Source organism: Polaromonas sp. (assembly GCF_039932935.1).
Taxonomy (GTDB): Bacteria; Pseudomonadota; Gammaproteobacteria; order Burkholderiales; family Burkholderiaceae_C; genus Polaromonas.
Window position 1 is genome coordinate 1 of sequence record NZ_JBDTPB010000118.1, and the last position, 52691, is coordinate 52691.

General features: G+C 62.2%; 58 protein-coding genes. 24 read left to right on the forward strand and 34 right to left on the reverse strand.

Translation table 11 applies throughout. The annotated features are described in order from the left end of the window. The 4 genes from ABI546_RS18530 to ABI546_RS18545 all read left to right on the forward strand — a co-directional run. Window positions 1–383, forward strand: a 383-nt coding sequence (locus tag ABI546_RS18530; protein ID WP_348048941.1) for a DUF6228 family protein, incomplete at its 5' end; no start/stop codon positions are given. Between the two features lie 132 nt (window positions 384–515). Continuing rightward, window positions 516–671, forward strand: coding sequence for a hypothetical protein (locus ABI546_RS18535; protein WP_348048943.1), 156 nt, complete (start codon window positions 516–518; stop codon window positions 669–671). A 111-nt stretch (window positions 672–782) separates the two neighbouring features. Next, on the forward strand, window positions 783–1274 hold the full coding sequence (locus ABI546_RS18540; RefSeq protein ID WP_348048945.1) for a DUF2199 domain-containing protein: 492 nt from the start codon (window positions 783–785) through the stop codon (window positions 1272–1274). A 204-nt stretch (window positions 1275–1478) separates the two neighbouring features. After that, window positions 1479–1739 (forward strand): DUF6500 family protein, encoded by a 261-nt coding sequence (locus ABI546_RS18545; protein ID WP_348048946.1) that lies wholly within the window; start codon window positions 1479–1481, stop codon window positions 1737–1739. Between the two features lie 218 nt (window positions 1740–1957). On the opposite strand, the gene ABI546_RS18550 is transcribed toward ABI546_RS18545, so the two are convergent. Together ABI546_RS18550 and ABI546_RS18555 are read right to left on the reverse strand one after the other, a co-directional pair. Beyond that, window positions 1958–3202, reverse strand: coding sequence for an alpha-hydroxy acid oxidase (locus ABI546_RS18550; RefSeq protein WP_348048948.1), 1245 nt, complete (start codon window positions 3200–3202; stop codon window positions 1958–1960). 43 nt (window positions 3203–3245) lie between these two features. Beyond that, window positions 3246–4217, reverse strand: coding sequence for a tripartite tricarboxylate transporter substrate binding protein (locus tag ABI546_RS18555; protein ID WP_348048950.1), 972 nt, complete (start codon window positions 4215–4217; stop codon window positions 3246–3248). Between the two features lie 215 nt (window positions 4218–4432). On the opposite strand from ABI546_RS18555, the gene ABI546_RS18560 reads away from it, so the two are divergent. Beyond that, window positions 4433–5125: an IclR family transcriptional regulator C-terminal domain-containing protein gene (locus ABI546_RS18560; protein ID WP_348048952.1), complete on the forward strand. Its 693-nt coding sequence runs from the start codon at window positions 4433–4435 to the stop codon at window positions 5123–5125. A 72-nt stretch (window positions 5126–5197) separates the two neighbouring features. Here ABI546_RS18560 and ABI546_RS18565 read toward each other — a convergent pair whose 3' ends face one another. After that, a complete protein-coding gene (locus ABI546_RS18565) occupies window positions 5198–5860 on the reverse strand; it encodes a glutathione S-transferase family protein (protein WP_348048954.1) in 663 nt (220 codons plus the stop codon). A gap of 20 nt (window positions 5861–5880) precedes the next feature. Next, window positions 5881–6303, reverse strand: coding sequence for a DoxX family protein (locus ABI546_RS18570; RefSeq protein WP_348048956.1), 423 nt, complete (start codon window positions 6301–6303; stop codon window positions 5881–5883). Between the two features lie 83 nt (window positions 6304–6386). On the opposite strand from ABI546_RS18570, the gene ABI546_RS18575 reads away from it, so the two are divergent. After that, on the forward strand, window positions 6387–7292 hold the full coding sequence (locus ABI546_RS18575; RefSeq protein WP_348048958.1) for a LysR family transcriptional regulator: 906 nt from the start codon (window positions 6387–6389) through the stop codon (window positions 7290–7292). 11 nt (window positions 7293–7303) lie between these two features. Here the strand turns inward: ABI546_RS18575 and ABI546_RS18580 are convergent, their stop codons facing one another. The 4 genes from ABI546_RS18580 to ABI546_RS18595 form a co-directional block, all read right to left on the reverse strand. After that, complete coding sequence (locus ABI546_RS18580) at window positions 7304–7531, reverse strand: hypothetical protein (RefSeq protein ID WP_348048959.1); 228 nt, start codon at window positions 7529–7531, stop codon at window positions 7304–7306. A 159-nt stretch (window positions 7532–7690) separates the two neighbouring features. Further along, a complete protein-coding gene (locus tag ABI546_RS18585; protein ID WP_348048961.1) occupies window positions 7691–8263 on the reverse strand; it encodes a diguanylate cyclase in 573 nt (190 codons plus the stop codon). 34 nt (window positions 8264–8297) lie between these two features. After that, window positions 8298–8750: a hypothetical protein gene (locus ABI546_RS18590; protein ID WP_348048963.1), complete on the reverse strand. Its 453-nt coding sequence runs from the start codon at window positions 8748–8750 to the stop codon at window positions 8298–8300. Between the two features lie 234 nt (window positions 8751–8984). After that, entirely contained in the window at window positions 8985–11621 is a 2637-nt protein-coding gene (locus tag ABI546_RS18595) for an ABC transporter permease (protein WP_348048965.1), read from the reverse strand. 251 nt (window positions 11622–11872) lie between these two features. Between ABI546_RS18595 and ABI546_RS18600 the strand changes: the two genes are divergently transcribed. After that, window positions 11873–12844: a threo-3-hydroxy-L-aspartate ammonia-lyase gene (locus ABI546_RS18600; protein WP_348048967.1), complete on the forward strand. Its 972-nt coding sequence runs from the start codon at window positions 11873–11875 to the stop codon at window positions 12842–12844. A gap of 16 nt (window positions 12845–12860) precedes the next feature. Here the strand turns inward: ABI546_RS18600 and ABI546_RS18605 are convergent, their stop codons facing one another. The 7 genes from ABI546_RS18605 to mutL form a co-directional block, all read right to left on the reverse strand. Continuing rightward, complete coding sequence (locus tag ABI546_RS18605; RefSeq protein ID WP_348048969.1) at window positions 12861–13508, reverse strand: ABC transporter ATP-binding protein; 648 nt, start codon at window positions 13506–13508, stop codon at window positions 12861–12863. Beyond that, a complete protein-coding gene (gene miaA / locus ABI546_RS18610; protein ID WP_348048971.1) occupies window positions 13505–14515 on the reverse strand; it encodes a tRNA (adenosine(37)-N6)-dimethylallyltransferase MiaA in 1011 nt (336 codons plus the stop codon). Before miaA ends, ABI546_RS18605 begins: the two co-directional genes overlap by 4 nt. Continuing rightward, window positions 14493–15734 carry a multidrug effflux MFS transporter gene (locus tag ABI546_RS18615; RefSeq protein WP_348048973.1) on the reverse strand — a complete coding sequence of 414 codons (1242 nt, stop codon included), beginning with the start codon at window positions 15732–15734 and terminating at the stop codon, window positions 14493–14495. Before ABI546_RS18615 ends, miaA begins: the two co-directional genes overlap by 23 nt. Window positions 15735–15787: 53 nt before the next feature. Further along, a complete protein-coding gene (locus ABI546_RS18620; protein ID WP_348048975.1) occupies window positions 15788–16150 on the reverse strand; it encodes a hypothetical protein in 363 nt (120 codons plus the stop codon). Between the two features lie 24 nt (window positions 16151–16174). Further along, complete coding sequence (locus ABI546_RS18625) at window positions 16175–17506, reverse strand: ammonium transporter (RefSeq protein ID WP_348048977.1); 1332 nt, start codon at window positions 17504–17506, stop codon at window positions 16175–16177. Window positions 17507–17694: 188 nt separating this feature from the next. Next, entirely contained in the window at window positions 17695–18543 is an 849-nt protein-coding gene (locus ABI546_RS18630; protein ID WP_348048979.1) for an alpha/beta fold hydrolase, read from the reverse strand. A gap of 32 nt (window positions 18544–18575) precedes the next feature. Continuing rightward, the gene (gene mutL, locus ABI546_RS18635; RefSeq protein WP_348048981.1) at window positions 18576–20513 is read right to left on the reverse strand and encodes a DNA mismatch repair endonuclease MutL; all 1938 of its coding nucleotides are present in this window, start codon (window positions 20511–20513) and stop codon (window positions 18576–18578) included. A 121-nt stretch (window positions 20514–20634) separates the two neighbouring features. Between mutL and ABI546_RS18640 the strand changes: the two genes are divergently transcribed. The 4 genes from ABI546_RS18640 to ABI546_RS18655 all read left to right on the forward strand — a co-directional run bounded on the left by ABI546_RS18640 (window position 20635) and on the right by ABI546_RS18655 (window position 23931). After that, the gene (locus ABI546_RS18640) at window positions 20635–21297 is read left to right on the forward strand and encodes a hypothetical protein (RefSeq protein ID WP_348048983.1); all 663 of its coding nucleotides are present in this window, start codon (window positions 20635–20637) and stop codon (window positions 21295–21297) included. 17 nt (window positions 21298–21314) lie between these two features. Next, a complete protein-coding gene (locus tag ABI546_RS18645; protein WP_348048985.1) occupies window positions 21315–21974 on the forward strand; it encodes a DedA family protein in 660 nt (219 codons plus the stop codon). A 119-nt stretch (window positions 21975–22093) separates the two neighbouring features. Then, the gene (locus ABI546_RS18650) at window positions 22094–23428 is read left to right on the forward strand and encodes an aromatic ring-hydroxylating dioxygenase subunit alpha (protein ID WP_348048987.1); all 1335 of its coding nucleotides are present in this window, start codon (window positions 22094–22096) and stop codon (window positions 23426–23428) included. Next, window positions 23425–23931: an aromatic-ring-hydroxylating dioxygenase subunit beta gene (locus ABI546_RS18655; RefSeq protein WP_348048989.1), complete on the forward strand. Its 507-nt coding sequence runs from the start codon at window positions 23425–23427 to the stop codon at window positions 23929–23931. Before ABI546_RS18650 ends, ABI546_RS18655 begins: the two co-directional genes overlap by 4 nt. 48 nt (window positions 23932–23979) lie before the next feature. Here ABI546_RS18655 and ABI546_RS18660 read toward each other — a convergent pair whose 3' ends face one another. The 3 genes from ABI546_RS18660 to tsaE all read right to left on the reverse strand — a co-directional run bounded on the left by ABI546_RS18660 (window position 23980) and on the right by tsaE (window position 26290). Then, window positions 23980–24195 (reverse strand): glycine zipper 2TM domain-containing protein, encoded by a 216-nt coding sequence (locus ABI546_RS18660; protein ID WP_348048991.1) that lies wholly within the window; start codon window positions 24193–24195, stop codon window positions 23980–23982. A gap of 209 nt (window positions 24196–24404) precedes the next feature. Then, the gene (locus ABI546_RS18665) at window positions 24405–25775 is read right to left on the reverse strand and encodes an N-acetylmuramoyl-L-alanine amidase (RefSeq protein ID WP_348048993.1); all 1371 of its coding nucleotides are present in this window, start codon (window positions 25773–25775) and stop codon (window positions 24405–24407) included. After that, window positions 25772–26290 carry a tRNA (adenosine(37)-N6)-threonylcarbamoyltransferase complex ATPase subunit type 1 TsaE gene (gene tsaE / locus ABI546_RS18670; protein WP_348048995.1) on the reverse strand — a complete coding sequence of 173 codons (519 nt, stop codon included), beginning with the start codon at window positions 26288–26290 and terminating at the stop codon, window positions 25772–25774. The genes ABI546_RS18665 and tsaE overlap by 4 nt, the downstream gene beginning before the upstream one ends. Window positions 26291–26305: 15 nt before the next feature. Between tsaE and queG the strand changes: the two genes are divergently transcribed. Then, a complete protein-coding gene (gene queG, locus ABI546_RS18675; RefSeq protein ID WP_348049049.1) occupies window positions 26306–27358 on the forward strand; it encodes a tRNA epoxyqueuosine(34) reductase QueG in 1053 nt (350 codons plus the stop codon). Between the two features lie 112 nt (window positions 27359–27470). Here the strand turns inward: queG and ABI546_RS18680 are convergent, their stop codons facing one another. Beyond that, window positions 27471–28376 (reverse strand): AEC family transporter, encoded by a 906-nt coding sequence (locus ABI546_RS18680; RefSeq protein WP_348048997.1) that lies wholly within the window; start codon window positions 28374–28376, stop codon window positions 27471–27473. 110 nt (window positions 28377–28486) lie between these two features. Here ABI546_RS18680 and ABI546_RS18685 point away from each other — a divergent pair, with 110 nt between their 5' ends. Next, on the forward strand, window positions 28487–29467 hold the full coding sequence (locus tag ABI546_RS18685; protein ID WP_348049002.1) for a tripartite tricarboxylate transporter substrate binding protein BugE: 981 nt from the start codon (window positions 28487–28489) through the stop codon (window positions 29465–29467). 89 nt (window positions 29468–29556) lie between these two features. Next, complete coding sequence (gene xerD, locus ABI546_RS18690) at window positions 29557–30459, forward strand: site-specific tyrosine recombinase XerD (RefSeq protein WP_348049004.1); 903 nt, start codon at window positions 29557–29559, stop codon at window positions 30457–30459. A 314-nt stretch (window positions 30460–30773) separates the two neighbouring features. On the opposite strand, the gene ABI546_RS18695 is transcribed toward xerD, so the two are convergent. Both ABI546_RS18695 and ABI546_RS18700 read right to left on the reverse strand, forming a co-directional pair. Further along, on the reverse strand, window positions 30774–32054 hold the full coding sequence (locus ABI546_RS18695) for a class I SAM-dependent methyltransferase (protein WP_348049006.1): 1281 nt from the start codon (window positions 32052–32054) through the stop codon (window positions 30774–30776). Between the two features lie 90 nt (window positions 32055–32144). Further along, entirely contained in the window at window positions 32145–32960 is an 816-nt protein-coding gene (locus ABI546_RS18700; protein WP_348049008.1) for a ferritin-like domain-containing protein, read from the reverse strand. Window positions 32961–33104: 144 nt separating this feature from the next. Between ABI546_RS18700 and ABI546_RS18705 the strand changes: the two genes are divergently transcribed. Together ABI546_RS18705 and ABI546_RS18710 are read left to right on the forward strand one after the other, a co-directional pair. Further along, the gene (locus tag ABI546_RS18705) at window positions 33105–33629 is read left to right on the forward strand and encodes a gamma carbonic anhydrase family protein (protein WP_348049010.1); all 525 of its coding nucleotides are present in this window, start codon (window positions 33105–33107) and stop codon (window positions 33627–33629) included. A gap of 159 nt (window positions 33630–33788) precedes the next feature. Then, window positions 33789–34757, forward strand: a complete 969-nt coding sequence (locus tag ABI546_RS18710) for an Hsp33 family molecular chaperone HslO (protein WP_348049012.1) — start codon at window positions 33789–33791, stop codon at window positions 34755–34757. Between the two features lie 14 nt (window positions 34758–34771). Here the strand turns inward: ABI546_RS18710 and ABI546_RS18715 are convergent, their stop codons facing one another. From ABI546_RS18715 to ABI546_RS18740, 6 genes are read right to left on the reverse strand one after another with little or no spacing between them, the layout of a single operon-like run. Next, window positions 34772–35290: a hypothetical protein gene (locus ABI546_RS18715; protein WP_348049014.1), complete on the reverse strand. Its 519-nt coding sequence runs from the start codon at window positions 35288–35290 to the stop codon at window positions 34772–34774. A 20-nt stretch (window positions 35291–35310) separates the two neighbouring features. Beyond that, window positions 35311–35586, reverse strand: coding sequence for a septum formation initiator family protein (locus tag ABI546_RS18720; protein WP_348049016.1), 276 nt, complete (start codon window positions 35584–35586; stop codon window positions 35311–35313). A 14-nt stretch (window positions 35587–35600) separates the two neighbouring features. Continuing rightward, the gene (gene eno, locus ABI546_RS18725) at window positions 35601–36884 is read right to left on the reverse strand and encodes a phosphopyruvate hydratase (RefSeq protein ID WP_092126658.1); all 1284 of its coding nucleotides are present in this window, start codon (window positions 36882–36884) and stop codon (window positions 35601–35603) included. 27 nt (window positions 36885–36911) lie between these two features. Then, window positions 36912–37217, reverse strand: coding sequence for a DUF1330 domain-containing protein (locus ABI546_RS18730; RefSeq protein WP_348049018.1), 306 nt, complete (start codon window positions 37215–37217; stop codon window positions 36912–36914). Window positions 37218–37250: 33 nt separating this feature from the next. Further along, entirely contained in the window at window positions 37251–38108 is an 858-nt protein-coding gene (gene kdsA, locus ABI546_RS18735; RefSeq protein WP_348049020.1) for a 3-deoxy-8-phosphooctulonate synthase, read from the reverse strand. A 2-nt stretch (window positions 38109–38110) separates the two neighbouring features. Continuing rightward, the gene (locus ABI546_RS18740) at window positions 38111–39802 is read right to left on the reverse strand and encodes a CTP synthase (protein ID WP_348049022.1); all 1692 of its coding nucleotides are present in this window, start codon (window positions 39800–39802) and stop codon (window positions 38111–38113) included. A gap of 85 nt (window positions 39803–39887) precedes the next feature. Here ABI546_RS18740 and coaBC point away from each other — a divergent pair, with 85 nt between their 5' ends. The 4 genes from coaBC to ABI546_RS18760 all read left to right on the forward strand — a co-directional run bounded on the left by coaBC (window position 39888) and on the right by ABI546_RS18760 (window position 42798). Further along, window positions 39888–41195, forward strand: coding sequence for a bifunctional phosphopantothenoylcysteine decarboxylase/phosphopantothenate--cysteine ligase CoaBC (gene coaBC, locus ABI546_RS18745; RefSeq protein ID WP_348049024.1), 1308 nt, complete (start codon window positions 39888–39890; stop codon window positions 41193–41195). 182 nt (window positions 41196–41377) lie between these two features. Continuing rightward, window positions 41378–41644, forward strand: coding sequence for a hypothetical protein (locus tag ABI546_RS18750; RefSeq protein WP_348049026.1), 267 nt, complete (start codon window positions 41378–41380; stop codon window positions 41642–41644). Between the two features lie 3 nt (window positions 41645–41647). Then, a complete protein-coding gene (gene dut / locus ABI546_RS18755; RefSeq protein WP_348049028.1) occupies window positions 41648–42094 on the forward strand; it encodes a dUTP diphosphatase in 447 nt (148 codons plus the stop codon). Window positions 42095–42291: 197 nt separating this feature from the next. Further along, on the forward strand, window positions 42292–42798 hold the full coding sequence (locus ABI546_RS18760) for a glycine zipper 2TM domain-containing protein (RefSeq protein ID WP_348049030.1): 507 nt from the start codon (window positions 42292–42294) through the stop codon (window positions 42796–42798). An 85-nt stretch (window positions 42799–42883) separates the two neighbouring features. On the opposite strand, the gene ABI546_RS18765 is transcribed toward ABI546_RS18760, so the two are convergent. Continuing rightward, on the reverse strand, window positions 42884–43408 hold the full coding sequence (locus ABI546_RS18765; protein ID WP_348049031.1) for a peptidylprolyl isomerase: 525 nt from the start codon (window positions 43406–43408) through the stop codon (window positions 42884–42886). Window positions 43409–43422: 14 nt separating this feature from the next. On the opposite strand from ABI546_RS18765, the gene ABI546_RS18770 reads away from it, so the two are divergent. From ABI546_RS18770 to ABI546_RS18780, 3 genes are all read left to right on the forward strand, one after another. After that, entirely contained in the window at window positions 43423–44658 is a 1236-nt protein-coding gene (locus ABI546_RS18770) for a cupin domain-containing protein (RefSeq protein WP_348049033.1), read from the forward strand. Window positions 44659–44713: 55 nt separating this feature from the next. After that, window positions 44714–45244 carry a hypothetical protein gene (locus ABI546_RS18775; RefSeq protein WP_348049050.1) on the forward strand — a complete coding sequence of 177 codons (531 nt, stop codon included), beginning with the start codon at window positions 44714–44716 and terminating at the stop codon, window positions 45242–45244. Window positions 45245–45452: 208 nt separating this feature from the next. Next, entirely contained in the window at window positions 45453–45689 is a 237-nt protein-coding gene (locus ABI546_RS18780) for a hypothetical protein (protein WP_348049035.1), read from the forward strand. A 103-nt stretch (window positions 45690–45792) separates the two neighbouring features. Here the strand turns inward: ABI546_RS18780 and ABI546_RS18785 are convergent, their stop codons facing one another. The 6 genes from ABI546_RS18785 to ABI546_RS18810 all read right to left on the reverse strand — a co-directional run bounded on the left by ABI546_RS18785 (window position 45793) and on the right by ABI546_RS18810 (window position 51611). Next, window positions 45793–46566: an MBL fold metallo-hydrolase gene (locus ABI546_RS18785; RefSeq protein WP_348049037.1), complete on the reverse strand. Its 774-nt coding sequence runs from the start codon at window positions 46564–46566 to the stop codon at window positions 45793–45795. Window positions 46567–46614: 48 nt separating this feature from the next. Then, window positions 46615–47760 carry an outer membrane protein assembly factor BamC gene (gene bamC, locus ABI546_RS18790; RefSeq protein ID WP_348049039.1) on the reverse strand — a complete coding sequence of 382 codons (1146 nt, stop codon included), beginning with the start codon at window positions 47758–47760 and terminating at the stop codon, window positions 46615–46617. A gap of 29 nt (window positions 47761–47789) precedes the next feature. Next, window positions 47790–48674, reverse strand: coding sequence for a 4-hydroxy-tetrahydrodipicolinate synthase (gene dapA / locus ABI546_RS18795; protein ID WP_348049041.1), 885 nt, complete (start codon window positions 48672–48674; stop codon window positions 47790–47792). Between the two features lie 101 nt (window positions 48675–48775). Beyond that, window positions 48776–49381 (reverse strand): class I SAM-dependent methyltransferase, encoded by a 606-nt coding sequence (locus ABI546_RS18800; protein ID WP_348049043.1) that lies wholly within the window; start codon window positions 49379–49381, stop codon window positions 48776–48778. Next, the gene (locus ABI546_RS18805) at window positions 49378–50190 is read right to left on the reverse strand and encodes an SDR family oxidoreductase (RefSeq protein WP_348049045.1); all 813 of its coding nucleotides are present in this window, start codon (window positions 50188–50190) and stop codon (window positions 49378–49380) included. The genes ABI546_RS18800 and ABI546_RS18805 overlap by 4 nt, the downstream gene beginning before the upstream one ends. A 185-nt stretch (window positions 50191–50375) precedes the next feature. Continuing rightward, window positions 50376–51611, reverse strand: coding sequence for an MFS transporter (locus tag ABI546_RS18810; protein WP_348049047.1), 1236 nt, complete (start codon window positions 51609–51611; stop codon window positions 50376–50378). A gap of 195 nt (window positions 51612–51806) precedes the next feature. Between ABI546_RS18810 and ABI546_RS18815 the strand changes: the two genes are divergently transcribed. Then, on the forward strand, window positions 51807–52691 hold an 885-nt coding region (locus ABI546_RS18815), incomplete at its 3' end, for an ATP-binding protein (protein WP_348049048.1).

The following is a 52691-nucleotide window of genomic DNA, read 5'->3' on the forward strand; positions in this document are numbered from 1 at the left end:
CGTTAGAGCTCGCCGTGGATACTGCATCCTTCAAATCCCCTGAAGACGGTTCTGTGCTGTCGATGTCGGTGACCCGGCGTTATGACGGTGAGACAGAGTTCGATGTCTCTATTCAAACACCTTGGTTTAGTGGCAGGGCACCTGCCTCGACCATCCACAACGGTTCACCCAGTGGTATGTTCTCGGCAATGGCTACAGAGTGGCGTGGGTGGAAGGGCGAAAAGTCGTGGCAAGATCTGGATCGACGGATCCAGTTCACGGCATCTACTGACAGCACTGGTCATGTCAAGCTTCGAGTAGAGCTGGAAGGTCAAGACTACGACAGTCACCTCAACGTCTGCATTGGCTCACTGCCGGTCAACTCGAAGAAATGGCAACCGTAGTGAAAGATGTGTTGGGATGAGATCGAGTTTTAACCTTTCGGCCCACATGGATGCGCAACCGAAGACTGCCGCTACGCGGCACGGGTTGCGCCCCAGTGGTCTCCACGTTAGAAATACTTCTGGAGGGTTGTAATGAAAATTGTCCACATCTGCGTTGCGCTGCTAGTTTGTCTCGCTGTGGTGCTTGCTTTCACTGACCAATCCAAGGCAGCGGTAGGGCTTTGTTTGCTGTCCACACTCATAGAAGTAATTGGTGCAGCATTTTTCGGTAAAAAGCAAAACACGTAATTGGTACAGCGCGAAGGTATGTTTTCTTTCACACGTCCAGGTCTAACCCGGCAGTCAAGCGGATTGCCTTCGGCAACCGCATACTTCGCACGTTAGCCATCACGGAATTCGATGACCTGGAAGTGCACAGTCTGCGGTGAAGACCATGACGACATTCCGTTGTGCTTCGGAATCGAAGCTCCATGGCGAGCGCTCGTGCCCGAGGCCGAGTTCAGTGACCGTGTTGAATTGACCAAGGATCAATGTGTCGTTGATGGAAGAGAATTTTTCGTCCGCGGCCACATTGAGATACCAATCATCGGGCAATCGGAGACGCTCGCCTTTTCCGTCTGGTCATCCTTGAGCGAGAAGAGCTTTCTCCACATGTGCGACCGTTGGGAAGACCCAGATCGAGGGTCCGATGCGCCTTACTTTGGATGGCTGTGCAGCCCCATTCATGTCTACCCGAGCACCATTCACCTGAAGGTATCGGTTCAATCGCGAGCGCCTGGGCTGGTTCCGCACTTCACCGTCGAACCTTCTGAGCACCAGCTATCTCAGGATCAACATGATGGAATAACCCTGCAACGCTGGCATCAGATCGCTCATGAACTACTTTCCTAGCCACTCGTGGCGCGCCGAGATGGCTAACATTTCAATCGACACGGACCCACAACAGCAGGAGGCGGCTTCGCCGCAAGTGTTGGTGGTCCGGTCATTTTTACGTTAGGCCTCACGAATCGCTCAATGACGCTCTATTAAGTCCGTCCAAGATGCGTGAATGAAACTTCGCCAAACGGCAGGACTATTTCGCAACATCAGCTTTAGTTGAATCAGAACTCCACCAAACTCCAGGACCCGAGTGAAATGCGTTCAACTTTGAGACAGAAAATAGTTGCCGTTTGCGAAACCAAGATCGGCGAGAAAGGCGCGAACGTCGGTTTGTCCTTCTACGCATTCTTCTGCAACAAGAATGATGATCCTGAACTCCTAATGGAGGCCGCGAAATGGTGGATTCAAACGCACCAGTTGGATCACTTCGAGAAAGCGGTGAAGATCAAACGTTTGGTTGAGCAAGAAATTTCCTAGTCGTGGCAATAAATGCATCTCACCCCTTTGCCTCGTCCTCACGTCCCCCGTGTGAGGCGCTTTGAGTGGCTGCTGTAATGTGGGGTGACCGACCGCTTTGGTCGCATTCTTCGAGAAAGTAATTTAAAGCTGCGGGTCCGCTTTGTGCCACAACCGGTCGTTGCAGGTCTCCGGTGAATGTCGCTTGCTGGCCGAAAGCAGCCTTCTGCTTTATTGCATCAGGCTCTACTTTCACGCCCCGCAATACGGCGCGAGCGTCCGGAGCTGCAGGCCAGGTCGCGCAACTGTGCGCCGTGCACTTCGGCAATGGAGGTCAGCCCGAGCAGGCCCAGGTCGCGCTGCACTTCGTCGGCCAGGATGCGGATCGCGTGGCGTACGCCCTCTTCTCCGGCCACGGCGGCCGCATAGTTGAACGGGCGGCCCACAAATACGAACCTGGCGCCCAGTGCGAGCGCCTTCAGGACATCCGTGCCGCGCCGGATGCCGCTGTCCATCATGACCGGGAAGTCGGTGCCCACCGCGCGGACGACCTCGGGCAGCGCGCGCAGCGGCGAAACCGTTCCATCGAGCTGGCGGCCGCCGTGGTTTGACACGATCAGGCCGTCGGCGCCCATGTCCCGCACCTTGCGCGCGTCCTCGGAGTTCATGATTCCCTTGACCACCAGGCTGCGCTTCCACTGGCGGCGGATGAGGGCCAGATGCTCCCAGTCCAGGTGGTCCTTGGCGCCGAAGTCACGTGCCACCCGTGACGAGAGGATCGGCGCGCCACGGGTCGCGTACGAATTCTCGAAGTGCGGCATGCCGTGCACCACGATCGTCCGCAGGAAGGTGCCGATGGTCCAGCGCGGGTGGGTGAGCCCTTCCCACGCCAGGCGCAAACCCGGTCGCAGGGGAGTAGAAAAGCCTGCCCGCACATTGTTCTCGCGATTCGCAAGGACGGCGGTGTCCACCGTCAGCACGAGCGTCTTGACGCCCGCACGGTCGACGCGATCAATCAAGGCTTCGATCCTGGCGGGCTCGCCGGGCAGGTAAGCCTGGAACCACGTATCGGGGGCCACGGCGATCACCTCTTCCAGCGGGATGAGCGAGGAGCCGCTCATGATCATCGGCACGCCTTCGGCCGCGGCCGCGCGCGCCTGCACCAGGTCGCCGCGGTACGCACTGAGCGCGCTGATACCCATAGGCGCGATGCCGAAGGGTGACGCGTAGCGCCTCCCGAGAAGATCGATGGCCTGGCTGCGGCCCGACACATTGCGGAGCACCCGAGTGACAAAGCCGAGCTCGGAAAACGCCGCGCGGTTGTCGTGCAGCGAGACCGAGTCTTCCGCTCCGCCGGCGATGTATTCAAAGAGTGGCCGCGGCAGGTGGCGTCGAGCGCCCGTCTCGAAATCCTGCAGTGACAGAAAATTCCGCAGGGCAGGCGGCGCGGCCGGGCGTGCGCCCGGCGACAGGCGCGTTCCCATGGGGGCGGCCACCCCGGAAGAGGCAGGTTGAGGCATACGGCGATCAGTTGACGTGGATGTTGGCTTCGCGGATGACCTTGTCCCAGAGCGCGGTCTCCTTGCGGATCATGTCGGTGAGCTCGGCCGCGTCAGCCAGCTCGATGTCGACGCCTTGCTCTTCGAATCGCCTGGCCACCCCTGGGTCGACCGTCGCTTGCTTCATCGCCGCGTAGAGCCGCGCGATGATCGGTGCGGGCGTGCCGACCGGTGTGAAGATGGCGTTCCAGCTCTTGTAGCCGAAGCCCCGAACGGTGTTCGATATCAGTGGGATACCCTTAAGCGGTGCTGCTGCGCTGGGGGCGGTGATGCCGACGACGCGCAGCGAGCCGTTCTGGACCATGCCGGTGAAGGAGGGCATGGTTCCGAACATCGCGTGAATCTGGCCAGAGATAAGGTCCGTCATCGCCGCCGCGGCACCGCGGTAGGGCACGTGTTTGATGTCGACTTGCGCCGCGCGCGCGAACAGCGCGGTGCCCAGGTGCGCCAATCCCCCGACGCCTGCAGAGCCGAAGTTGAGTTGACCCGGATGAGCCTTCGCATAGGCAACCAGCTCCGCGAGCGTCTTGAACGGCATCTTCGCCGCCACCACCAGCACGTGCGGCGCCGTGGCGATCATCCCCACCGGTGTGAGCTGCGTCAGGATGTCCACGCGCGGCTTCTGCAGCAGCGGCTGCGCCGTAATGTTGCCGGAGGCGGCGAACAGCAGCGTGCCGCCATCGGCCTTTGCGCCTGTCACCTTCTGCACGGCAGGCACGCCGGCGCCGCCGCCGGCGTTCTCGACGACAAAAGGCTGCCCCAGGGTGGCGCCCATGGCCTTGGCGAGATCGCGCCCGAGGACGTCGGTGGCGCCTCCGGCAGCGAATGGAACCACCATCCGGATGGGCGCCGAGGAGGCGCCCTGGGCTTGGGCGCCAAGCGCGGCGAATGCTGCCGCCGAGGCGAGGAAGCTACGACGGCTCGTGTACATGTACGTCATGGAACGTGTCTCCTTAATTTATGGAGGCATGATCCGGGCGCTGATCCTGCATGGCAACGCGTTACGTCTGACGTAACGGTATGCGGCCTTGGGAATACACTCCGACCATGCCGCAAGAGTCCAGGTTCACGCCGCCGCCTGCCACGCCGAGGCGACTTCTCGCCGATGGAGCGGCGGGGAATTCGGCGCGTCCAGGCGACGGAAACGTCGCGGCCGTGGCACGTGCCCTGGCCATCCTCACTGCCTTCGAAGGCGACGAGCTCTTTCTCCCGCTAGCGGAGCTTGCACGCCGTACCAGCATGCACAAACCCACGGTGCTGCGGCTTGCGCGCACGCTCGCCGCAGCCCGGTTCCTCGTCAGGCGCGAAGACGGAGCGTGGCGGCTCGGCCCCGCAGCAGGCTGGGTGGGCTCCCGCTACCAGGCGCAGTTCGACCTCGACGCCGCCATCGAACCCATCCTGCGCCAGCTGAGTGCGGCCACGGGAGAAAGCGCCTCGTTCTTCGTCTTTGAAGGCAACCTGCGCAGCTGCCTGATGCGTTGCGAAGGGACGGCAGGTGTCCAGAGCCAAATCCGCTCCGGCGAGGTCTTTCCGCTGGACCGCGGATCCGCCGGCCGGGTGATCCTGGCCGCGCTGGGCGAGCCGGGCGACCTCAATGAGCGCATCCGCCGACGCGGTCTCCACATCACCCGCGGCGAGCGAAACTCGAAAATCGCGAGCGTCTCAGCTGCCGTGCGCGGACGCCATGGCGCCGTGCTGGGCTCCGTCAGCACGGCGGGGCCGGTAGAACGGCTGACAGTTTCGGTACTCGCGCGGTACGCGCCCGCGACGGTTCTGGCGGCAAAGCAGCTCGGGCAGGCGCTCGGCGCGATGCCGTCCACGGCGCTGTGGGCGACTTGGCATCCGTGATCCGCGCCTGAAGAACAGCGGCGCTGGCCTGGCCGAAAGCATCCATCCACTTGATGGCGGCTCGCTCAACTATCACTCAGCGATGCGGCGCGAGAGTTCGGAGCCGCGGGCCAGCAAGAAGCGATGCAGCTCCCCGGCATAACCACCGCCCACCGCCTGCTGGACGGATGGGCGCGCGGCTAGGGCGGCTCGCCAGGCCTGCACCTTTGGCAATTGCTCAAAGAAGCCGCCTTCACCTGCGCTGTCCAGTACATCGAAATAGCGGAACACCGGGCCAAACACGGCGTCGACCATGCTGAAAGATGCGCCGGCGAAGTACGGGCCCTGGTCGGGCAGCACCGCCTCGAGCTGGGCAAACCGGTGACGGATGTCTTCGCGATGCCGTGCCAAAGATGCCGCATCGGCTGCGTTGTAGAACGCGCCGATGGTATTGAGCAGGGCAGAGCCGAACTCCATCCAGGCGCGGTGCTGTGCGCGCTTGAGGGCATCCGCCGGGTGCAGGCGCGGCAGCAGCGTGTCGTCCAGGTATTCGCAGATCACGGCTGATTCAAAAATCGCGTCATCGTCGACTTGCAGCACCGGCGTCTTGCCCAGCGGCGAGATGGACTTGAACCAGTTGGGCTTGTTGGCGAGATCGATGTCAATGCGCTCGAAGGCAACGCCTTTTTCGGCCAGCACGATGGCCGCGCGCTGGACGTAAGGACACAGCGTGTGGCTGATGAGGGTGAGCTTCATGGCGGTTCTTTCTGCACGGATCAGTGGGGAACGAGCAGGCGGCTGCGGCGCGCGGCCCAGGCGCCGTCGCCCAGCAACCACTGGGCGAGCGAGGCCACCAGCAGGAAAAGCGGGTACTCCCAGCCGCCCTTGGGGCTGGTAAACACCCAGCCGTTGGGCCAGTGCACCCAGACCACCACAAGCAGCACCGGCGCCAGCAGCAGCGAAACCTGGCGTCCATAAAAGCCCAGCAGCAGCGCGGCGCCACCAGCCAGTTCGACCGCTACGACAACATAGGCCATGAACCCGGGCAGGCCGACCGATTCAAAGAACTGCGCGGTGCCGGGCAGGGTAAAGACAAAGATTTTCAGCAGTGCGTGGGTGACCCACATGGTGCCAAGGGCCAGACGCAGCAGCGTGGCGCCGTGGCGGGTGGTGAGGTTTTCAGAGGTGTCGGTCGTCATGATGATGTAAAGCCCGGCGAAGGGCGTGGCGTTGAAGAGGTCGCTACTTTATGATTGCAAAAACACAATGTAAATTGGCAATCATGAAAACATCTATTGCGAAATTGCAATACACCCTGACCGCTTCAGACATTGAAACCCTGCTGGCGCTGGCACGCGGCATGACATTGGCCGAAGCTGCGCGGCGCTTGGGTGCGGATGCGTCCACGGTGTTCCGCTCGGTGCAGCGCATCGAGAAAAACCTGGGCCAGCGGCTATTTGAAAGATCGCGCCTGGGCTACCTGGCGACGGAGCCCATGCTGGCATTGCTTCCGCATGCGGAGCGTATCGAGGCCGCGCTCGAAACAGCGCGCGCCAGCCTGCAGGGACCGCACGAAGGCGTCTCGGGCCTGGTGCGCCTCACGACGACCGATGCGGTGCTGCGCGGGTTGGTCCTGCCTTCCCTGAAGCCGCTGCTCGTGCAACACCCGCTGCTGCGGCTGGACCTGCGGACCGGCAATGAGCTGGCCAGCCTGAGCCGGCGCGATGCCGATCTGGCCTTGCGTGCAACGCGCAAACCGCCCGACCATCTGGTGGGCCGAAAGCTCGGCACGGTGCGCTTTGTCGTGTGCATCTCCAAAGCGCAGGTCAGGGCGGCATCCTTCAAGAAACCACTGCCTGACGCGCTGGCTGGCTTGGACTGGATAGCGCCCGACGAGTCGTTGCCTGAGCATCCGTCGGTGCTGTGGCGGCGCAAGCAATTGCCCAAGGTGACGCCCCGCCACTACGCGGACGGCATTGTGGCGGTGATGGATGCGATCAAGGCGGGGTTGGGGGTGGGCATTGTGCCGCGCTTCATGCTGGCGGCGGAGCCCGGGCTGGTGCCGTTGGGTGACACCCTGGCTGACTGTGAGTCAGACCTGTGGTTGCTGGCGCATGCGGAGTCGCGCCACCTGCGCAGAATCTCCGTGGTCTACGACCATTTTGCCGCCAGCATCAAGCTGGACTGACGCATGCGCCTTCAAAACGCCTGGCTTGCGCCGGAAGTCCTGAAGACGACTTCGCCGCTGGGAATGTGCACAACGCGCACTTCCTGCCGCGTCGGGTCGGCCACGCTTTTGACAGCGACGGCCACAGCCAGCGAGTAGTCCGCAAACAAATGATTCGAGCTCGGCGGCAGCAGGCTGCGTCCGGTCGGGTCGATGTTTTCAATGCGGTAATCATGCGGCGGTGCTTTAACGGATGCCATGGTGCAGCCCTCTCTGATGAAGCCACCATGGTAGGAGTTCATCCCGAGGCTGTGATGACAAATGCGCGTCAGAAACGTGATTTTGCGTAAGCAAACGAAAACGCCTGTTGAAGCGGCGGTGGGCATTGGAGAAAACTAATTCCCCGCTGACCGCCCCTGCTACAAGCGCGGTTTCAACGGGACTCGTGCCTTCGGTGCAGCACGCAGGCTGCGGTAAAGCTCCTCGGCAAAAGGGGCCAGCCCAAGGCACAAAGACCCCAGCAGGAGAAGTGCCGTTTGATACGCCGGCAATGGATCTTCCTTGAGGCGCCATGTCCAGTCGGGCGCTGTGCCGTCCGCACCGAAAATGGCCGAAAATTGGGACCAATGCGAAGCCATTAGCAGCGCGTAGGCCGCCAGCGGGAAGCCTTCTAGATAGGCATGAATGCTTTGCTCCATGGCGCTGACATGCCGGCGGCGCGCGGCGTAGTGCAAGTCCCAGTGGCTTGTAAGCGCATGGCCTAGCAGCAGTACCAGCAGTAGCAACAACACGGCCGAATTGATCCGCAGGAAAAGGGCCGCCAACACGCCGACGCCGACCTGGCCAATCATCAGCAGGTGCAGCAGCGATTCCTTGGTTCCGCTGGTGTGTGCGATGTCGCTGCGCCGGTGGCAAGCCCAGTCCGCCAGCCCGGCTGCAAGCCAGCCTGGCATCACGATGTACAGGAGAATGAAGCGGATAGGCTCCTGCATGGATGTGATGCGGCAGTCGCGTTGCGGTGGGCGGTCAGTGGAGCCCGCGCTGCGGATCGCGATCGGACAACTCCAGGTTCTTCATTTCCACAGCCACCGACTTCAGCATGTCGAGGGCCGTTTCAGGTGTTTGCACAATGCCCAGCCAGCCAAAGAGGTGGTGCCGCAGGAACAGCAGAATCTTTCCGGTCAGCGGATCGCACGCCACCCAATGCCGGGGGCTGTAGCTGGGCTCCAGCGCGCTCAGCGGCGGACAGTCCAGCGGGTAAGGCGGGTCCATGTCGGCGCGCAAACCGGCCAGGCTCGTGACGAGTTCTTCCAGCTCTTCGGCTTGCAAGGTCAGCGGCTGCTTGAGTGCCAGCGTCACGCTGCCGTTGTCATTGCGCGTGATTTGCAGGTCATCGGAGGGCCGTGTGCAAGCGCGCTGCGCGAACTTGCCCGCCATCTTCGCGTTCGCGCCGGCAAGAGGGCTTGTGTTGGTGGTCATTGCGTTCTCCGCAGACTTTGATGGGTGAAAACAAGGCGTGGGTGACAAGGATTAGGCACAAGACCTGGGGCACCTGGCGGCCACTACATAAGACCCAGTGTGATCCCGGAACCGGTCTCATGGCGTCGGAAACCCGCCTCCACGCCTGTAGGACGTGCCCGGGCAGTCCTGCTGCTGCGCTGCGTGCGGATGCTGCGTAAAAAAACGCAGCAAGCGTGCAGCAGGGAGACCGGCTTACCAGTCTTCTTTCACCGCGAGGACGGCGTCCTTGCCCGCGGCTGCGCGGCCGGCCAGCCAGGCTGTGATGGTGCCGGCCATCACGACGGCGGCGCACAAAAGCGCCAGGCGCAGCCATGGCACCATCAGGTCCATGGTCCAGTGAAAGCTTTGGGGGTTGACCACGTACACCAGCACGGTCGACACCGCGAGGCCCAGGGCCAGTCCCGCGACTGCGCCGATCAGCGTCCATGCCGCGCCTTCGCCGGCCACCACGGCCAGAATCTGCCGCCGTGTTAATCCCAAGTGCGCCAGCAGGCCGAACTCCTTGCGCCGCGCCAGCACCTGGGCACTGAAGCTGGCGGCCACGCCAAAGAGGCCAATGGCGATGGCCACGCCCTGAAGCCAGTAGGTGACCGCAAAGCTGCGGTCGAAAATCCGCAGCGACGTGGCGCGCAGCTGGCTGACAGAGGCCATTTCAAGCAACGCGCCGCCGCCAGACTGTTGCTCGGCAAGGCCGCGCACGGCCTGCTGCACCTGGTCGTCGTTTGCGCCTTCGCTCAGCCACAGCGCGAGGTCGTTGGCGCGTTGGTCGCCAGTCAGGCGTTCAAAGTCCGCCTGGGACATGGCAATGGCGCCAAACTGGCGCGCATAGTCGCGCCAGACGCCCGCCACGTAAAACACCGGGGCAGACGCGGGCGCAGCAGGAGCGGTGCGATTTGCTATTAAATCAGGAGCTGCTGGCGCATGTCCTGATTGGGCTAGAGCCGTAAAAGCTTGTGAAAGAGGCTGAAAAACCGTGCCCGGGCGGGCGCCGTACAGGTCCACCATCGGTTCGCTGACATAGATGCCAATGTGCCCGGGCGGCACCGGCAGCGCCTGGCCCACCAGCGGCAACGCTGCGGCCGGGTCTTGCAGCGGGCGGGCAATCAGCGTGACGCCGGGTTTCGCGCTGTCCAGCAGCAGCTGGGTGGTGCGCAAGCTGCCAACCTTGGCTACGCCCGGCAGGCGACTGAGCGCCGCGACGAACTCCGGCGAGAAATACACCGTGTCACTGGCCGAGGTGCCCAACGCCGTGCGCACATAGAGGTCGGCCGGCAACACGACATCGAGCCAGTGCGTTACCGACTCGCGAAAGCTGCTCACCATGACGGTGAGTGCGACGGCCAGGCTGAGCGACGCCACCACACCGCTCACGGCCACCGCGGCGCTTTCGCGCACGCGGCGTGCGCGCTCCACGGCCAGCAAGGGCAGCAGCCGGTGGGCCACCCGGGGACTGAGCCGGTTGTAGACGAGTGAAATCAGCCAGGGCAGGGCGGTGATGCCGCCCACCAGCAGCATGCCCACCGACACGTAGGCTGCCAGTGGAATGCCAAACAGCGGTGGAACCAACGCCAGCAGGGCGCCACCAGCTATCAAAATAATACTGAACCAGTGGCCGTTGCCGGTATTGGCCGCAGCCCCCAGGCCCTTGAGGGTTTGCGCGGGCGGCAATTTCTGCGCCGCACGCGCGGGCCACCAGCCACCCACACCGGCGGCGGCCACCCCCAGTGCGCCGTAAGTGAGCGCAGCCCAGCCGTTCCATTGCAGGGCCGGTGCAACACCCGAAAAATAGCCGCCGCCCAGGTCGCCGCCCAGCAGCCGCAATGCCAGCGCGGCCAGGCCGGTACCCAGCGCGATGCCCAGCACACTGCCTGCCAGGCCCAGCAGCAGCGACTCGGCCAGCACCAGCTGCAGGCGCTCGCGGCCGGTCAGGCCCAGTACGCCGAGCAGCGCGAACTGTTGTGCACGTTTGGCCACACTGAGCGAGAGCACCGAGAACACCAAAAACGCGCCGGTGAACAAGGCCACCAGCGCCAGCACGGTGAGGTTGACGCGGTAGGCGCGCGACAGGTTGCTGACGCGCTCGGCTGCGTCGCCAGGCGCGGTGGCGGTGATGTTGGCTGGCAGCTGCAGCGAGTCAATCACACGGCGCGTGTCAGCGCCGGCCTTCAGCTTGACGTCGATGCGCGACAGTTGCCCGGCCTTGCCGAAAAGATCTTGTGCGCCGGCAATGTCCATCACGGCCAGCGGCCCACCGCCGGCGCCGACGCTGCCGGCTACTGTCACGGGGCGCAATTCAAGGCCGCTTTGCAGCCGCAGGCGGGAGGCTTGAAACGACTGCCGCGCAGCGGGATTCAAAAATACCGTGCCGGGTGCAAACAAGGCGAAGCGCCCGGCATCGGATGAAGGGACGGGCATCAGCGAGGGCGCAACGGCGGCCACGGCCAGTACATCCACGCCCAGAATGCGCAGCGGCAGGCGCCGGGGCCCGTTGGTGCCCGAAGGGCTGGAGGAGCCGGCTGTGTGCGTGGCGTCGTCAACCGCGTACGTGCTGATTTCCAGCACCGGGCTGGCCAGCGCGATTTGCGGATGGTTGGCCACGCGCCCGTACACCGCTTCGTCAAAGCTGCCCTGCACGGCGCGCAGCTCCAGGTCGGGCTGGCCATTGACCGCGCGCACCGCCTGCGAAAACTCACTGAGCGCCGAGGCATTGATGAGTTGCACCGAAAACGCCAATGCCACGCCCAGCATCACGGCCACCGCGGCGGCGGCGTTGCGCCAGGGGTGGTGTTGCAATTCCCGCCAGGAGAAGCTTGAGAGCAGGGCGCGCATGCGCTCATTGTGCCTTTCAGCGCCGCGGCGCAATCACGCTTTGGCAAATCAACAAACCGGCCATCTGTATCGGTACAGAATGGGGCTTTCTGGTTCTGTCGGGAACGCGTTGTCTTCGTTACCCTTGGCCTTGCCTTTGTCTTTCCCCTATTCGTCCACGAAGGGATCGATAGCCATTATTTAAGCTCCCGCTCTTCCAGGCACTGCCGGATTTTTTGAATTTTTCCACTCGGATGAAAGCTTGAATCACCATGCAACTTCCTAACTACGACGACGTCATTGCCGCTGCCGCGCGGATTGAAGGCCATGCGCACCGCACCCCCGTGCTGCGCTCCAGCACCGCCGATGCCCGCTGGGGTGCGAGTTTCTTTTTCAAATGTGAAAACTTTCAGCGCATGGGCGCGTTCAAGTTTCGCGGCGCCTTCAATGCGCTGTCGAAGTTCGACGCGGCGCAGCGCCGGGCCGGCGCGATCGCTTTCTCATCGGGCAACCACGCGCAGGCGATGGCGCTCTCGGCGCGGCTGCTTGGCATGCCCGTGGTCATCGTGATGCCCCAGGATGCCCCCGCTGCCAAGCTGGCCGCCACGCGGGGCTATGGCGCAGAAGTGATGCTGTATGACCGCTTCACCGAAGACCGCGAAGCATTGACGCAGCGCCTTGCCGCGGAGCGCGGCATGACCCTGATTCCGCCTTACGACCACCCCGACGTGATTGCCGGCCAGGGTACGGCTGCGAAGGAGCTGATCGACGAAACCGGTCCGCTCGACCGCCTCTATGTGTGCCTGGGCGGCGGCGGGCTCACCAGCGGCTCGGCACTCTCGGCACGCGCGCTGGCGCCACAGTGCAAGATCTACGGCGTCGAGCCTGAAGCCGGCAACGACGGCCAGCAGTCGCTGCGCGCAGGCCGCATCGTGCACATTGAAACGCCCAAGACCATTGCCGACGGCGCGCAGACCCAGCACCTCGGCGAGTACACCTTTGCCATCATCCGGCGCGATGTGGATGACATCCTCACCGTGAGCGATGCGCAGCTGGTTGAGTCCATGCGCTTCTTTGCCGAACGCATGAAGATGGTGGTGGAGCCGACCGGCTGCCTGGCATTTGCCGGCGCGTGCGCGGCGCTGCAGGCCAGCCCGGCGGCCCCTGATGAAAAGGTGGGCATCATCGTCAGCGGCGGAAATGTTGACTTGAAGCGTTACGCGGAGCTGCTCGCCCAGGGCTGAAGGCGTCTGGGGCAGGTCAGGGAAGAATCCCGTCGGCGCTCAGGTGCAGCCGGCGGTCAGCGCGGGCTGCAGCCGCTTCGGAATGGGTGACTAGCACCAGCGAGGCTCCGTGTTCGCGGGTCTGGGCGATCAGCGCATCCATGACCTTGGTCGCCGTGGTCGGGTCCAGGTTGCCGGTGGGCTCATCGGCCAGTAGCAGGCTGGGCCGGTGCACCAGGGCGCGGGCAATCGCCACGCGCTGTAGCTGGCCGCCGCTGAGTTGCTGGGGCAAACGCCCGCCCATGCCCGAAAGCCCAACCGCGTCCAGCAGCGACTGCACGCGCGCGTCATCGGGCTCGTCAAGCAGCAGCAGCGGCAACGCCACGTTTTGCGCGACATCCAGGTGCGGCAGCACGTGGAATGCCTGAAAGACAAAACCCACGTGGCGCCGCCGCAGCAGCGCACGCTGGTCATCAGTCATGGCGCCCAGGTCTTCGCCATTGAGCAGCACCGTGCCTTCATCCCAGGTGTCGAGCCCGGCCATGCAGTTGAGTAGTGTTGATTTGCCGACGCCCGACTCACCGATGATGGCGACGAACTCACCGGGCGCCACATCCAGCGAGACGTGGCTGAACACGGCGGTTGCACCGTAGCGTTTGGAGAGGTTCCTGAGCTGAAGGCTCACGGCGTTTTGCCCGCATAGGCGCTGACGAATGAGCTGACGAACGCAAGCACCTGTTGCAGCGCATCGGCGGCATCACAGGCCACCACCTGGCGCTGGGGCATGGAGCGCAGCCAGGTGATCTGGCGCTTGGCCAGCTGGCGCGTGGCAAAAATGCCTTTGTCACGCAGCTCGGTCATCGGATAGTTGCCATCAAGCGCCTCCCACGCCTGGCGGTAGCCGACGCAGCGCATCGAAGGCAGGTCGGGCGTGAGGTCGCCACGCGCGCGCAAGGTTTTCACTTCGTCGACAAACCCACCAGCCAGCATGGCGTCGAAACGCTGGGCAATGCGTTCGTGGAGCCAGCTCCGGTCTTCAGGTTCAAGGTAAATAAGGCCGGCAGCCGTTGATGGCTGTGCGCCAGCAGCTATGGTTTTTGTAGCGTTTTGCTGGTGAAAGAACGACAGTGGTTGGCCCGATACGCGGAAAACCTCCAGGGCGCGTGAGATGCGCTGCGAGTCGTTCGGTGCGAGCCGGGAAGCCGTCGGAGCGTCAACCAGGGCCAGTTCGGCGTGCAACGCCGGCCAGCCTTTGGCCGCGGCTTCTTCGGCAATCAGGGCGCGCGTGGCCGGGTCGGCCTTGGGCATGTCGTCCAGTCCGTCGAACAGCGCCTTGAAGTACAGCATGGTGCCGCCCACCAGCAGCGGCAGTTTGCCGCGTGCGCGGATGTCTTCCATCAGCCGGTTTGCGTCGGCCACGAACTCGGCTGCGCTGTAGGCGTGCAAGGGGTCGCGGATGTCGATCAGGTGGTGCGGTACCGCGGCCAGCTCGGCGGGCGAAGGCTTGGCGGTGCCGATGTCCATGCCGCGGTAGACCAGCGCCGAGTCAACGCTGATGATTTCCACCGCATGCTGCTGCGCAATGGCCATGGCGGCGGCGGTCTTGCCGGAGGCGGTTGGCCCGGCCAGCGCAAGGTAGCGCGGTGCTGTGTCGTTGCCTGCGCGCACGTCAGGCCCTGGCTGCAGCCTCATGGGCTGGTTCTCCGTATTTGCGGATCACCGTCCAGGCCGTGGCGGCGATCAACACACTCCAGAACCACACGCCGTTGGTCAGCGGCCTCACCGTGCCGTCCATGTGGGTGCCGAGCCAGCCGCCCATGCCGAAGGCCACGACCATCATCAAAAATCCGTTCAGGGCCGATGCCGCGCCCGCTGCTTTGGGAAAGGGGCCGACCGCACCGCTTTGGCCGCAAGGCTGGTGCACACCATGGCCGAGCATGAAGAGGTAGTAGGGCAGCATGATGGCCCAGACGTTCTGGATACCGGCCCAGGCCAGCACGCCCATCAGTGTTCCGCCGGCCAGCGACAGGCATGCCGCCACAGCCACGGAGCGTTGCACGCCAAAGCGCGGCAACAGGCGGCGGCAGATAAAGGTGCCGGTGAGGTAGAACAGGCACATCGAAAACATGACGAAGCCGTAGTGCGTTTTGCTCAGGCCCAGCACCTTGATAAAAACAAACGAGGAGGTCGCCAGAAAGGTGAAGAGGCCGCCGTACGAGGCCGCCGTCAGCATCGAAAAAGCCAGGAATGTCGGGTGGCGAAAAATATGCGCCCAGGTGCGCAGCAACGTGGCGGGCTGCAGTGCGTGCAGGTTTTTTTGCGCCAGTGTTTCTTCAAACCGCAACGCGATGAGGGCCAGGGTGGCCGCCCCAAACACCGCGAGTGCCATCAAGGCCACACGCCAGCCGAAGAGCTCCGACAACAGGCCGCCCAATGGCGCGCTGATGCAGGCCAGTACGCCCAGGCCGCTCAGTCCTTTGGACATGGCGCGGGCGCCTTCGAGCGGCTGGTACAGGTCGCGCACGATGGCGCGCGCGCACATGACCACCGCGCCCATGGCCGCGCCCTGCACGATGCGCCAGACGATCAGCAGCACCATCGAAGGCGCCAGTGTGCTGCCGATGGAGGCCAGGGTGTAGGCGGTGAGGCCCCACAGCAAAATCGGTCGCCGGCCGAAGCGGTCCGACAGTGGGCCCCAGATCAGCTGGGAAGTACCGAAAGCCAGCAGCAAGGCGCTGAGCGTGAGCTGCGCTTGCGACATCGGCGCGCCGAAACCTTCGGTCAGCGCGGGAAGGGCCGGCAGGTATAAATCAGTGGTGACCGGCTGGATGCCCAGCAGCATGGACAGGACCAGCACGACCATACCGGGCGACATGGCAGGCGCCACGGTCTTTGAAACGGAAACATCCATCCGGCTGAGCGTATCAGACAAACACGGGTGCAGCGGCGCGGGCGCCGCCGGTTTCAGCGCAGGCCCGACTTGTACCGGGCGATGGCTTTGGCGCGCAGGTCTTCGTTGATTTCGGTTTCAGCGGAGGCCGGAACGGCAGGTGCGGCTGGCAAAGATTCGGACGCTGCGGTGAGTTTGGGCGACAAGGGTTCAGTGCTGCGAGGCCCGAAAATCTTGGACTGCGCATACGCGGCATAGCTGCGCAGGCGCTCGTCCTTGCTTTTGAGCGCCTCCTGAATGACTTCCGTGGCGTAGGGCAGGTCGTGCAGGAACTGATGGACGTTCAAGGACCGGCCGAACTCCCGCTTCATGGGAATGACCATCCGCACCGCGTAGGCCATGAGATCGGAGTCAGGCGGGGTCATGGTGAGTTGCATGGGTTAAAGGTCTCAAGGGCCGGCTCAGGCGCCAGAGATCATTTCACCGTGCTGGGCCAGGTCCAGCCCGAGCTCTTCTTCTTCCGCAGTCACGCGAAGGCCCGCCAGAGGCTTGACCACCAGCAAGATCAACCAGGTCATCACGCCCGCATAGGCGGCGACAGCGCAGGCGCCCATGAGGTTGGTCAGCACGGTGGCCGTGACCGGTGCAATTTCCTTGAGGGCGAAGACCGGCGTCAGGACGGTCCCGATGAAGCCGCCCACGCCATGCAGCGCAAAGACGTCGAGCGAGTCGTCGATGCCGGTGGCCCGCTTGAAGCGGGTCACGGCCAGGAAGCAGCCCACCCCTGCCATGCAGCCTATCACCGACGCACCGGCGACACCCACATAGCCGGACGCCGGCGTGATGGCCACCAATCCGGCAATGGCACCTGTTGCCATGCCCAGCACACTGAATTTGCCGCGCTGAACATACTCACACATGCCCCAGACGAACGCACCGACGCAAGCCGCCACCTGAGTGGCCAGCAAGGCCCCGACGGCACGTGAGCTTGCTTCAAAGGCCGAACCCGCGTTAAAGCCAAACCAGCCGGCCCACAAGAGGCCGGCGCCGATGATCGACACGAGCAGGTTGTGCGGCACCATGGGCTCGGTTCCAAAACCCTTGCGCGGACCCACCACCTTGGCTGCCACCAGGCCGCTGGCACCCGCGGCAATGTGCACCACTGTGCCGCCCGCGAAATCCATGTGGCCCATGCTGGCCAGCCAGCCGGTAGGTTGCCAGATCCAGTGCGCCACGGGGGCATACACCAATATCGTCCAGAAAGCGGCAAAGAAAATGGTCGCGCTCAGGCGCATGCGCTCCACGGTGGCGCCGATGATCAGGGCGAACGTGATGATGGCAAATGCCAGCTGGAACATGAAAAATGCGGATTCCGGCACGGTGGGGGCGGACGGGTGCGCGCCCACCTTGGCGCCTAGCAGGCCTTCGCTGAGCGCCCGGCTCATGTCGCCGATCCAGGGGTTTCCGGGCGTGAAGGCGAGCGAATAGGCAATGCCTGCCCATACCAGCGTGACCACGGTGGTGGCGGCGAAGGTGTGCGCCACGATGGAGAGGGCGTTTTTCGACCGCATCATGCCGCTGTAGAACAACATGATGCCGGGAATCGTCATCAGCAGCACCAGCACGGTGGAGATCAGCATCCAGGCGGTGTCGGCGCCGTTGAACTTGGTTGCGGCCGGCAATGCGGCGGTCGCGGCGGTCTGGGCATGGAGGGAGGTGGATGCCATCAGTGACACGACGGGCGCCAGCAGGCGGAAGGCAGGCAGGCTGCGGTTAACCGGGAGTCGGCGCATACATTCCCCTCTCAAGTTGTTTTTAAACGGGTGAAGCGGGAATGTTACATCCGGCTACAGTTTTAGAGTAAGTAAAAAATACCCAATGTGCGAAATTGTTCCGTGTTTTTTAAGCCAGTAGGTTTGTTTTTTGCGCGCTGCCGACCCCAAGCGCCTTGGCTGCGTCGTATTGCCTTGTGGGGCGGACCCTATTTCAGGTCAAACAGCTGCGCCAGCGCCTGGCGGTACTGGGGTTGGCCGACCAGGTTGGTGTTGTGATGCGAGCCGCCTGGAACCAGCAGGAACAACTTGGGTTCTGCGGCCGCTTCATAAAGCTTGCGGCCCAGGTCGGGCAGGATGAGCCGGTCCTCGCCGCCATGCACCACCAGCAGCGGGGAGCCGATTTTTCCGACCTTGCGAACGGCCTCAAAGCGCTGCGTGATCAACAGGGACACCGGCATCCACCCCCACTGGGACGTGCTCACCACATCGGCGATGGAGGTAAAGGTGCTTTCGACAATCGTGCCGCTTTCATCGCCCACCTCGGTGGCCAGGTTGATGGCGATGGGCCCGCCCAGCGAATGGCCGAAGATATAGCGCGGACGGTCGGGGTATTTTTTGGCCAGCCAGGCCCAGGCGGCCCGGGCGTCCTCGTAAGACGATGCTTCGGAGGGGAGTTCGTAGGTACTTTTGCCAAAGCCGCGGTAGTCGATGCCGAGCACCGAAAAGCCGAGCTCCTGCATGCGGCGCATGCGCGGCGCGGAGCCGTTGACGTTGTAACGCGCGCCATGCAGGTAAAGCAGCACGGGGGCCTGTGCATTGCCAGGGACAGGGTCTGCGGGGAGCCACAGGCCGTGCAGGCGGACGGGCTTTTCGCTGCTGCCGGCATTGAAGTCAATCCAGACGTCTTCCATCCCCACTGCGGCGGAGGCCGCGCCGCTCCAGGTGCGGTCGCTGGGCTGAAAGATCCAGGCCCGCTGCTTTTCGTCAAGGGTGGCGCAACCCGCCAGCAACGCCAGCGTCATCAGGAAGGAAGTAAAGAGGTGCCAGCGTTTCATGCAAATGAGTGAGTCGCGGGCTGCTCAAAAGTTCAGCGGCCGCGCATGAAGAGCGTGTCAAGTTCCCTGATACTGAGCTGTCGCCAGGTTGGCCGGCCATGGTTGCATTGGTCAGACCGTTCGGTGGCTTCCATCTGGCGCAACAGCGCGTTCATTTCGTCGAGCGTGAGTTTGCGGTTGGCTCGCACCGCGCCGTGGCAGGCCATGGTCGACAGCAACTCGTTTTGCGCCCGCTGGATCACCGTGCTGGCGTCGTGCTGGGCCAGTTCGGCGAGTACGCTGCGGGCCAGCTCCACCGCGTCGCCTTGCGCCAGGCTGGTGGGCACGGCACGCACCGCCAGGGTTTTGGGCGAAAAGGGCGTGATTTCCAGGCCCAGCGTTGCCAGTGCCTGGGCGTTGGCCTCGGCCGTGGCGACTTCCTGGGGGCTGGCGGCAAAGGTCGCCGGAATCAGCAGCGGCTGGCTGATGATGCTCGCGCCATCGGCACCGTCCATCTGGGTTTTCAGGCGTTCATAAACGATGCGTTCGTGCGCCGCATGCATGTCGACGATGACCAGGCCCTGGGTGTTTTCGGCCAGCACGTAAATGCCTTGCAGCTGGGCAATGGCGCGGCCCAGCGGCCAGTCGCCGGCGGGAAGGGGCGTGAAAGCTGCCTCGCCAGGATTGGCTCTGCCCTCAACGGCGCTGTTCGACATGGCGCCGGCGGGCGCGGGCGGAAAGCGGCTACCTGCTGCAAAACCGTTGGCACCGGCTTGCTGGGGGTGCTGTGGTTGAGCGGGCCACATGGCCTCGAAGTCCGAAACCCGGCTGCCGCCGTTTGCTACAAAATTAATAGCTGGTTGCGCCCATCCCTGCTGGGCAAAAGCCGTATTTGACTGTGAAATATCGCTGGGCGCCGCCGCGCCGGCGTCAAGGGCTGCCGCGGCCGAGCGTGGGACCGCCAGTGCGTTCTCTGTCGCGTGGCGCACAGCCTGGTGCACCTCGCGGCTGTCGCGAAATCGCACCTCGATCTTGGTCGGGTGCACGTTCACGTCCACGCGGGACGGATCGATCTCGATATACAGCGCATAGACGGGCTGGCGGTGGCCGTGCAACACGTCTTCATAGGCGCTGCGCGCTGCGTGAGTCAATACTTTGTCGCGTACATAGCGGCCGTTGACGTAGGCGAATTGCTGGTCGGCGCGCGAACGGGCCGCGTCTGGAATACCGGCCACGCCCCACACACGCACGGCCGGGAGCCCGTCGGGGCGGCGGGCACTGCTTTCGTAGCTGACCGCAACCGATTGCTCGACAAAATCGCTGCCCAGCACGTCGGCCAGGCGTTGCTGGTGGGCGTTGTCGCCTGTGGCTGCGCGCCACTGCTCAACTAGCTTGCCCTCGTGCCAGATGGCAAAACCCACATCGGGCCGCACCAATGCATGGCGGCGCACGGCCTCAATGCAATGGGCCAGTTCGGTGGCATCGGTCTTTAAAAATTTGCGGCGGGCCGGCGTGGCGTAAAACAGTTCGCGCACTTCCACACTGGTGCCGCGGCTGCGGGGCGCCGGCTTGAGTTCGCCAGTGCGCCCGTCGAGCTGCCACGCGTGTTCGTCGTCGGCGGTTCTCGACAGCAGGCTCATGTCCGCAATCGAGTTGATGGCCGCCAACGCTTCACCGCGAAAGCCCATGGTGCCCACGGCCTCCAGATCTTGCAGCGAAGCGATCTTGCTGGTCGCATGGCGCCGTAACGCCACCGGCAGCTCTTCGCGCGGAATGCCGGAGCCGTCGTCTTCCACCAGAATGAGGCGAACGCCGCCTGCCAGCAGCCGCACCGTGACCATGGAAGCGCCCGCATCGAGCGCGTTGTCGACCAACTCGCGCACCACCGAGGCTGGACGCTCCACCACTTCGCCGGCCGCAATCTGGCTAATCAGTTCGTCGGGGAGTTCGCGAATGGGGCGACGGGTGGCAGGAAGGGTCAAGGCGGTCATTGCAGCTGATTTTATGGGAGGGGTGGAACCGCCGCTGGCGCTTCAGTAAACTGTGGATTCGCCCTGTTGAACGCCATGCTGGCGTGATCCGGGTTATTTCCCATTATTCAATGGAGTTCGCATGAACCGTCGTATTTTCGTGGTGTTGCTCGCCAGCCTTGCTTTTTTTTCCGGCGTTGGAGCACGGGCCCAAACGCCTGCGGCAGCCGGCGTGCCGGTGTGCGCGCATGACGAAAGCGTGAAAGAGCGGTTTTTGCCGATTGAGCTTTTGACCGGCAGTCCGCTACCTGCCACCCATGAATTGACGATGGTGCCGGTTGACCGTGTGTACCCATTCATTGACGAGTTGCCCGGAGGCAAGCTGGGCGGGGGCGATGTGGCATTGAAGGGCCCCGTGGAGTGGCAGGGCCAGGGGGGAACTGTTTACCAGGTCTACGAGCGCAAGGTGCCGCGTGCTAACGAACGCTACGCCATGACGCCTGATCGCACGGCCATGGGCCGTGTTTACGACCAGCGCTCCGGCAACATCACCAACGAAGGAAAATACCCGATCGGCATGTGGGCTCAAGGCCAAAAGCGCAGCTATACCACTGTGTACGAGTCGCCGCGCGGCCCGCGTGTCGATATCACCTACCTGCAGATCGACAAACTGTCGTGCACGTATGAGGGTGTTGCCGGTGCCATGCAATACACCTACGGCAGCAACCGCGGCATCAACTATGGCTACATCTATGTTCCCGGAAAGGGCCTGACGCATGTGATGACGCGCGTCGGCGCCAACTGACCTGTCAAAATTGCCGCATGGAACTCGCCACCTTTCTCCTTGATTTCATCCTTCACGTCGACAAGCATCTGGAGGCCTTTGTCACCAGTTACGGTGCCTGGGTCTACGCCTTGTTGTTCATCATTATTTTTGTGGAAACCGGCGTGGTCGTCATGCCCTTCTTGCCGGGCGACTCGCTGCTGTTTGTGGTGGGGGCGATGTGCGGCGTCGGCCTCATGAATTTTCCGGTCGCGGTCGCGTTGTTGTTTGTGGCCGCTGTACTGGGCGACCAGTGCAACTACTCGATAGGGCGCGCCATCGGGCCGAAAGTGTTTCAGTGGGAAAACTCGCGCTGGTTCAACAAAAAGGCCTTTGACCAGGCCCATGCGTTTTACGAGCGCTATGGCGGCATCACCATCATTGCGGCGCGTTTCATGCCGTTTCTTCGCACCTTCGCCCCCTTCGTGGCGGGCGTGTCGGACATGACGCGCAGCAAGTTCACGCTGTTCAACCTGGCGGGTGGGGCGCTGTGGGTGGGCGGTATCGTGACGGTGGGTTACTTTTTCGGCAACATTCCCTTTGTCAAAACCCACCTGGACAAAATCATCTGGGCCATGATTCTGGTTCCCGGCCTCATTGTCATTTTTGGCGCCTGGAAGGCCAGGCGCAAGGCGATGTCTTCTGCTTCTTCAGTCTGAAATTCGCCGAAAGAAGGCTGGCCACAGAGGCCTGCGCCGGGTTGGGTAAAACCCGGTAGCCGGAAATTAATAAGTAAGCGTATTATTTATCCCGCACCCCATTTCCTGTGCGAGGACCCATGAACGCGCCGCCCCTTTCAAGCACCCAACTCTCTCGCTGGACCCAGCCGGGCTCCAGCCGTGTCCCTTTCTGGGCGTACACCGACGCCCAGATCTACCAGCGTGAGCTGGAGAAAATCTTCTACGGCGCGCATTGGTGCTATGTGGGGCTCGAGGCTGAGATTCCCAACGTTGGCGACTACAAGCTCAGCCATGTTGGCGAACGGCAGGTGCTGATGGTGCGCGACCGCATCGCGCCCAAGGACCGCGCCACGGATCACGGCATACGCGTGGTCGAAAACCGCTGCGCTCACCGGGGCGTGCGCTTTTGCCAGCAGCCGCAAGGCAATGCACGCAGTTTTGTGTGCCCTTATCACCAGTGGACTTACAAGCTCAATGGCGACCTCGCCGGGCTGCCCTTCAAGGATGGCGTGAAAGAGGGTGAGTGCGTCAACGGCGGCATGCCCGAGGGCTTTGACCTCAAAGACCACGGGCTGACCAAGCTGCGCGTGGCCTTGCTGCACGGCCTGGTGTTCGCCACGTTCAGTGAGGACACCGAGCCGCTGGAGGACTATCTGGGCCCGCAGATCATGCCCTGGCTGGACCGCATCTTCAAGGGCCCCGAAGGGGCACGCAAGCTGACCCTGCTGGGCTACAACCGTCAACGCATTCCGGGCAACTGGAAGCTGATGATGGAAAACATCAAGGACCCTTATCACCCAGGTTTGCTGCACACCTGGTTTGTCACCTTCGGCCTCTGGCGGGCCGACCAGAAAAGCCGCATGGTGATGGACGGCGAAGGCCGCCACGCGGTAATGATCTCGCGCCGCAACGAAGGCGGGCAAAATGCCGCCGTGACGGAGGGGGTGACATCTTTCAAGGCCAACATGGCGCTTCACGACGACCGCCTGCTGGACGTGGTGCCCGAGCCCTGGTGGAAGATGGCAGATCCTTCCAGTCCGGGCAGCGACATCATGCCCACTGTCACCATGATCACGCTGTTCCCCAGCCTGATCATTCAGCAGCAGGTCAATTCGCTGAGCACCCGCCACATCGTGCCGCGCGGGCAGGGCGAGTTTGATTTCATCTGGACGCACTTCGGCTTTGCCGACGACACGCCTGAAATGACGCAGCGCCGCCTGCGCCAGGCCAACCTGTTTGGCCCGGCCGGCTTTGTCAGCGCCGATGACGGTGAGGTGATTGAGTTCAGCCAGGCCGGCTTTACGCAGGCTGGCGACAGCGGCTCGACACTGTGCGAACTGGGCGGCACGGGCACCGAAATGACAGAGCATATGGTGACTGAAACGCTGATCCGCAGCATGTATGCCTATTGGAAAAAGGTCATGGGGCTATGACGCAAAGCGAACAAGGGCTGCAACGCCTGATCCTGCAACAAGAGGTGGATCAACTCAACGCCGCCTATGCATCGGCACTCGATGAAAAACGCTTTGATGAGTGGCCCGAATTTTTTGTGGAAGAGGGCCATTACAAGGTGCAGGCTCGCGAGAACTTTGACCGTGGCCTGCCCCTGGCTCTGATGGCGCTGGAAAGCCGGGGCATGATGAAAGACCGGGTGTATGGCGTCACGCAGACGATCTACCACGGCCCGTATTACACGCGGCACGTGATCAGTCCGGCGCGCATTGTGTCGCACGCAGAAGAGCCGGAAGGTGAGTTGATCAACTGCGAAGCAAATTACGCGGTCTTTCGCACCAAGCCCGGCGGCGTGAGCGAGGTCTACAACGTGGGCCGCTACGTTGACCAGGTCATTAAAAAAGACGGCCTCCTGAAATTCAGGAGCCGTCTTTGTGTGTATGACAGCGAGATGATCTTGAACTCGCTGATTTACCCGGTTTAACTCATACGGGTCAGGTGATGCAGGTATCGTAAGGAGTGGCGTGTCTTGTTAGCGCCGCTTACCAACCTCGTTGCCGATCAGTGCACCTGCTGCGGCGCCGCCCACCGTACCCAACGTGCTGCCGAAGACGGCATTACCCACCACACCACCGGCAACAGCGCCTACGCCTGTTCCGATCTGCGCATTGGTTGGGCTGGTTCCACAGCCCGCCAAGCCGATCAAGGCCGTTGCTGCTATTGCTGACATCATCAGTTTGGTCTTCATGTTGTCCACCTTTGCTAAGTGTTTCAGGCGTTGCTGCTGACCTTGCATCGTGATGACGGGGCCATGGCGTCGCCTGTAAATTCAATGTAGAAGAGCCACCCGTGCAGGAGGTGTAGGAGAAGACCGGTGTGGATTGTCGTCTCGCTACGGCCTTTCGGGGCAGTGTTTTTCTGCCCGCGGCGCCCCATGCCCGCGTGCGCAGGCGCGACTTACACGGCCCGGTTGCGCGCCAGCGGCGGGTTCTTGGCGAAGTAGCGCGCGATGCCGCGCATCAGCGCGTCGGCCAGCTGCACCTGGTATGCGTCGCTGCGAAGTTTGGCTTCTTCGTCAGGGTTGCTGATGAACGCGGTTTCGACCAGTACGCTTGGAATGTCGGGCGCCTTGAGCACCGCGAAACCGGCTTGCTCCACTTTGGGTTTGTGTAGTTTGCCGACGTTGCCGATTTCGCCGAGCATGGCGCTGCCGAGCTTCATGCTGTCGTTAATTTGCGCCGTGGTGCTCATGTCCAGAAGCGCTTTTTGCACTTGCGCGTCTTTGGCCTTCACATTGATACCACCCACCAGGTCGGCGGAGTTTTCCTTGTCGGCGATCCAGCGTGCGGCGCTGCTGGAAGCGCCTTTTTCACTGAGTGCGAAGACGCTGGCGCCTTGCGGCCGCGCCGTAAAAAATGCGTCGGCATGAATGCTGATGAAAAGGTCGGCCTGCACGCGCCGTGCCTTCTGTACGCGCACATGCAGCGGCACAAAAAAGTCGGCGTCACGCGTGAGGTAGGCGCGCATATTGGGTTGCTGGTTGATGCGGTCGCGCAGGCGGTGTGCGATCTGCAGAACCACGTCTTTCTCACGTGTGCCGCCGGGGCCGACGGCGCCCGGATCCTCGCCGCCGTGGCCCGGATCCAGTGCCACGATCACGAGGCGGTCGGTTTTGTTCTTTGCGGTGGGCGCTGCCTCGGGCACGGGTTTGGCGCTCCCCGGATTACCTGCATGCTCGGGAGCCTTGTCCTTGCCCTTTTCGGCGACAACCGCTGGCGGTGGCTTGCTGTCGGCTGGCTTGCCTGACTGCTTTGCGATCAGATCGGCAATCGGGTCGCTGTCCGTTGCGGCGTGCCTGTCCGCCAGTTTTTCGGCGATCAGGGCCTCCAGCGGATCAGCCACCTGTGTCGGGTACAAATCAAACACCAGCCGGTACTGATAGGCCGCAACGGGCGGCAGGGTGAACACCTGCGGCTGTATGGGCTGCTTGAGGTCGATGACCAGCCGCACCACGCCGGGCGCGTTCTGCCCCACGCGAATGCCCGCGATATTGGGGTCGTCTGACTTCACCTTGGCCACCAGCTCGCGCAGCGCGGGAATCAGGTCAATGCCTTCGATGTCCACAGCCAGGCGTGGCGGTTCGGCAATAAAAAACTGCCGCGCTTTGATTTCACCGTCCGACTCGATGGTGAGCCGTGTGTAGTCTTTGGACGGCCACACACGCACCGCCACAATGGTGGCGCCGCGTGCGATGTGCTGCACGCCCAGCAGCAATACCACGCTGCCCAGTTGAAGGACATTTCGGCGGGTTATGGGCTGACGCTTCATGCCAGCAGCTCCGCGCCTGTGGGCGTGTAGGCCATGAGGGTGACGGCGCGGCCGTCGTCCGGCAGGACTTCGAGGTGCAAGAGCAGGTCGGGCTGCGGAAGATGGGGTCCGGCTTTTTCCGGCCACTCCACCAGTTTGAGGCCCGTGCTGGCAAAAATATCGCGAAACCCGGCTTCTTCCCACTCGCGCGGGTCGTTGAAACGGTAGAAGTCGAAGTGCCAGATGTTCATGCCTGCATTCTGGCCTGTCTCGGGGCCATTTTTCGCCAGGGTGTAGGGCTCCACGACTGCGTAAGTGGGGCTTTTGATGCGGCCTTCGACGCCCAGGCTCTTGAGCAAGTGGCGCACAAAGGTGGTCTTGCCAGCGCCGAGGTCGCCCTGTAGCTCGATGAGTGAGCGACCGATAGCGGGATGGCGGGCCAGCGCCTCTGCAAACATTGCCGTAGCTGCCTCGTCGGGCCAGGCAATGTTTTTTACAATCGGCGGGTGCCCGCCAGCAATTCCTTGAACAGTCATCAATTCGTTTCTCAAATTCAAACTTGGGCGCGCGAGCTTGGATTTTCGCAAATTGGCGTGGCCGGTGTGGATTTATCGTCGGCTGAGCCCGGATTATCGGCCTGGCTGGCGGCGGGCTTTCACGGCGACATGCATTACATGGCAGCGCACGGGCTCAAGCGGGCTCGGCCGGCCGAGCTGATACCGGGCACCGTCAGCGTTATCACGGCCCGCATGGACTACCTTCCCGCATCGACGGACGCTGGGCCGGGTGAATGGCAGGCCCTTGAATTCAGCCGGCTGGAGCGGCCGGCCGAAGGCATCATTTCAGTGTACGCACGCGGCCGCGACTATCACAAGATCATGCGCGCGCGCCTGCAAAAACTCAGTGAGCGCATCTCCAGCCACGTCGGCCAGCTGGGGCATCGGGCCTTCACGGACTCTGCGCCCGTGCTGGAAGCCGAACTGGCCGCGCGCAGCGGCCAGGGCTGGCGCGGCAAACACACGTTGCTGCTGAACCGGGAAGCGGGCTCCATGTTTTTTCTCGGGGAAATCTATGTGGATATTGCCCTGCCGCCCAGCGAGCCGGTGACACCGCATTGCGGCACCTGCCAGTCTTGCATTGACGTGTGTCCCACGCAGGCCATCATTGCGCCCCACAGGCTCGATGCGCGGCGTTGCATCTCTTACCTCACCATCGAACATGCGGGTGCTATTCCGCTGGAGTTACGCCCGTTGATCGGCAACCGCATCTATGGCTGTGACGACTGCCAGCTGGTTTGCCCCTGGAACAAGTTCGCCCAGCGCAGCGCCTTGCCTGATTTTGATGAGCGCAGCGGCTTGACCGGGCAGCAACTGGTCACCCTGTTCAGCTGGACGGAAGAAGACTTTTTGCGGTTCACTGAAGGAAGCCCGATACGCCGTATTGGGCATGAGCGCTGGCTGCGCAATATCGCAGTAGCCATGGGCAATGCCTTGCAGGCAGTTGATCTCGCGGCGGCGGCGCATTTGCGTGAAGCCCTGCAAATGCGCGCAGCCAGCCCGAGCGAACTGGTTCGGGAGCACGTCGCGTGGGCCCTAAGTCGGTAGTTTTCCCGTCTTTACAAGTGAAATTGGCCTGCAGACCTTTAAGGGTGTGCGCGAGCAGCTATTGAATTTATAGCAAATGGCGCGTTGTAAGTTGTGCACCGCGCACTTTTTTCTAGCGCAACACGCCCAGTGCGAACGGCAGGCTGACGACACCCAAAATCGTGGAGATCGTCACGAGGCCCGCTACGTAACCCCCGTTGTAGCCCATGCGCGCCGCCAGTACGTACGCGCTGGAAGCTGTCGGCAGTGCGGAAAACGCCAGCAGGATGGTGCTTTGCACCGGCGACAACCCGAATGCCTTGCACAGGCCCAGGGCCACGACCGGCATCAGCAGGTGCCGTATGGACAGCACGGCTACCGCCAGGACTTTGGCTTGCGACAAATGACCGAACTGCATACCGGCGCCCGCGGCCATCAGGCCCAGTGCCAGCGAGGCGGCGCCGATCCGGGTCACCGTAGGCTCGAGCCAGACCGGCAAGGTAAAGCCGAGGAGGTTGGCCGCCAGACCCGTAGCCGTGGCCAGAATCAACGGATTGCGCACCAGCTCCCCCATGAAGCCGCGCTTCGCATGCCGGGCCATGGGCCATACCGCAGCCACGTTGAAAAGGGGCACGCAGACGCCAATCAGCACGGCGATCAGCTGCAGGCCCTGGCTGCCCGCCAGCCGGTCAGCCAGAGCCAACGCGATAAAGGAGTTGAAGCGAAAGGCCACTTGCGCGCTGGCCGCATGCTCACGCGAGTCGATGTGCCTGCCAAGCCATGGCAGGTGCGGCAGGCTGTAGGCCATCGCAATACCGGAAATCCCCAGCAGGATGCCGGCGCTGATGAGGCCGGAGGCGGCGCCCAGGTCCAGCGGGCTTTTAACGATGGAGTGAAACAGTAGAACTGGAAACAAAAAGTAATAAACCAGGCTCTCCACCTGCTCCCACACGGTGCGGTTAAGGGCGGTGTAGCGGCAGACCAGGTAGCCGCAAACAATGAGGGAAAAGTCGGGGAAAAGAAGCTGCGCGTAGTTCACTGGGCGAGAATAACCGCAATCCCTTCGGGTTTGCCCTTATGCGTAATCCACAACTGCGGGGCACGGATGTTGCGATTACCATTTCTGCTGTTTTTATTGAAGGACTGAACATGCAACGTCGTTTTTTGTTTGCCTATTCCGTGGTGTCCGCGCTTGCGCTGGGCGCTGCCGCAGGCCCCGTATTGGCACAGGGCTATCCCAACAAGGTGGTCAAGCTCGTGGTGCCGTTTGCACCCGGCGGAACCACCGACATCGTCGCCCGCGTGATCTCCGAGCCGCTGGGCAAGGCGCTGGGCCAGAGCGTGATCGTTGAGAACCGCGCCGGCGGTGGCGGCGTGGTGGGTGCTCTGGAAACCTCCCGTGCGACTCCCGATGGTTATGCGCTGGGTGTTGCCACGGTGTCGACCACTGCCGCCAACCCGGCCATCAATGCCAAGATTCCGTACAACACGCTGACGGACTTCACGCCCATCATCAACATTGCCGCCACGCCGAACATCATTGCGGTGCACCCAAGCTTTCCGGCGCGCAATTACAAGGAGTTTGTGGCTGAGCTCAAAAAGAACCCCGGCAAGTATTCCTATTCGTCATCAGGCACAGGCGGCATCGGCCACTTGCAGATGGAGCTTTTCAAGAGCATGTCCGGCACCTTTGTGACGCACATTCCCTACCGCGGTGCGGGCCCGGCGCTGAACGACACGGTGGCGGGGCAGGTCCCCATGATTTTCGACAACCTGCCGTCGGCGCTGCCTTTCATCCAGCAAAAACGCCTGATCCCGATCATCGTGGCCGCGCCGCAGCGCCTGGCTGTGCTGCCGGATGTACCGACCTTCAAGGAAGTGGGCCTGGAGCCGGTAAACCGCATGGCCTACTACGGCATCATTGGCCCCAAGGGCTTGCCGAAGGACGTGGTTGACAAAGTCAACGCCGGCGTGAAGAAGTCTCTGGAAGATCCGGCCGTGCGCAAGCGCATCGAAGACACGGGTTCGCTGATCATCGCCAATACACCCGAACAGTTCACAGCGCAGATCAAGGCCGAGTTTGATGTCTACAAAAAAGTGGTCGATTCAGCCAAGCTCAAGCTCGAATAAGACGGCGAATCCGGACTGGCCGGAAGCGAAATCACCGACAAGCCGCCGCGCATTCAAATGCGCGGCGGCTTTTTTGTTATGGTCGCCCTATGCAGCCAGAAAGCCAGTCCAGCATTGATGGGTTTATTGACGCCTTGTGGCTGGAAGACGGCCTGTCGAAAAACACGTTGGCGGCTTACCGGCGTGACCTGTCGTTGTACGCGAGCTGGCTGACCGCCAGCGAACAAGGCGGGCGCAAGCTCGACGACACCGCAGAGAGCGATCTCAACCGTTACTTTTCGGCCCGGCACGCAGCCACCAAGGCGACCTCGGCCAACCGGCGCCTCACGGTGTTCAAGCGCTACTTTCGCTGGGCGCTGCGCGAACACCTGATAGCCGCCGATCCGACCCTCAAGCTCCAGTCGGCCAAGCAGGCACTCCGGGTGCCGAAGGTCATGAGCGAAGCCCAGGTGGAGGCGCTCCTGGCCGCGCCCGATGAAGATGCGCCGTTGGGCCTGCGCGATCGCGCCATGCTGGAGCTGCTGTATGCCAGCGGCCTGCGCGTGAGTGAACTGGTGGGGCTCAAGACATTTCACCTCGGATTGAACGAGGGGGTGCTGCGCGTCATGGGCAAGGGCAGCAAGGAACGGCTGGTGCCCTTCGGCCAGGTGGCGCGGGAATGGATTGTGAAATACCTGTCCGACGCGCGGCCTGCTATTTTGGGCGGGCAACAGACCGACGACCTGTTTGTCACCGGCCACGGCAAGGGCATGAGCCGCGTGATGTTCTGGATGCTGGTGAAAAAATATGCACGGCTTGGGGGCATCCACTCGCCACTTTCGCCGCACACCTTGCGCCACGCGTTTGCCACGCATTTGCTGAACCACGGCGCAGACCTGCGAGCGGTGCAGATGCTTTTGGGTCATGCCGACATTTCCACCACCACGATTTATACGCATGTGGCTCGCGAACGCCTCAAGGTGCTGCATGCGCAGCACCATCCTCGGGGGTGATGTGGCCCCCACGGTCGCTCACTGCGTGTAGCTCCCTGCCCCCCGAGGGGGCCGCCCGCCTGCGGTCTGGCAAAGCCAGTCCCGCGGCTCATGCTGGCATAAAGAGTTGAGGGCGTAACCACTGGGGGTAGTTCACCAGCGGGCGCCGCGGATCCGGCTTTGCCGGGCCGCAGGCGCCGTCCCCTGCAAGGGGAAAAGGGCTACACGAAGTGAGCCCGATAGGGGTGTACCGATTTTTCGGCTTTGCCGGGCCACAGGCTCCGCCCCCTTGAGGGGGAGCAGGCTACACGCAGTGAGCCTGAACAGGGGTGGGTTTATTCCACCTGGACGGGGGTGTACATATAAGCCCGGCTGAAAGGGTAAGCAGACTGCGCGCCGGACATGGCTGCGCTATGCACATCCCCCGAAGGCCGCGCCGCCAGCATCTGGTGCAGCGAGATCCAGCCCTGCTCGAAACTCATCGCGCTTCCCGCCAGGTACAGGCGGTAGGCACGCAGGGTTTTTTCGGCACGTTCCGTGCCGCCGTCCTGGGCAAGAACCTGCCGCGCATCCTCCAGTTTGGCTTCCAGGGCGTCGGACCAGTTCCAGAGCGTGCGGGCGTAGTGCGGGCGCAGGTTCTCGGTGTCAACCATTTCGAGTCCGGCGCGCGCCATGTGTTCCAGTACAGCGCTGACATGCATCAGCTCGCCACCCGGGAAAATGTATTTCTCGATGAAGTCGCCCATACCGGCGCCGAGCTGGCGGTTTTCCAGCCCGCCTGCTGTGATGCCGTGATTCATGACCAGACCGCCGGGGGTTAGCAGGCGCATGATTTTCTGGAAGTAGGCGGTCATGTTGGCGTGGCCCACATGTTCAAACATGCCTACTGAAGAGATTTTGTCGAAGGGCTGGTCTTCAGGCATGTCGCGGTAGTCGCGCAGCTCCATGCGAACGCGCCCCTCCAGGCCTTTTTCTTCAATGAGGCGCTGTACATGCGCATGCTGGTTTTTCGACAGCGTGATGCCGGTGGCGTCGACGCCGTAGTGTTCGGCCGCCCACATCAGCAAGGCACCCCAGCCCGCACCGATGTCGAGAAAGCGTTCACCGGGTTTGAGCATGAGTTTGCGGCAGATGTGGTCGAGTTTGGCTTCCTGGGCCTGGTCCAGCGTCATGGCCGCATCGCGGTAATAGGCGCATGAGTAGACCCGCCGAGGGTCCAGCCACAGGGCATAGAAGGCGTCCGAAACATCGTAGTGAAACTGGATTTGTGAGGCGTCCCGGGCATGAGTGTGCGCGACCAGGGATTTGGCGCGGTGCAGCAGGGCGGACCACCAGCGGATGTCGCTTTGCACGGGATTGCCGGGGAGCAGCTTGGTGACGGCGCGCATCACGTCGCGCATGGCACCTTCAAGCTGGAGCTTGCCTTCGACGTATTCCTCCGCCAGGGCGCCGATCTGCCCGGCCTTGAGGCGGGCGATGCTGGACCAATGGGAAAACGCCAGTGTGACGGGCGCGTTGGCCGAGCCCAGGCGCTGGCCTTGGGGCAGCTGAAGGGCGATGTCCGCGGGCAAGCGCGGCATTTGCGTTGGGATGTCTGGAACCAGGTGCCTGATCATGCGCAAACTCCTTTTTCAAGTGCTTCCGCAGTCTATCCATCTTCGGAAAACCGTGCCGACGCAAGATGTAGGAAATTTGCCCGTTTTGGCCTAGGAGCCCAGCAGGGCAAGTTCGGCATCGTCAAAACCCGCCTGTCGGCGGGCGTCGAGGTTCAGCGGCCCCTTCAGGCGAGGGGCGCCGTATTGCCGGGCCAATACTGCATAGGTTGCCACCGGGTCGAGCCCGCGCTGGGCGCACAGATGCCGGTACCAATGGTTGCCGATGGCGACATGGCCGATTTCATCGGCGAGGATGATGTCCAGGATGTCGACGGCTCGAAGCGCGTCCGGCGTGCCGACTTTGCGCAGCTTGGCCTGCATGGGCGGGGTGGCGTCCAGACCGCGTGCCTCCAGGGTACGCGGCACCAGGGCCATGCGTGCGAGCACGTCGCCTTCGGTTTTGGCGGTCATGTCCCAGAGGCCCGTGTGGGCCGGGAAATCGCCGTAGCCGTAGCCCATGGCGTGCAGGTGGGCTTGTAGCAGGCTGAAGTGATGGGCCTCTTCCGCAGCCACCTGGAGCCAGTCCAGGTAGTAGGCGGGGGGCATGCCGGGAAAGCGCCAGATGGCGTCCAGGGCCAGGTTGATGGCGTTGAATTCAATGTGGGTCACGGCATGGAGCAGGGCAGCCAGGCCTTCATGCGTGAAGGGTGAGCGCTTGGGCACATCGAGGTGCGAACGCAGTTCCGGCCGTGCCGGGCAGCCGGGCAGGCCGTTGGGTGGCGCGATTGCCAGGTCCGCTGCTATCAAAATCGTAGCTGCTTGCGCACGCAGCTCCTGGGTCAGAAGCACTTTTTGTTCTGAATTTTGGGCAAGTAGCGCCTGCAGCGCCTGCTGCCGCAGTTCTGCAGGAGCGGGAATGTCGGTCATGGAGGGATTGTCAGGGATACCGCCAGAGAAGGCGCGAGTCCGCCACTCGACCCGCAAGAAGCCGATGAAGGCGGCTCTTTACAATCGTTAGACCCGGGCTGCCTCAGTTGTTAGGCGGCCTTTGCTGGTTGAAGCGAGACACATATGGCTATTTACGAACTGGATAATCTGCACCCCGTCGTTCCCGAGTCGGCCTGGGTGGCCGACAATGCCCAGGTGATTGGGGATGTACGACTGGCCGAAGACTGCAGCGTCTGGTTTGGGGTGGTGATCCGGGGTGACACCGAAACCATTACCGTGGGCCGGGGCACCAATATCCAGGACAACAGCGTGCTGCATGCCGACATGGGCGTTCCGCTCACTATCGGTGAAGATGTCACGGTCGGCCACCAGGTCATGCTGCATGGCTGCACGATCGGCGACGGTTCGCTGATCGGTATCCAGGCCGTGGTCCTCAACAACGCGAAGATTGGCAAAAACTGCCTGGTAGGTGCGGGTTCAGTGGTCACCGAAGGCAAGGAATTTCCGGACGGTTCCCTGATCATCGGAAGCCCCGCCAAGGCCGTGAGGCAGCTTTCCCCGGAACAGATTGAGGGTTTAAAAATGATCGCGAAGCACTACATAGACAATGCCCAGCGTTATAAAACCGGGCTCAAGAAAATTGCCTGAACGACACCTAAAGCATGACCAAACCAAACAAGCACACACAGAGCACCAACGTCAGCGCGCCTGTTTCAGCCGGGGCCGCGGAACCGGCTTCGCCGGGCCGCAGGCGCAGCGCCCCCTCGGGGGGCAGCGCATTACGCGAAGCGAAAAGCGTGGGGGCCTATGTCTGAATTGCATAAATTCATCTTTGAAGGCTTGCCGGTTCGCGGCATGCTGGTTCGCCTGACCGATTCCTGGCAGGAAATCCTGAAGCGCAGACAGGCGGCCGGCGGCTACCCGGCCGAAGTCATGCAGCTGCTCGGTGAAATGACCGCGGCCGGCGCGCTGATGCAAAGCAACATCAAGTTCAACGGTGCGCTGATCCTGCAAATTTTTGGTGATGGGCCGGTGAAATTGGCTGTGGCCGAGGTGCAACCCGACCTGAGCTTGCGCGCCACCGCCACGGTGACCGGGACAGTCGATGCGGGCAACTCGCTCAGCCAGCTTGTCAATGTGAACAACCAGGGGCGTTGCGCCATCACGCTGGACCCCAAGGACAAATTGCCGGGACAGCAGGCCTACCAGGGCGTGGTGCCGCTTTTCGGCGACCAGCACGAGAAAATCGAAAACCTGGCGGAAGTGCTTGAACACTACATGCTGCAAAGCGAGCAACTCGACACCAAACTGATTCTGGCTGCCGATGGCAATGTCGCCGCGGGCTTGCTGATTCAACGCCTGCCGGTCAAAGGCCAAGGCAACCTCGAAGGCCAGATCGACCGGGACGCCAATGAAGACCAGATCGGCGCCAACGAAGATTACAAACGCATTGCCATGCTGGCCGGCACGCTCAAGCGTGAAGAGCTGTTAACCCTGGATGCCGATACCATCCTGCGTCGCTTGTTCTGGGAAGAGCAGGTCACCCGCTTTGAGCCCGCTTCGCCCAGTTTTGCCTGTAGCTGTTCGCGCGAGCGCGTGGGCAGCATGTTGCGCAGCCTGGGGACGGACGAGATCGAAAGCATCATTGCCGAGCGTGGCAAGGTCGCGGTTGGGTGTGAGTTTTGCGGTGCGCAGTATGAGTTTGACCCGGTGGATGCGGCACAGCTTTTTACCAGCCAGACCAACCAACAGCCGCCCACGTCTACCGTGCAATAAGGGCGCGCGCTGCACTACCTGGTCTCAAGGGTGCGCTGTGCCAGCAAATCGCTGAGCAGGCGGTGCTCACACACCGGATCGCTGCATTTTTCGCAAGTCCAGACCCAGGCTTTGGAAGCGCCTCTGGATTTTGGGGCCGCAGCTGTGGCTGTGCGAGCGGAGGCAAGGGTGCGAGTATGAGGACGCAAGCTTTTTGCGGCCTCGAGAGCGTGCGCCAGTCGCTGTTCTGCGGTGCCGTAAATGACACGGTAGGCAATGCCCGCGCTGTCCAGCGCTGCGCGAATCGACAGGTCTGCGGCCAGTTGGGTTTGCTGGTGTTCCGGGGGAGCGGGGGTGGCCTGCAGTGAGGCTTCTTCCAGTCCCGTGAGCAGTGTCAGAGCGGAGTGTGCGAGATCGCCAGAGCCCGCCAGAACGTCGGTCACCGTCACCGTGGTTTCGTCCCCCGACTCTTGCAAAGCGCGGCCCAAAGCTGCGGCCAGTTGCCTCTTGCCAGTGAATGGGGCGCCGATGACGGCAATTGTCGGTACCAACACTTTCAGGCTCAAGCCAGCGCTTACCGGGTCACCTGCACGAAGATTTCGTTGGGCTTGACCATGCCGAGTTCGATACGGGCTTTTTCTTCCACCATTTCAAGGCCTTCCTTCAGGTCCCTGACTTCCGCGGCGAGCTGGTCATTCGAGGCTTGGGCCTCGGAATTTTTGGCGAGCTGCTCGGTCAGCCGGTGCTGCATGTCACGCACGGCGGGAATGCTGCCCCGGCCGATCCAGAGTTGCGCATGGAATATAGCCAGCAACGCAATCAGGATGGCGGGGACGATGCGGTTTCCCACGTGCGGCCAGGCGTTCAGCGGAGGTTGTAGAAGGCCGCACGGCCCGGGTAAGACGCGATGTCACCCAGGTCTTCTTCGATGCGCAGCAGCTGGTTGTACTTGGCCATGCGGTCCGAACGCGAGAGCGAACCCGTCTTGATCTGGCCAGCATTGGTGCCGACGGCGATGTCGGCGATGGTGGAGTCTTCGGTTTCGCCCGAACGGTGGCTGATGACGGCGGTGTAGCCGGCGCGCTTGGCCATTTCGATCGCCGCAAACGTTTCGGTCAGGGTGCCGATCTGGTTGATCTTGATCAGGATGGAGTTGGCGATCTGCTTGTCGATGCCTTCCTTGAGGATCTTGGTGTTGGTGACGAACAGGTCGTCGCCAACCAATTGCACCTTTTTGCCCAGGCGCTCGGTCAGGATCTTCCAGCCATCCCAGTCGCCTTCGGCCATGCCGTCTTCAATGCTGATGATGGGGTATTTGTCGACCCAGGTGGCGAGGATGTTGGTCCACTCGGTGGCGTCAAGACTCAGGCCTTCCGCGCCCAACACGTATTTGCCGTCTTTGTAGAACTCCGACGCCGCGCAGTCGAGGCCCAAGGCGATTTGCTCGCCAGCGACATAACCGGCGGCATCGATGGCTTCCAGAATCATCTGGATGGCTGCTTCGTGGTTGGTCACATTGGGCGCAAAGCCGCCTTCGTCGCCGACCGCCACGCTCATGCCCTTGTCGTGAAGGATCTTCTTGAGCGCATGAAACACTTCGGCGCCGTAACGCACTGCTTCGCGGAAGCTGGGTGCGCCGACCGGAATGATCATCAGTTCCTGCAAATCCAGGTTGTTGTTGGCGTGCGCGCCGCCGTTCACCACGTTCATCATGGGCACGGGCATTTGCATGGCACCGCTGCCGCCAAAGTAGCGGTACAGGGGCAGGCCGGCTTCTTCAGCCGCCGCACGCGCCACGGCCATGCTGACGGCCAATGTCGCGTTGGCGCCAAGACGCGACTTGTTGTCGGTTCCGTCCAGGTCGATCAGCGTGCGGTCCAGGAAAGCCTGCTCGCTGGCGTCCAGGCCCAGCACGGCTTCGGAAATTTCGGTGTTGATGTGCTCAACCGCCTTGAGAACGCCTTTGCCGAGGTAACGCGACTTGTCGCCGTCACGCAGCTCAATGGCTTCACGCGAACCGGTGGAAGCACCTGAAGGCACTGCGGCACGGCCCATGACGCCGGATTCCAGCAGCACGTCGCACTCAACGGTAGGGTTGCCACGGCTGTCGAGAATTTCGCGGCCGACGATATCAACAATTGCGCTCATTTAGTTCCTTTTTTTTAAAGAGGGAGATCAGACCGGGGCGGCAACGCCCTCGACCAGCACCATATTGAAAAACTCGGTTGCGCCGGCACGCTTGGCGCGTGCGGCACGGTACATTTCTTCGTCATAGAAGGCCTTGGCCTTCTCGTAGCTGGGGAAGCGCAGCATGGCAATGCGTGCGGGCTGCCAGTGGCCTTCCAGCGCCTCAAATTTACCGCCGCGTACCAGGTATTCGCCGCCGGCGGCCGCCACTGCGGCGGGCGCCGCCGCCATGTACTGCTTGTACTGCTCGGGGTCGGTGATCTTCATGTCGACGATGATGTAGGCGGGTGTCATGGGGCGTTCTTGTTTGTTGACGGGGCGAGAGGCTCAGGCGTCGAAATTGCTTTCGAGGTAGCCGTTCTTTTTGGTCACGCGGTCGAGTTCCAGCAGCGTTTCGAGCAGCGCCTTCATGTGTTTGAGGGGAACCGCATTGGGGCCATCGCACAGTGCTTTGGCGGGGTCAGGGTGGGTTTCCATAAACAGACCGGCTACGCCCACGGCCACCGCGGCACGTGCCAGCACCGGGACCATCTCCCGCACGCCGCCACTGCTGGTGCCTTGGCCCCCTGGCAACTGCACAGAGTGTGTCGCGTCAAATACAACGGGTGCACCGGTTTCACGCATGATGGACAGTGAGCGCATGTCACTCACCAAATTGTTGTAACCGAAGCTGACGCCGCGTTCACAGGCCATGAAGTTGTCTTCGCGCATGCCGGCGGCTTTCGCTGCGGCACGTGCTTTGTCGATGACGTTCTTCATGTCGCGGGGGGCCATGAACTGGCCTTTTTTTATGTTCACGGGTTTGCCGGACAGGGCGACAGCGTGAATGAAATCGGTCTGCCGGCACAGAAGAGCGGGAGTCTGCAGCACGTCTACCACCGCCGCAACCTGGGCGATCTGGTCTTCGCGGTGGATATCTGTCAGAACCGGTACACCGATCTCGCGCCGGACCTTCGCCAGAATTTCAAGACCCTTTTCCATACCGAGTCCGCGGTACGCGGTTTCGCTCGTTCGGTTGGCCTTGTCAAAACTGCTTTTGAAAATGAATGGAATGCCGAGACCGGAGGTGATTTCCTTGAGCGTTCCGGCTGCGTCCATTTGCAATTGCTCGGACTCCACCACACAGGGGCCGGCGATCAGGAAGAAAGGCTGGTTCAGGCCAACGTCAAATCCACAGAGTTTCATGGTCAGGCTACCGCCTTGAGGGGCTTGGTGGCAGCTTTCGGGTCCTGGCCTGCCGTGGCACGCTGTTTGAGTACAGCCGCGATATAGGCATTGAACAGCGGGTGGCCGTTCCACGGTGTGGACTTGAACTCGGGGTGGAATTGCACGCCGACAAACCAGGGGTGAACGTCTTGCGGGAGTTCGACGATTTCGGTGAGTTGCTCGCGCTGGGTCAACGCGGAGATGACCAGGCCCGACGCGCGCAGGGCATCCAGGTAATTGACATTGGCTTCGTAGCGATGGCGGTGGCGCTCAGTCACAACGTCACCATAAATCTTGTGGGCCAGTGTGCCGGCTGCGACGTCCGAGCTTTGCGCGCCTAGCCGCATGGTGCCGCCCAGGTCGGACTTTGCATCACGCGTCTTGATCGTGCCGTCAGCGTCTTTCCATTCGGTGATCAGCGCGATTACCGGGTGCGGCGTGGACGGGTCGAACTCGGTGCTGTTGGCATCCTTGAAGCCGGCGACGTGGCGCGCAAACTCGATGGTGGCAACCTGCATGCCCAGGCAGATGCCGAGATAAGGCATCTTGTTTTCCCGGGCAAAGCGGGCCGCGCAGATCTTGCCTTCGACGCCGCGCACGCCGAAACCACCGGGCACCAGGATGCCGTCGAAACGCGAGAGGCGCGAGACGTTGTCTGGTGTAAGGGTTTCAGAGTCGACATATTCAATAACCACTTTCGCGTGGTTTTTCATGCCGGCATGGCGCAGCGCTTCATTGAGCGACTTGTAGCTGTCGGACAGGTCGACGTACTTGCCGACCATGACCACGTTGACTTCGCTTTTTGGATGCTCGGTCTCATAGACCAGGTCGTCCCAGCGCTTGAGGTTGGCCGGCGGCGTGTTCAGGCGCAGCTTGTCGCAGATCAGGCCGTCCAGGCCCTGCTCGTGCAGCATGCGCGGCACCTTGTAGATGGTGTCGACGTCCCACATGGAGATCACGCCCCACTCGGGAACGTTGGAGAACAGCGAGATTTTTTCGCGCTCTTCGTTGGGAATGCGGCGGTCCGCGCGGCACAGCAGCACGTCGGCCTGAATGCCGATCTCGCGCAGCTGCTTGGCGGTGTGCTGGGTGGGCTTGGTCTTGAGTTCGCCGGCGGCGGCGATCCAGGGGACGTAGCTCAAATGCACAAACGCGGTGTTGTTGGCACCCAGGCGCAGGCTCATCTGGCGCACGGCTTCGAGGAAGGGCAGGGACTCGATGTCGCCAACGGTGCCGCCGATTTCGACGATGGCCACATCGACCGCGTCGGGGGTTTCGTAGCCGGCGCCGCGTTTGACGAATTCCTGGATTTCGTTGGTGACGTGCGGAATCACCTGCACGGTCTTGCCGAGGTAGTCGCCGCGGCGTTCTTTTTCAAGCACGCTTTTGTAAATCTGGCCGGTGGTGAAATTGTTGGCCTTGCGCATGCGCGTTTCGATGAAACGCTCGTAGTGGCCCAGGTCCAGATCGGTTTCGGCGCCGTCATCGGTCACAAAAACTTCACCGTGCTGAAAGGGCGACATCGTGCCCGGATCCACATTCAGGTAGGGATCCAGCTTGATAAGAGTGACTTTGAGGCCTCGCGATTCGAGGATCGCAGCTAAGGAGGCTGAGGCGATTCCCTTGCCCAGGGAAGACACCACACCGCCGGTGACGAAGACAAATTTGGTCATGTCAGGTACGAACCGCAAGTTCGTAGAGGTGGTAAACGGAGATTATACGGGTTGGGGATGGTGTATCTGATATACATTGCGCAACATGACGAATCAAGAGAATCTTCCGGGAAATGGCGCCGACGGCAATGGGGCCCTGGACCTGTCTGGCAAACACATCGTGCTGGGATTGTCGGGCGGAATAGCCTGTTACAAGGCGGCAGAGTTGTGCCGGGCGCTGATCAAGGCGGGTGCTACCGTGCAGGTGGTCATGACCGAGGCGGCCGAACAATTCATCACGCCCGTCACCATGCAGGCGCTGAGCGGCCGGCCTGTTTATACGAGCCAGTGGGACAGCCGCCCGTCGGGTGGGATGAGCAACAACATGGCGCACATCAATTTGTCGCGTGAAGCCGATGCGATCCTGATCGCGCCCATGAGCGCGGATTTCATGGCCAAGCTGCTGCATGGGCGCGCTGATGACCTGCTCAGCCTCATGTGCCTGGCCCGGCCCATCGACAAGGTGCCGCTGCTGGTAGCGCCGGCGATGAACCGCGAAATGTACGCGCATCCCGCCACGCAGCGCAATTTTGTGCAGCTGGACGCTGACGGTGCCACGGTGCTGGGTGTGGGCAGTGGCTTTCAAGCCTGTGGAGAAACAGGCGATGGGCGCATGCTGGAGCCGGATCAACTGCTCGAAGACGTCATCGCTTTTTTTGCGCCCAAGGTGCTGGTGGGTCAACGTGTGCTGGTGACGGCAGGCCCCACCTACGAAGCCATTGACCCGGTGCGCGGCATCACCAACCTGTCGAGCGGGAAAATGGGGTTTGCCATTGCGCGGGCAGCGCGCGAGGCGGGTGCCGACGTCACGCTTGTGGCCGGCCCGGTGGGCCTGCCGACGCCACGCGGAATCACCCGCATCGACGTCAAATCAGCACAAAATATGCTCGAAGCCGTGACGGAGCGTGCGCAAGCAGCTACTGTTTTTATAGCAACTGCAGCGGTCGCCGACTGGCGGCCTGCCGCGCCTTCTACGCAAAAAATCAAAAAAGACGGATCCGGCCAGACTCCGCAACTGGTGTTTACCGAAAACAAGGACATCCTGGCCACTGTTGCCCAGTCAGCCGCCGCGCAGTCCGGACAGTTGTTTTGCGTCGGCTTTGCCGCTGAAAGCCATGATCTGGTTGCAAATGCAGAGGCCAAGCGTCTGCGCAAAAAGGTCCCGCTTCTGGTGGGCAACATCGGACCCGACACGTTTGGACAGGACCACAACGCATTGCTGCTCATTGACGAGAGGGGCAGCACCGAGTTGCCCAGGGCCTCCAAGCTTTCGCTTGCACGCCGGCTGATGCGGGAAGTGGCGGACAGGATGGCATCGCGCGCGCCGGCAAAACTGAAAGCAGGCGCACCATGATCCATCCCTCCGACACCCCACCCGATGGCGATTTTGCAAGTTATGTAGAGCGCCTGACGGGTGCAAATGCGGCGGCTGGCGCGCGCGAAGACTTGCTCATTCCCTCACCGCGTAGAGATGCTTCGCACCCCTCCCAATCGCAGCCTCCATCCCGGTTTTCTGCAAGTTCAGGCACGCCTTCCGTGGCAGCGGCTGCCGCGCCTGTGACTGGCATATCACTTCTGACGCATATCAAATGGGTCGTCGGGTTATGGATCGCCACCCAGGCCTTGGCCGGACTTGTGCCGGGTGCCGGCTTCCTGTTTCTTCCCGCGTTGCTGGCTTATGCTGCGTGGGTGATATTCAAGGTCAATCGCAATTCTTCCGGCGCATTGGTGCGGCGTTTGCGCGAGCTGGCCCGTCAAGCGGCTGAAGAAGCCAAAAAGAATCAACACTTCCGTCAAAAATAATCCATGCAAATCGACGTCAAAATTCTCGATCCTCGCCTTCAGGGCAATCTTCCCGCTTATGCGACACCGGGCAGCGCCGGCCTTGACCTGCGCGCCTGCCTGGAGGCCCCGCTCACGCTGGCCGCCAATGCATGGCAGCTGGTGCCGACCGGCATTGCGATCTACCTGCACAACCCTGGTTACGCCGCGCTGATCCTGCCGCGATCAGGCTTGGGCCACAAACACGGCATTGTCCTGGGCAATCTGGTGGGCCTGATCGACAGCGACTACCAGGGGCAGCTGATGGTCAGCGCCTGGAACCGCAGCGATGTGCCGTTCACCATCGAGCCCATGGAGCGCATTGCGCAGTTGATGATCGTGCCGGTGGTGCAGGCGCAGTTCAATGTGGTGGCTGAATTTCCAGCCAGTGAGCGTGGTGAAGGGGGCTACGGCTCTACCGGAAAAGCCTGATGGTGTCAGGGGGCAGGGCGTTTTCCTACAACCCCTGCAACGCGGCTCCCACGCCGCGACAGCTTGAAACCCCACCCTGCATTTACGGCGGCATGTCCTTAATGAGTCATGGGAGTCTCTGCGCTCTTGTATCGGCTTATCGTTGAAGCTGGTGGCAGGCGCGGAGGAACTCATGAACTTATTAACAGGAGATATTCATGCAAAACACATTCCGCCTTATTTCCTCGGCTTCCGCAGTGTTGGCGCTGGCCGGGCTTGTCGCGTGCGCGCCCATGAGCCCGAGGGGCGATTCGTCCTATCCGGCTACCACCACCTATCCCGCCGCTTCGACTTATCCCGCCACCCAGCAAAATAACTACGTTGAATACGGACGGGTCATCAATGTGGAATCCATCCAGACTGCGGAGAAAGGCCGTGGCTCTGGCGTAGGCGCCGTTCTGGGTGGTGTGGCCGGTGCTGTGGTGGGCCACCAGATCGGTGGTGGTAGCGGCAAAGACGCTGCGACCGTCATTGGCGCTGTGGGCGGGGCGGTGGCCGGCAATGCCATCGAAAAAAACCGCAATTCAACTGTCCGGGAGAGCTATCGCGTGTCGGTGCAGCTCGACAACGGCAGCTCGCGCGCCTATGACGTTCCGAGCTACGGCAACCTTCGCGTGGGCGACCGCGTGAAGATCGAAAACGGACAGATTAACCGGATCATGTAAGACCCGAGGTCCTCGGCGTTTGAACTGGGAAGCCGGCTGTTCTCCCGCAAGGAGAGGCCGGCTTTTCCACGCCTGAAGTACGCTGTCAGTGCAGCGTGCCGCTGCCGGGGGTGATGGGTTCGAGTTTGAAAAAACCGGTACCCAGCGATCCCTGGCCGATTTCTTCCTCGGTGGCCTCGCGCACCGACTCCACCTTGAGGTTCAACCGGATGGCAATGCCCGCGAGAGGGTGGTTGCCGTCGAGCACAACGTGGTCGGGATAGATTTCGGTCACGGTGTAGATGTGGTCATGCGGCGCTTGACCGCTGGCGCCGGTCGGAAGCGCCATGCCGTCGAAGGTCATGCCTTCTTCCAGCTCGGCCGGGAAAATCTTGCGGGGTTCGAGGAAAACCAGGTTTTCATCGTAGTCGCCGAAAGCGTTTTCAGGTTCAAGGTGCAGCTCCAGCCGCTCGCCGGGTTCGTGGCCTTGCAGCGCCTCCTCGATCTTTGTGAGGAGGTCGTCGCCGCCGAGCAAAAACTCAATGGGCTCGTCCAACTCATCCAGTACGTCGCTCAAGGTGTCTTTCAGCGTCCATGTCAGGGCTACGACGCATTGCGGGGTGATTTTCATCCGACAATTGTCCCATGGATGTAAATCAATCTCTAGCGCTTCTTGCCGGTTTGAGCCCGGCGCAATTCATGCGGCGGCATTGGCAGAAAAAGCCACTTCTCATTCGCCAGGCGCTCCCCGGATTACAGCCCGTGCTCAGCCGCGCGGCACTGTTCAAGCTGGCGGCGCGCGAGCATGTCGAGTCGCGCCTGATTGTTCAGCAGCCCAAGGGATGGCGTATGAAACCGGGCCCCTTCGCCGCGCGCAGTCTTCCGCCGCTGAGCCAGAAAGCCTGGACCTTGCTGGTGCAGGGAGTGGATCTGCATGATGCGAACGCCCATGCGCTGCTGCAGCAGTTTCGTTTTGTGCCCGATGCCCGGCTCGATGACCTCATGATTTCGTTTGCTACGCCGGGTGGGGGTGTGGGGCCGCACTTTGACAGCTACGACGTGTTCCTGTTGCAGGCCAGCGGCAAAAGGCGCTGGAAGATCGGGCGGCAGAAAGACCTGACGCTGCAGGAAGACGTGCCGCTCAAAATCCTGCAGAATTTTGTGCCCGAGGAAGAGTTTGTCCTGGAAGCGGGGGACATGCTGTACCTGCCTCCGCGCTATGCCCACGACGGCATTGCCGAGGCGGCGCTGGGGCCTGATGGAAAGCCGGCGGATTGCATGACCTATTCCATCGGGTTTCGATCGCCCGCGCAGGCAGAGCTGGCTGCAGAAATGCTGCACCGCCTGGCCGAGTTTAGCGAGGACGACCGCGATGATGCGGCCGAGTCTGCCGCCGGCGAAAGCGGCAGCCGTCGCGCGCCGCCTCGTCTGTACCGCGATGCAGGGCAAGCCGCTACCACGACGCCCGCCGCCCTGCCGCAGGCGCTCACGGCCTTTGCCGGCCAGGCTGTTTTGGAAGCATTGAAAAACCCCTTGGCTGTGGCATGCGCCCTGGGCGAATACATGACCGACCCCAAACCTTCGGTATGGTTCGATGAGGTAGACCTTGAGTGGGATGCCGATGCGGCGCGGCAAGGACGCGCCGGCGTGCAACTCGACACGCGCACGCGGATGATGTATGACAGCGACCATGTGTTTATCAATGGCGAGAGCTACCGGGCCAAAGGCGCCGACGCCGCCCTGATGCACCGTCTGGCCGACCAGCGCAGCCTGACTCCCCGGGACTTGCGAAAGGCCGGTGCATCGGCCGTTGCACTGCTGGGTGACTGGCATGACGCGGGCTGGCTGCGGCAGATGCTGGTGGCGGATGAGGCAGGATGAAGCAGATGAAGCAGATGAAGCAGAATTGGGCCTGAGCGCTTGCTATTGTTTGGAGATGTTTGTGGAACCCCAAAAACCCGATTTTTCCGATGCTGCCCCACCGCCTGCCTTGTTGGAAGGACGGTTTACCGGTCGCAGCGAATTCATTGAGCTGATCCGGCGGGCGTTGTCGGCTGCGGCAGCCCAGGGCTGGCGTGAAATCATCATCTGCGACCCGGATTTTGCCGATTGGCCTCTTGGCGAACGCGCGGTGGTTCAGGCGCTGAATGACTGGTCCATGACAGGCCGTCAATTCACCATGCTGGCCAAAAACTATGATGAGGTGATCCGGCGACACGCCCGCTTTGTGACGTGGCGGCGTACGTGGGCGCATATTGTGGAGTGCCGAGCCAACGCGTCAACCGCGGCCGATGAGATGCCCAGTGCCCTGTTGGGGCCAAGTTGGGTTTTTGAGCGGCTGGACGCGCAGCGCTGCACCGGCGTTGCCGGCCCGGAGGTGGCGCGGCGGGTGGCGCTCCGAGAGCGGATCAATGAACGTTTGCTGAAAAGCTCGCCGTCCTTTCCGGCCACGACTCTGGGGCTTTGAACGGCGTCTCCGCGGTCAGGAAAACGCGGAGTTGTCTGATTCGATCTCTAAGGGTTTTTCACGGTTGTCATATCCGACATATAATTTAAAGCTGGGTAGAAAGAGCTCGAGTCCTTTCCCCGGTCAAAAATAACTTGAATTCCGGTTTGGGTTTCTTTTGGCAATTTCCGGAAATTGTTTTCTTAAATATCATCAAGGATCGTAAAAAATGAACAAGTCACTCGTTTTGGCCGCTATTGTTGCCGCTGTTGCTCTGGCTGCTTGCGGCAAGAAAGAAGAAGCTCCAGCACCGGCACCGGCTCCAGTTGTTGCACCAGCTCCAGCTCCAGCACCTGCTGCTGACGCATCGGCACCTGCTCCCGCTGCATCGGCACCTGCTGCCGACGCATCCGCGCCTTCCGCTGCTGACGCCGCTGCCGCTGCTGCCAGCGCTGCGAAGAAGTAATTCTTCAGCGAGTCGGAAAAGCCGCCGAAAGGCGGCTTTTTTTATGGGCGCTCGATGCTGCTACGGCCGCATCCGCCGCCGTGGCAGGGTACGCCATGCTTTTTCAGAGATGGATCCAGCGCGTACCGACGTCGGGGCTGGCCACCACAATGTCTTCTGCGCCACAACCCAGCGCCTCGGCCATCAGCGCCTGTACCAGGTCCGGCCGGTTGTTCTGGGCGCTCAGGTGAGCCGCCACCAGGTATTGCAGCCCGCGATGCGTGACTTCTCGGGCAATCTCTGCCGCAGCGATGTTGGAAAGGTGTCCATACTGGCCGCCGACCCGCCGCTTCAAGAATGCGGGGTAGGACGAGCGGGCCAGCATGTCCAAATCGTGATTGCATTCGAGCAACAGGGCGGTGCAGTCGGCGAGATGCGCCAGAACATGTGACGTGGCATGTCCCAGGTCGGTCACGATGCCCAACTTGGACGCGCCATCGGTACAGCTGAGCTGCAGAGGCTCCCGGGCATCATGCGGCACCGTGAAAGGTGTCAGCTGCATGCCGCCGAGGTCAATGGCTTTGCCGTCCCGCGCGATATGCAGCAAGCCGTCAAAATCAGGGGTGCCTATGGCGGTGTGGGTGCCGCGGCTCATCCATACCGGAATCCGGTACCGCAGTGACAGCGACTTTGCGCAACCGATGTGGTCGCCGTGCTCGTGCGTGATGAACACGGCATGGATGTCTTCAGGCTGCAGCCCTGCTTCACCGAGCCGGTAAAGCAGGTGCTTGAGCCCCAATCCACAATCAACCAGGATCCGAAGCGGCGTGATGCCTGTCGCCTCTACCAGGGTGGCATTGCCTGAACTGCCACTGCCCAGGCTCTTGAACCTCAACACACTGTGATGAAACGCCGTTCGGGATGAAAGAGGCTAGCCGACCGGTGCTTAGCGCAGGTCGTCGGCAATCACCTGGACGATGCGCTGGGCATTGGCCGATGCTTCAGGTGCGCCCTGGGCATTGAGGACCGACACCGTGGTGCTTTCGCCCTGGCCCTTGACGACAATCCGGTACTTCAGTGGCGGCACGGCAGGGGGTGCGCCGCTGAACAGCTTGCTGAAGAAGCCGGGTTCCGTCTTGTTTACCACGGGCTCGACGTAGCGGACAAAGTAAGTGCCTTGGCTGCGGTCGCGGTCTTCGACGGTGAATCCGGTGCGGTCCAGCGCCAGGCCGACGCGGCGCCAGGCGCGCTCAAAGCCTTCGTCCATTTGCACAACCGGCTGGTTATTGACTGTGGCGATCCGCGACGTTTTCTTGTCCGCGCCAGCGGCGATCAGGGCTTTCGATTGTTCCTGTGTCACGCCGAGCTTGACCATCATGCGGCGCAGAAATTCAGCTTCCAGTTCAGGGTCGGCGGGGCGTGGCTGCCACATGGTGCTGTCACCACCGGTAGAGCCGGCCTTGACGCCCGTCAGCACTTCGACCATACCGCGGTGGCTGACATAAATTTCGGTGCCACCGTCAGGGCGGCGTTCCAGCCGCGTGCGAAATTTGTCGCGCTCACCGGTGGAATACAGGCTGTCAAAGACTTTGCCGATGGTGCTGCGGATAAAGTCCTGCGGCAGTTTGGCGCGGTTCTCGGCGTAGTCGGTTTCCATGATGCCGAGGTTTTCCTGGTCTTGAGCCAGCAAAAAGCCGCTCTCCAGCCAGAAATCACGCACCGGCGTCCAGAGTTTGTCCGCGGGCCGGTTCACCACCAGCCAGCGCTGGCTGCCTGAGCGCTCGATACGCACGTCACCCACGGTCAAGGCAGCGGTTTGCACGGCCTGGGTGGGCTGGCCCACCTGGTAACTACTGGCCGACACGGCCGTGCCGGGCACCACATAGCGGGTTTCGCGGCTCAGCTGTGTCAGGTCGGGAGGGACAGCCAGGGAAGGCGCTTTGGCACCGCTGCTTTTGTAGTCGACGCGTTCGCCTTCCATCACATCCCGGATGGAGGAGCAGCCCGCGAGCAGGCCGAGGGCGACCAGTGCAGACACGGTTGCGGCGCTCCGGGCTTTGGAAAATGCAGGATGTGTTGGCAATATCTTCACTTGGGTTCCCTTAAAAATCGATCAGGCAATCAGACCAGGCCGCAAATGCGCAGGGCATTTTCGACGGCCGCTTCGTTCGATGCTTCCAGCGGCGTCATGGGCAGCCGCAAGGTCGGGCCGCAAAGACCCATCCGGGCCATGGCCCATTTGACGGGAATCGGATTGGCCTCGACAAACAGGTTTCGATGCAGCGGCAACAGTTTGAGTTGCAGCTCCATGGCGCGCCGCGTGTCGCCCGCCACGGCGGCCACGCACAGCTCGTGCATGAGGCGCGGCGCGACGTTGGCTGTCACGCTGACGTTGCCCTGGCCGCCGCACAGCATCAGTGCTACAGCTGTCGGGTCGTCGCCCGAATACACGGCAAAGCCTTTGGGTACTTCCTTGATCAGCCATTGAGCCCGCTCAATGTTGCCGGTGGCTTCCTTGATGCCGACGATGCCCGGCACCTGGGCCAGGCGCAGCACGGTGGCATGGGCCATATCGGCAACGGTGCGGCCGGGCACGTTGTAAAGCACGGTGGGCAGGTCGCCAACCGCTTCGGCGATGGCCTTGAAATGGCGGTACTGACCTTCTTGGGTCGGCTTGTTGTAATAGGGAACCACCTGCAGCTGGCAGTCGGCGCCTACCCCTTTGGCAAACTTTGCCAGTTCGATCGCTTCGGCGGTGGAGTTGGCGCCGCAGCCGGCCATGATGGGCACGCGCTTTTTGGCCTGCTCCACCGACACCCGGATGATTTCGCAGTGCTCTTCGACATTGACGGTCGGGGATTCGCCGGTGGTGCCGACCACGCCAATGCAGTCAGTTCCTTCGGCGATGTGCCAGTCAACCAGCTTGCGCAGGGTGGGGTAATCTACGCTGCCGTCCTCATGCAAGGGCGTTGCCAGCGCAACGATGCTGCCAATAATGGGTTTCATGCTCTGCTTGTAAACGTTCGCGGCCATGTGTCTGAGGCTGTTGTGGCTTGAACATCTTCAAGCCGCCCCGGAAAAGGCCAATCCTGCATTCTACCCAGAGCCTAGGCCAGTCTATAGCGGGGCGGACCCTCGGCGGCCACCGCAGCAGGGGCGGACAAACCCGCACTAAGAGCTGTCTCGCGAACGGCGGCGATGCGCTGGACAAAGCGCGGTGAGCGCTCCTCAAAGCCCTCTTCAAATGCCACCACCCGCAAGCCGCGGCACACCTCCAACAACTCCCCCGGCCGCAGTAAAAAGTCAGGCCTGGAGGGCTTGCCCACCGTTTCATTGCCCTGCGTAAAAGTTTCGTAAATCAGCACGGCACCCGGCGCCAGGCTGGCCAGCAGGGTGGGCAGCAACGGACGCCACAGGTAATTGGTCACTACCACGGCATCAAACTGCCGCCCGGCAAAAGGCCAGGGGCCTTCCTCAATATCGGCCACCACGGCTTCAACGCCTTGCGCGGGAAGCGAGTTCGCTATGAATTCAATAGCTGCTTGCGCTCTATCCACAAGGGCTACCGGGTGATTTCGTTCATAAAACCAGCGTGCGTGGCGGCCGTACCCGCAGGCGACGTCCAACACCGCGCCACGCGCAGGCACCAGGTGCGACCAGCGCTGAACCCAGGCGGAGGGAGGTTCGGTCCCGTGCAGGTTATCGGCGGTCAATGCGGTTTGACCTCGTCTTTGAGGGCGGCCAGCGCCATGGCTTCCACCCTTCCGGGCGCGATCAGCTTGAGCCAGCGGCCCAGCTTGCCTTTGGTCGTCATGACGACCTCGCGGTCGCGGCGCGCCATGCCTTCCAGGATGAGCCGGGCGCACTCCTCGACGCTCATGGCGTCGTCTTCTTTCAGGCCGCTGGCGCCCGCCGCCGCACCGGCCGCATTGAACCCGCGGTGGCGGATGTTGGTGGCGACGACGCCTGGGTACGCTGTGGTCACGCTGACGCCAGCTCCTTTCATTTCGGCGCGCAGGGCCTCAAAGAAACCGGTCATCGCGAATTTGGTGGCGCTGTAGGCTGTGCGGCCCGGCACGCCGATCAGGCCCGCCAGGCTGGAAACCGCCACGATGCTGCCGTGGCGCACTTTCAGGTAAGGCAGGGCGGCATGGGTGCACCAGACGCTGCCCCAAAGGTTGATGCGCATGAGCTCCTCGTACCATGCCAGGTCCTGAGCCTGTACGTCTTCAAAAAGGGCCTGCGCCGACATGCCTGCGTTGTTGATCAAGGCGTCGATTTGCCCGAAGCGGCCGATGGCGGCGGCCACCAGCTGGCGGCACTGGGCCTCTTGCGATACATCGGTTTTGACGGCCAGGGCTTGCGCCCCGTGGGCAGTGCATTGGCCCGCCACCTCATTGAGCAATGCTTCATTGCGCGCGGCCAGCACCAGGGCCACGCCGGCGCCGTGCACTTTGGCCAGTTGGCGCGCCATTTCAGCGCCTATGCCGTCAGAAGCCCCGGTAATTACTATTGTTTTCATAGCTGCTTGCGCCCGTCCTGATTGGGCTGCAGCCCAAAACACTCTAAATTTGGCTGGACTCGCGCTAAAAGCAGGCCCAGATCTGATTGGCGAGTGTGAACAGGAAATCAGGCCGCGTGTAGAGGGCAAACACCCCCAGTGACGCGATGACCGCGACCGCCCACAGACCGATCCGCATGGCCACCTCAGGCTCCTTGGGGCACGGCACCGCGCGTGATCGGGGACTCACGCACCGGCAGGTTCACCAGTGCGGCAAATACGCCCAGCGCGATCGCGATGTACCAGACGATGTCATAACTGCCCGTGCGGTCATATAAGTAGCCGCCCAGCCAGACGCCCAGGAAGGAGCCGATCTGGTGGCTGAAGAAAATGAAGCCGCCCAGCATCGACAAATGCTGAATGCCGAAGATCTGCGCCACGACCGCGTTGGTTGGCGGAATGGTCGACAGCCACAGCAGGCCCATCAGGCTGGCAAAGATATACACACTCAGCGGGCTGAGTGGCGCCGCCAGGAAAACGGCAATCACCACGGCGCGTGAGAGATAGATCGTCGCCAGGATTTTCCGCTTGGCGATTTTCTGGCCCAGCGAACCGGCGATGTAGGTGCCGAAGACGTTGAAGAGGCCAATCAGCGCCAGTGCGTAGCTGGCCACCTGGGGCGACAGGCCCTTGTCTTTCAGGTAACTGGGCATGTGCACCCCGATAAACACCACCTGGAAGCCGCAGACAAAATAGCCCGCCATCAGGAGCTGGAAGCTCGGGTACTTGAAGGCTTCGCGCAGTGCCTGTCCGATGGTCTGTTCACGTTTGGCGGGCTGGCCCCCGGCAAAGCCGCCTTCGCGCAGGCCCAGCGCCAGCGGCGCGATCAGCAACACGGCGCCGCTGAGCACCAGCAGTGCCTCTTTCCAGCCCAGGCCGCTGATCAGGAAACCTTCCGTCGGCACCATCAGGAACTGGCCGAAAGAGCCCGCCGCCGCGGCCACGCCCATGGCCCAGGAGCGCTTGTCGGCTGAAATATTGCGCCCGATCACGCCGTAAATCACCGCGTAGGTGGTTCCGGCCTGTGCGGCGCCTATCAACACCCCGGCCGTCATGGTGAACAGAAAGCCCGTGGGCGACAGCGCCATGCCCACCAGGCCCAGCGAATAGAGCAAAGCGCCGCCCACGATCACGCGGAACGCGCCAAAGCGGTCGGCCGCCATGCCGGCAAAGATGCCGAACACCCCCCAGGACAGGTTTTGCACCGCCAGCGCAAAGGCAAAGGTCTCGCGCGTCCAGCCTTGCGCTTGCGTGATCGGCTGCAGCCACAGGCCAAAGCCATGCCGTATGCCCATGGACAGCGTGACGATGGTGGCGCCGCAGACCAGTACCTGAAGCATGGAGAGTTTTTGGGTTTCGGAGGTCATCGGCGTGGTCGTCATAGGTGGCGCTTGGCGGTAAGAGAATCCAAAAGCCTTGAAATTGAAGGCCCCGGCGGAACTGTCCAGCGACTGTAACGAAAATGAGAAAAGGCTGCCGACGCCGTGGCCGGTCCCCATTGGAAAAGTACTGAACTGTATGTTTATACAGTGACTTTTGCGACCCCGACTACAATTGCGGCAATTCTTTCATCTGCCATGGCCGACAAACTACCCACCGAATATTCCGAAGGCTCGATCCGCGTGCTCAAGGGCCTGGAGCCCGTCAAGCAGCGGCCGGGCATGTACACGCGCACCGACAACCCCCTGCACATCATCCAGGAAGTGCTGGACAACTCCGCCGACGAGGCACTGGCCGGCTACGGCAAGAAGATCAAGGTCACGCTTCATACCGACGGTTCGGTCAGTGTGGACGACGACGGCCGCGGCGTTCCTTTCGGCATGCATCCCGAAGAAAAAGCGCCCGTGATCGAGTTGGTATACACCCGGCTGCATGCCGGCGGCAAGTTCGACAAAGGCAAGGGCGGCGCCTACAGCTTCTCGGGCGGCCTGCACGGTGTGGGCGTCAGCGTGACCAACGCGCTGTCCAAGCGCCTGGAGGTCACGTCCTACCGCGAAGGCATGGTCGCCAGGCTGGTGTTCTCGGGCGGCGACGTCGTTGAGAAGCTGCACTTGCGCAAAAACGGCGAAGGCGACCGCAAGACCGGAACCACCGTCCGTGCCTGGCCTGACGCCAAATACTTCGAGTCGGCCGCGCTGCCCATGGCCGAGCTCACGCACCTGCTGCGCAGCAAAGCCGTGCTCATGCCCGGCGTTACCGTCGCGCTGACCAACGAAAAAACCAAAGACGTCCAGACCTGGTCTTACAAGGGCGGCCTGCGCGACTACCTGATGCAGACCCTGACCGGCGACCCGGTGATTCCGATGTTCGAAGGCGAAGGTTTTGCCGACGCGCAGCACGACAGCTTCGCCGAAGGCGAGGGCGCGCAGTGGTGTGTGGCCTTCACCGAAGACGGCCAGCCGGTTCGCGAGAGCTACGTCAACCTGATCCCGACCAGCGCCGGCGGCACCCACGAAAGCGGC

Excerpts from the sequence above, each read along its gene's own strand:
- ABI546_RS18535 (WP_348048943.1), top strand. The coding sequence starts at position 516 with ATGAAAATTGTCCACATCTGCGTTGCGCTGCTAGTTTGTCTCGCTGTG.
- ABI546_RS18540 (WP_348048945.1), top strand. The coding sequence starts at position 783 with ATGACCTGGAAGTGCACAGTCTGCGGTGAAGACCATGACGACATTCCG.
- ABI546_RS18550 (WP_348048948.1), bottom strand. The coding sequence starts at position 3,202 with ATGGGAACGCGCCTGTCGCCGGGCGCACGCCCGGCCGCGCCGCCTGCC.
- ABI546_RS18555 (WP_348048950.1), bottom strand. The coding sequence starts at position 4,217 with ATGACGTACATGTACACGAGCCGTCGTAGCTTCCTCGCCTCGGCGGCA.
- ABI546_RS18565 (WP_348048954.1), bottom strand. The coding sequence starts at position 5,860 with ATGAAGCTCACCCTCATCAGCCACACGCTGTGTCCTTACGTCCAGCGC.
- ABI546_RS18570 (WP_348048956.1), bottom strand. The coding sequence starts at position 6,303 with ATGACGACCGACACCTCTGAAAACCTCACCACCCGCCACGGCGCCACG.
- ABI546_RS18575 (WP_348048958.1), top strand. The coding sequence starts at position 6,387 with ATGAAAACATCTATTGCGAAATTGCAATACACCCTGACCGCTTCAGAC.
- ABI546_RS18580 (WP_348048959.1), bottom strand. The coding sequence starts at position 7,531 with ATGGCATCCGTTAAAGCACCGCCGCATGATTACCGCATTGAAAACATC.
- ABI546_RS18585 (WP_348048961.1), bottom strand. The coding sequence starts at position 8,263 with ATGCAGGAGCCTATCCGCTTCATTCTCCTGTACATCGTGATGCCAGGC.
- ABI546_RS18590 (WP_348048963.1), bottom strand. The coding sequence starts at position 8,750 with ATGACCACCAACACAAGCCCTCTTGCCGGCGCGAACGCGAAGATGGCG.
- ABI546_RS18595 (WP_348048965.1), bottom strand. The coding sequence starts at position 11,621 with ATGCGCGCCCTGCTCTCAAGCTTCTCCTGGCGGGAATTGCAACACCAC.
- ABI546_RS18600 (WP_348048967.1), top strand. The coding sequence starts at position 11,873 with ATGCAACTTCCTAACTACGACGACGTCATTGCCGCTGCCGCGCGGATT.
- miaA (WP_348048971.1), bottom strand. The coding sequence starts at position 14,515 with ATGAGGCTGCAGCCAGGGCCTGACGTGCGCGCAGGCAACGACACAGCA.
- ABI546_RS18615 (WP_348048973.1), bottom strand. The coding sequence starts at position 15,734 with ATGGATGTTTCCGTTTCAAAGACCGTGGCGCCTGCCATGTCGCCCGGT.
- ABI546_RS18620 (WP_348048975.1), bottom strand. The coding sequence starts at position 16,150 with ATGCAACTCACCATGACCCCGCCTGACTCCGATCTCATGGCCTACGCG.
- ABI546_RS18625 (WP_348048977.1), bottom strand. The coding sequence starts at position 17,506 with ATGCGCCGACTCCCGGTTAACCGCAGCCTGCCTGCCTTCCGCCTGCTG.
- ABI546_RS18630 (WP_348048979.1), bottom strand. The coding sequence starts at position 18,543 with ATGAAACGCTGGCACCTCTTTACTTCCTTCCTGATGACGCTGGCGTTG.
- mutL (WP_348048981.1), bottom strand. The coding sequence starts at position 20,513 with ATGACCGCCTTGACCCTTCCTGCCACCCGTCGCCCCATTCGCGAACTC.
- ABI546_RS18640 (WP_348048983.1), top strand. The coding sequence starts at position 20,635 with ATGAACCGTCGTATTTTCGTGGTGTTGCTCGCCAGCCTTGCTTTTTTT.
- ABI546_RS18645 (WP_348048985.1), top strand. The coding sequence starts at position 21,315 with ATGGAACTCGCCACCTTTCTCCTTGATTTCATCCTTCACGTCGACAAG.
- ABI546_RS18650 (WP_348048987.1), top strand. The coding sequence starts at position 22,094 with ATGAACGCGCCGCCCCTTTCAAGCACCCAACTCTCTCGCTGGACCCAG.
- ABI546_RS18655 (WP_348048989.1), top strand. The coding sequence starts at position 23,425 with ATGACGCAAAGCGAACAAGGGCTGCAACGCCTGATCCTGCAACAAGAG.
- ABI546_RS18660 (WP_348048991.1), bottom strand. The coding sequence starts at position 24,195 with ATGAAGACCAAACTGATGATGTCAGCAATAGCAGCAACGGCCTTGATC.
- ABI546_RS18665 (WP_348048993.1), bottom strand. The coding sequence starts at position 25,775 with ATGAAGCGTCAGCCCATAACCCGCCGAAATGTCCTTCAACTGGGCAGC.
- tsaE (WP_348048995.1), bottom strand. The coding sequence starts at position 26,290 with ATGACTGTTCAAGGAATTGCTGGCGGGCACCCGCCGATTGTAAAAAAC.
- ABI546_RS18685 (WP_348049002.1), top strand. The coding sequence starts at position 28,487 with ATGCAACGTCGTTTTTTGTTTGCCTATTCCGTGGTGTCCGCGCTTGCG.
- xerD (WP_348049004.1), top strand. The coding sequence starts at position 29,557 with ATGCAGCCAGAAAGCCAGTCCAGCATTGATGGGTTTATTGACGCCTTG.
- ABI546_RS18695 (WP_348049006.1), bottom strand. The coding sequence starts at position 32,054 with ATGATCAGGCACCTGGTTCCAGACATCCCAACGCAAATGCCGCGCTTG.
- ABI546_RS18700 (WP_348049008.1), bottom strand. The coding sequence starts at position 32,960 with ATGACCGACATTCCCGCTCCTGCAGAACTGCGGCAGCAGGCGCTGCAG.
- ABI546_RS18705 (WP_348049010.1), top strand. The coding sequence starts at position 33,105 with ATGGCTATTTACGAACTGGATAATCTGCACCCCGTCGTTCCCGAGTCG.
- ABI546_RS18710 (WP_348049012.1), top strand. The coding sequence starts at position 33,789 with ATGTCTGAATTGCATAAATTCATCTTTGAAGGCTTGCCGGTTCGCGGC.
- eno (WP_092126658.1), bottom strand. The coding sequence starts at position 36,884 with ATGAGCGCAATTGTTGATATCGTCGGCCGCGAAATTCTCGACAGCCGT.
- ABI546_RS18730 (WP_348049018.1), bottom strand. The coding sequence starts at position 37,217 with ATGACACCCGCCTACATCATCGTCGACATGAAGATCACCGACCCCGAG.
- kdsA (WP_348049020.1), bottom strand. The coding sequence starts at position 38,108 with ATGAAACTCTGTGGATTTGACGTTGGCCTGAACCAGCCTTTCTTCCTG.
- ABI546_RS18740 (WP_348049022.1), bottom strand. The coding sequence starts at position 39,802 with ATGACCAAATTTGTCTTCGTCACCGGCGGTGTGGTGTCTTCCCTGGGC.
- coaBC (WP_348049024.1), top strand. The coding sequence starts at position 39,888 with ATGACGAATCAAGAGAATCTTCCGGGAAATGGCGCCGACGGCAATGGG.
- dut (WP_348049028.1), top strand. The coding sequence starts at position 41,648 with ATGCAAATCGACGTCAAAATTCTCGATCCTCGCCTTCAGGGCAATCTT.
- ABI546_RS18760 (WP_348049030.1), top strand. The coding sequence starts at position 42,292 with ATGCAAAACACATTCCGCCTTATTTCCTCGGCTTCCGCAGTGTTGGCG.
- ABI546_RS18765 (WP_348049031.1), bottom strand. The coding sequence starts at position 43,408 with ATGAAAATCACCCCGCAATGCGTCGTAGCCCTGACATGGACGCTGAAA.
- ABI546_RS18770 (WP_348049033.1), top strand. The coding sequence starts at position 43,423 with ATGGATGTAAATCAATCTCTAGCGCTTCTTGCCGGTTTGAGCCCGGCG.
- ABI546_RS18775 (WP_348049050.1), top strand. The coding sequence starts at position 44,714 with ATGTTTGTGGAACCCCAAAAACCCGATTTTTCCGATGCTGCCCCACCG.
- ABI546_RS18780 (WP_348049035.1), top strand. The coding sequence starts at position 45,453 with ATGAACAAGTCACTCGTTTTGGCCGCTATTGTTGCCGCTGTTGCTCTG.
- dapA (WP_348049041.1), bottom strand. The coding sequence starts at position 48,674 with ATGAAACCCATTATTGGCAGCATCGTTGCGCTGGCAACGCCCTTGCAT.
- ABI546_RS18805 (WP_348049045.1), bottom strand. The coding sequence starts at position 50,190 with ATGAAAACAATAGTAATTACCGGGGCTTCTGACGGCATAGGCGCTGAA.
- ABI546_RS18810 (WP_348049047.1), bottom strand. The coding sequence starts at position 51,611 with ATGACGACCACGCCGATGACCTCCGAAACCCAAAAACTCTCCATGCTT.